This window comes from Bradyrhizobium sp. 25ACV (genome assembly GCF_054863005.1).
This window is the reverse complement of the sequence record NZ_JAVAYO010000023.1, coordinates 1-57,486: the sequence shown is the minus strand read 5'-3', so window position 1 is coordinate 57,486 and position 57,486 is coordinate 1. Positions and strand designations below refer to the sequence as shown.

51 protein-coding genes are annotated in these 57,486 nt (G+C 65.8%); 21 read left to right on the top strand and 30 right to left on the bottom strand.

What is annotated here, in order from left to right:
* Nucleotides 1–192 precede the first annotated feature (192 nt).
* The 6 genes from RAD04_RS35495 (at nt 193) to RAD04_RS35470 (ending at nt 5,206) form a co-directional block, all read left to right on the top strand.
* On the top strand, nt 193–1,401 hold the full coding sequence (locus tag RAD04_RS35495) for a sensor histidine kinase (RefSeq protein WP_461627491.1): 1,209 nt from the start codon (nt 193–195) through the stop codon (nt 1,399–1,401).
* Nucleotides 1,402–1,461: 60 nt separating this feature from the next.
* Nucleotides 1,462–2,085 carry a response regulator gene (locus tag RAD04_RS35490; protein ID WP_461627490.1) on the top strand — a complete coding sequence of 208 codons (624 nt, stop codon included), beginning with the start codon at nt 1,462–1,464 and terminating at the stop codon, nt 2,083–2,085.
* Between the two features lie 168 nt (nt 2,086–2,253).
* Nucleotides 2,254–2,889: a response regulator gene (locus tag RAD04_RS35485; RefSeq protein ID WP_028143785.1), complete on the top strand. Its 636-nt coding sequence runs from the start codon at nt 2,254–2,256 to the stop codon at nt 2,887–2,889.
* 128 nt (nt 2,890–3,017) lie between these two features.
* On the top strand, nt 3,018–4,364 hold the full coding sequence (locus RAD04_RS35480; RefSeq protein WP_461627489.1) for a hypothetical protein: 1,347 nt from the start codon (nt 3,018–3,020) through the stop codon (nt 4,362–4,364).
* Nucleotides 4,365–4,376: 12 nt separating this feature from the next.
* The gene (locus RAD04_RS35475) at nt 4,377–4,886 is read left to right on the top strand and encodes a DUF2249 domain-containing protein (RefSeq protein WP_461627488.1); all 510 of its coding nucleotides are present in this window, start codon (nt 4,377–4,379) and stop codon (nt 4,884–4,886) included.
* Nucleotides 4,883–5,206 (top strand): metal-sulfur cluster assembly factor, encoded by a 324-nt coding sequence (locus RAD04_RS35470; protein ID WP_038949673.1) that lies wholly within the window; start codon nt 4,883–4,885, stop codon nt 5,204–5,206. The genes RAD04_RS35475 and RAD04_RS35470 overlap by 4 nt, the downstream gene beginning before the upstream one ends.
* A 17-nt stretch (nt 5,207–5,223) precedes the next feature.
* Here RAD04_RS35470 and RAD04_RS35465 read toward each other — a convergent pair whose 3' ends face one another.
* Together RAD04_RS35465 and RAD04_RS35460 are read right to left on the bottom strand one after the other, a co-directional pair.
* Complete coding sequence (locus tag RAD04_RS35465) at nt 5,224–5,820, bottom strand: UbiX family flavin prenyltransferase (RefSeq protein WP_461627487.1); 597 nt, start codon at nt 5,818–5,820, stop codon at nt 5,224–5,226.
* Nucleotides 5,817–7,391, bottom strand: coding sequence for a UbiD family decarboxylase (locus RAD04_RS35460; protein WP_461627486.1), 1,575 nt, complete (start codon nt 7,389–7,391; stop codon nt 5,817–5,819). The genes RAD04_RS35465 and RAD04_RS35460 overlap by 4 nt, the downstream gene beginning before the upstream one ends.
* A 48-nt stretch (nt 7,392–7,439) precedes the next feature.
* On the opposite strand from RAD04_RS35460, the gene ubiT reads away from it, so the two are divergent.
* The 3 genes from ubiT to ubiV are packed head-to-tail and all read left to right on the top strand — an operon-like array spanning nt 7,440 to nt 9,922.
* Nucleotides 7,440–7,985, top strand: coding sequence for a ubiquinone anaerobic biosynthesis accessory factor UbiT (gene ubiT, locus RAD04_RS35455; RefSeq protein WP_461627485.1), 546 nt, complete (start codon nt 7,440–7,442; stop codon nt 7,983–7,985).
* Complete coding sequence (ubiU, locus tag RAD04_RS35450; RefSeq protein ID WP_461627541.1) at nt 7,985–8,962, top strand: ubiquinone anaerobic biosynthesis protein UbiU; 978 nt, start codon at nt 7,985–7,987, stop codon at nt 8,960–8,962. Before ubiT ends, ubiU begins: the two co-directional genes overlap by 1 nt.
* A gap of 27 nt (nt 8,963–8,989) precedes the next feature.
* The gene (gene ubiV / locus RAD04_RS35445; protein ID WP_461627484.1) at nt 8,990–9,922 is read left to right on the top strand and encodes a ubiquinone anaerobic biosynthesis protein UbiV; all 933 of its coding nucleotides are present in this window, start codon (nt 8,990–8,992) and stop codon (nt 9,920–9,922) included.
* A gap of 22 nt (nt 9,923–9,944) precedes the next feature.
* On the opposite strand, the gene RAD04_RS35440 is transcribed toward ubiV, so the two are convergent.
* From RAD04_RS35440 to RAD04_RS35345, 20 genes are all read right to left on the bottom strand, one after another.
* Nucleotides 9,945–10,571 (bottom strand): FMN-dependent NADH-azoreductase, encoded by a 627-nt coding sequence (locus tag RAD04_RS35440; RefSeq protein ID WP_461627483.1) that lies wholly within the window; start codon nt 10,569–10,571, stop codon nt 9,945–9,947.
* 3 nt (nt 10,572–10,574) lie between these two features.
* A complete protein-coding gene (locus tag RAD04_RS35435) occupies nt 10,575–12,149 on the bottom strand; it encodes an isochorismatase family protein (protein WP_461627482.1) in 1,575 nt (524 codons plus the stop codon).
* Between the two features lie 21 nt (nt 12,150–12,170).
* Nucleotides 12,171–13,019 (bottom strand): N-acyl homoserine lactonase family protein, encoded by an 849-nt coding sequence (locus RAD04_RS35430; RefSeq protein WP_461627481.1) that lies wholly within the window; start codon nt 13,017–13,019, stop codon nt 12,171–12,173.
* A 31-nt stretch (nt 13,020–13,050) separates the two neighbouring features.
* On the bottom strand, nt 13,051–13,935 hold the full coding sequence (locus RAD04_RS35425; protein ID WP_461627480.1) for an amidohydrolase family protein: 885 nt from the start codon (nt 13,933–13,935) through the stop codon (nt 13,051–13,053).
* Complete coding sequence (locus RAD04_RS35420) at nt 13,932–15,053, bottom strand: vWA domain-containing protein (RefSeq protein WP_461627479.1); 1,122 nt, start codon at nt 15,051–15,053, stop codon at nt 13,932–13,934. The genes RAD04_RS35425 and RAD04_RS35420 overlap by 4 nt, the downstream gene beginning before the upstream one ends.
* Nucleotides 15,050–15,931: an AAA family ATPase gene (locus RAD04_RS35415; RefSeq protein WP_461627478.1), complete on the bottom strand. Its 882-nt coding sequence runs from the start codon at nt 15,929–15,931 to the stop codon at nt 15,050–15,052. The genes RAD04_RS35420 and RAD04_RS35415 overlap by 4 nt, the downstream gene beginning before the upstream one ends.
* Before the next feature lie 10 nt (nt 15,932–15,941).
* Nucleotides 15,942–16,964 (bottom strand): xanthine dehydrogenase family protein molybdopterin-binding subunit, encoded by a 1,023-nt coding sequence (locus tag RAD04_RS35410; protein ID WP_461627477.1) that lies wholly within the window; start codon nt 16,962–16,964, stop codon nt 15,942–15,944.
* 1 nt (nt 16,965) lies between these two features.
* Complete coding sequence (locus RAD04_RS35405; protein WP_461627476.1) at nt 16,966–18,558, bottom strand: xanthine dehydrogenase family protein molybdopterin-binding subunit; 1,593 nt, start codon at nt 18,556–18,558, stop codon at nt 16,966–16,968.
* 8 nt (nt 18,559–18,566) lie between these two features.
* Entirely contained in the window at nt 18,567–19,043 is a 477-nt protein-coding gene (locus RAD04_RS35400; RefSeq protein ID WP_461627475.1) for a (2Fe-2S)-binding protein, read from the bottom strand.
* Nucleotides 19,044–19,060: 17 nt separating this feature from the next.
* Nucleotides 19,061–19,879, bottom strand: a complete 819-nt coding sequence (locus RAD04_RS35395; protein ID WP_461627474.1) for an FAD binding domain-containing protein — start codon at nt 19,877–19,879, stop codon at nt 19,061–19,063.
* Between the two features lie 2 nt (nt 19,880–19,881).
* Nucleotides 19,882–20,325 (bottom strand): SRPBCC family protein, encoded by a 444-nt coding sequence (locus RAD04_RS35390; protein WP_018318068.1) that lies wholly within the window; start codon nt 20,323–20,325, stop codon nt 19,882–19,884.
* A gap of 2 nt (nt 20,326–20,327) precedes the next feature.
* Complete coding sequence (locus tag RAD04_RS35385; protein ID WP_461627473.1) at nt 20,328–20,765, bottom strand: SRPBCC family protein; 438 nt, start codon at nt 20,763–20,765, stop codon at nt 20,328–20,330.
* A 9-nt stretch (nt 20,766–20,774) separates the two neighbouring features.
* Complete coding sequence (locus RAD04_RS35380) at nt 20,775–23,690, bottom strand: flotillin family protein (protein ID WP_461627472.1); 2,916 nt, start codon at nt 23,688–23,690, stop codon at nt 20,775–20,777.
* Nucleotides 23,691–23,716: 26 nt separating this feature from the next.
* Entirely contained in the window at nt 23,717–24,550 is an 834-nt protein-coding gene (locus RAD04_RS35375) for a phosphoenolpyruvate hydrolase family protein (protein ID WP_461627471.1), read from the bottom strand.
* Between the two features lie 3 nt (nt 24,551–24,553).
* A complete protein-coding gene (locus tag RAD04_RS35370) occupies nt 24,554–26,764 on the bottom strand; it encodes a Tm-1-like ATP-binding domain-containing protein (protein WP_461627470.1) in 2,211 nt (736 codons plus the stop codon).
* A complete protein-coding gene (locus RAD04_RS35365) occupies nt 26,757–27,539 on the bottom strand; it encodes an ABC transporter ATP-binding protein (RefSeq protein ID WP_461627469.1) in 783 nt (260 codons plus the stop codon). Before RAD04_RS35365 ends, RAD04_RS35370 begins: the two co-directional genes overlap by 8 nt.
* Nucleotides 27,532–28,614 (bottom strand): branched-chain amino acid ABC transporter permease, encoded by a 1,083-nt coding sequence (locus tag RAD04_RS35360; RefSeq protein ID WP_461627468.1) that lies wholly within the window; start codon nt 28,612–28,614, stop codon nt 27,532–27,534. Before RAD04_RS35360 ends, RAD04_RS35365 begins: the two co-directional genes overlap by 8 nt.
* A 1-nt stretch (nt 28,615) precedes the next feature.
* Entirely contained in the window at nt 28,616–29,626 is a 1,011-nt protein-coding gene (locus RAD04_RS35355; protein ID WP_028143760.1) for a branched-chain amino acid ABC transporter permease, read from the bottom strand.
* Between the two features lie 195 nt (nt 29,627–29,821).
* A complete protein-coding gene (locus RAD04_RS35350) occupies nt 29,822–30,649 on the bottom strand; it encodes a helix-turn-helix transcriptional regulator (RefSeq protein WP_018318060.1) in 828 nt (275 codons plus the stop codon).
* A 125-nt stretch (nt 30,650–30,774) separates the two neighbouring features.
* A complete protein-coding gene (locus RAD04_RS35345; RefSeq protein WP_461627467.1) occupies nt 30,775–32,025 on the bottom strand; it encodes an ABC transporter substrate-binding protein in 1,251 nt (416 codons plus the stop codon).
* A gap of 233 nt (nt 32,026–32,258) precedes the next feature.
* Here RAD04_RS35345 and RAD04_RS35340 point away from each other — a divergent pair, with 233 nt between their 5' ends.
* Complete coding sequence (locus tag RAD04_RS35340; RefSeq protein WP_461627466.1) at nt 32,259–33,116, top strand: SDR family oxidoreductase; 858 nt, start codon at nt 32,259–32,261, stop codon at nt 33,114–33,116.
* A gap of 82 nt (nt 33,117–33,198) precedes the next feature.
* Here the strand turns inward: RAD04_RS35340 and RAD04_RS35335 are convergent, their stop codons facing one another.
* Nucleotides 33,199–33,714: a YciE/YciF ferroxidase family protein gene (locus tag RAD04_RS35335; protein WP_461627465.1), complete on the bottom strand. Its 516-nt coding sequence runs from the start codon at nt 33,712–33,714 to the stop codon at nt 33,199–33,201.
* A gap of 87 nt (nt 33,715–33,801) precedes the next feature.
* On the opposite strand from RAD04_RS35335, the gene RAD04_RS35330 reads away from it, so the two are divergent.
* The 3 genes from RAD04_RS35330 to RAD04_RS35320 all read left to right on the top strand — a co-directional run bounded on the left by RAD04_RS35330 (nt 33,802) and on the right by RAD04_RS35320 (nt 36,888).
* Nucleotides 33,802–33,996: a hypothetical protein gene (locus tag RAD04_RS35330; protein ID WP_461627464.1), complete on the top strand. Its 195-nt coding sequence runs from the start codon at nt 33,802–33,804 to the stop codon at nt 33,994–33,996.
* Entirely contained in the window at nt 33,993–34,304 is a 312-nt protein-coding gene (locus RAD04_RS35325; RefSeq protein ID WP_461627463.1) for a hypothetical protein, read from the top strand. Before RAD04_RS35330 ends, RAD04_RS35325 begins: the two co-directional genes overlap by 4 nt.
* A gap of 262 nt (nt 34,305–34,566) precedes the next feature.
* On the top strand, nt 34,567–36,888 hold the full coding sequence (locus RAD04_RS35320; RefSeq protein ID WP_461627462.1) for a molybdopterin guanine dinucleotide-containing S/N-oxide reductase: 2,322 nt from the start codon (nt 34,567–34,569) through the stop codon (nt 36,886–36,888).
* Nucleotides 36,889–36,911: 23 nt separating this feature from the next.
* Here RAD04_RS35320 and RAD04_RS35315 read toward each other — a convergent pair whose 3' ends face one another.
* Nucleotides 36,912–37,898: a helix-turn-helix domain-containing protein gene (locus tag RAD04_RS35315; protein WP_461627461.1), complete on the bottom strand. Its 987-nt coding sequence runs from the start codon at nt 37,896–37,898 to the stop codon at nt 36,912–36,914.
* A 331-nt stretch (nt 37,899–38,229) separates the two neighbouring features.
* On the opposite strand from RAD04_RS35315, the gene RAD04_RS35310 reads away from it, so the two are divergent.
* On the top strand, nt 38,230–41,106 hold the full coding sequence (locus RAD04_RS35310; protein ID WP_461627460.1) for an ATP-binding protein: 2,877 nt from the start codon (nt 38,230–38,232) through the stop codon (nt 41,104–41,106).
* A gap of 48 nt (nt 41,107–41,154) precedes the next feature.
* On the opposite strand, the gene RAD04_RS35305 is transcribed toward RAD04_RS35310, so the two are convergent.
* The 4 genes from RAD04_RS35305 to RAD04_RS35290 form a co-directional block, all read right to left on the bottom strand.
* Nucleotides 41,155–42,111 (bottom strand): alpha/beta fold hydrolase, encoded by a 957-nt coding sequence (locus RAD04_RS35305; RefSeq protein WP_461627459.1) that lies wholly within the window; start codon nt 42,109–42,111, stop codon nt 41,155–41,157.
* Nucleotides 42,112–42,210: 99 nt separating this feature from the next.
* Entirely contained in the window at nt 42,211–42,912 is a 702-nt protein-coding gene (locus tag RAD04_RS35300) for a type 1 glutamine amidotransferase domain-containing protein (RefSeq protein WP_461627458.1), read from the bottom strand.
* 177 nt (nt 42,913–43,089) lie between these two features.
* The gene (locus tag RAD04_RS35295; protein ID WP_461627457.1) at nt 43,090–43,629 is read right to left on the bottom strand and encodes a hypothetical protein; all 540 of its coding nucleotides are present in this window, start codon (nt 43,627–43,629) and stop codon (nt 43,090–43,092) included.
* Between the two features lie 286 nt (nt 43,630–43,915).
* Complete coding sequence (locus RAD04_RS35290) at nt 43,916–46,777, bottom strand: ATP-binding protein (protein ID WP_461627456.1); 2,862 nt, start codon at nt 46,775–46,777, stop codon at nt 43,916–43,918.
* A gap of 327 nt (nt 46,778–47,104) precedes the next feature.
* On the opposite strand from RAD04_RS35290, the gene RAD04_RS35285 reads away from it, so the two are divergent.
* The 7 genes from RAD04_RS35285 to msrA all read left to right on the top strand — a co-directional run bounded on the left by RAD04_RS35285 (nt 47,105) and on the right by msrA (nt 52,600).
* Nucleotides 47,105–47,776 carry a sensor histidine kinase gene (locus RAD04_RS35285; protein ID WP_461627455.1) on the top strand — a complete coding sequence of 224 codons (672 nt, stop codon included), beginning with the start codon at nt 47,105–47,107 and terminating at the stop codon, nt 47,774–47,776.
* Nucleotides 47,777–47,905: 129 nt separating this feature from the next.
* Complete coding sequence (locus RAD04_RS35280; protein WP_461627454.1) at nt 47,906–48,595, top strand: VOC family protein; 690 nt, start codon at nt 47,906–47,908, stop codon at nt 48,593–48,595.
* Nucleotides 48,596–48,838: 243 nt separating this feature from the next.
* Nucleotides 48,839–50,152, top strand: coding sequence for an epoxide hydrolase family protein (locus tag RAD04_RS35275; RefSeq protein WP_461627453.1), 1,314 nt, complete (start codon nt 48,839–48,841; stop codon nt 50,150–50,152).
* Between the two features lie 31 nt (nt 50,153–50,183).
* Nucleotides 50,184–51,032 carry an enoyl-CoA hydratase/isomerase family protein gene (locus RAD04_RS35270; RefSeq protein ID WP_461627452.1) on the top strand — a complete coding sequence of 283 codons (849 nt, stop codon included), beginning with the start codon at nt 50,184–50,186 and terminating at the stop codon, nt 51,030–51,032.
* A gap of 110 nt (nt 51,033–51,142) precedes the next feature.
* On the top strand, nt 51,143–51,565 hold the full coding sequence (locus RAD04_RS35265; RefSeq protein WP_091962679.1) for an OsmC family protein: 423 nt from the start codon (nt 51,143–51,145) through the stop codon (nt 51,563–51,565).
* Between the two features lie 92 nt (nt 51,566–51,657).
* Complete coding sequence (locus RAD04_RS35260) at nt 51,658–52,056, top strand: cupin domain-containing protein (protein WP_461627540.1); 399 nt, start codon at nt 51,658–51,660, stop codon at nt 52,054–52,056.
* Nucleotides 52,057–52,084: 28 nt separating this feature from the next.
* Nucleotides 52,085–52,600 carry a peptide-methionine (S)-S-oxide reductase MsrA gene (gene msrA, locus RAD04_RS35255; protein ID WP_461627451.1) on the top strand — a complete coding sequence of 172 codons (516 nt, stop codon included), beginning with the start codon at nt 52,085–52,087 and terminating at the stop codon, nt 52,598–52,600.
* Between the two features lie 19 nt (nt 52,601–52,619).
* Here the strand turns inward: msrA and RAD04_RS35250 are convergent, their stop codons facing one another.
* Both RAD04_RS35250 and RAD04_RS35245 read right to left on the bottom strand, forming a co-directional pair.
* A complete protein-coding gene (locus RAD04_RS35250; RefSeq protein WP_461627450.1) occupies nt 52,620–55,466 on the bottom strand; it encodes an ATP-binding protein in 2,847 nt (948 codons plus the stop codon).
* Between the two features lie 159 nt (nt 55,467–55,625).
* Complete coding sequence (locus RAD04_RS35245) at nt 55,626–56,777, bottom strand: MFS transporter (protein ID WP_461627449.1); 1,152 nt, start codon at nt 56,775–56,777, stop codon at nt 55,626–55,628.
* Between the last annotated feature and the right edge of the window lie 709 nt (nt 56,778–57,486).

The window sequence follows — 57,486 nt, the reverse complement described above, 5'->3', positions numbered from 1 at the left end:
AGACGGCGCGTCGCGGATTCAAGATTTAAATCCCATGGGAATGCTACCTCTTGTTGTGGGGCGATTCCGGGGTGTATAGTCGGATCGGCTCCAAGGCGCGTCCGCGAGCCGGCGAGGGGAGAAGTCCCCGAACAGGCGAGCGGACACAGGCGATGCTGTTGTCAGCGTCGCGATGTCGCCGGAGAAGAGTGAGTGCGTATCGTGAAGGCACATGTCTCCCCCGCCAGCGAGTCGCATCGAACCGGCCTCGGGAACTGGCTGCAGACAGGTTCGGAACAATCGACCGAAGCGCTCTATTGGACGTTTTCGGCTGATCTCCTCTTCGTCGTGCGTCCGTCTCCTGAAGGGCGCTTCGTCTATGAGGCGATCAATCCGGAGTTTGGGTCCCGGCTCGGTCTCTCGCCGGAAGACGTCTACGACATGGATGTGTTCGATTGCATGAACGCGGGCGACGCTAGAATCGTCTGCCAGGCGCTGGGGGCGTGCGTTGCGGAAGGAGCGGAAATCAGGATCCGGCAGCGTCTCGCGTTCGGCGGCTCGCCCCGGAACGTCGAAACGGTAGTAACTCCGGTCGTTCAATCTTCGCGTGGTGGTGCGGTTCGCTTGATCGGCAGCCACCGCGCCCTGCGCAGCCGCGCGTTCGAGAGCGGGGTCGGACAGGGCAACGGGCTCGACGTGAATCTCGCCCTGGTATCGATCCAGGAAGGCATCCAGCAGCGGATAGCGTCCGATCTCCACGATTCGACCTGCCAGCACCTGATTGCCGCGAGTCTCGGTCTCATGCGGATCCGAAGCAGCATCGGCGAACCGGACTTGGCCGAGCGGCTCTGCGACGAGATCGATGCATCGATCGATGAAGCCCTCCGGGAAATCCGCGCCTTTGCCTACCTGCTGCATCCCCGGAACCTCGCCGGTGAGGGCCTGAAGGCTGCGATCGAGCGGTACGCTGAGGGATTTGCGGCCCGCACGTCGTTGCGCGCGAGTGTCAACATCGTGCCGGATGTGGATCGGTTGCCTTACGAGACGAAACGAACGTTGCTGCGGGTCGTCCAGGAAGCGCTGACGAACGTCTTCCGTCATGCGAACGCCACCGAGGTGGCCATCGTCATCGATACCGCGGACGGCCGGTTTCACCTGACGCTCAGCGACAATGGACGTGGGCTCCCGCCGGGTTTCGGCAGGAGCGCGGTCTCTGTTGGTGTCGGAATTCCGGCGATGCAGGCACGGCTGCACGAGATCGGAGGTACGCTCGACATCCAATCCAGTCGCGCGCCCCGGCATGCCGGCACGGTGCTGTGTGCAGTATTTCCCTATGCTCTCTCGGCGAACAGGGCCAATCGCCGCGGGGCCACGACAAATGCAAGGGCCCGCGCAGGCGCACAATCAGCGAAAAAACACTAACCGCGGGGCGGCGGGCCGGGGTCACGGCCCATCGCCGATGCGGATTCGGAGTGCTCTGCCATGAAGCGAATTCTCATCGCGGACGATCATGAGGCGGTACGGTCGGGCTTGCGGGCGGTGCTCGAGCAACGGGTGGATTGGGAGGTGGTCGCCGAGGTGAATGACGGCGGCATGGCGGTAGCAGCCGCGATCGAAAGCCGGCCCCATGTCGCCATCGTCGACTTCTCGATGCCGCGCATGACCGGTGTCGAGGTGGCGCGGCGGATCAGAGAGTATCCGCTGCAGACCGAAGTGCTGATCTTCACGGTGCACAATTCGGGCTTGCTTGCCCAGCAAGCATTCGAGGCGGGAGCGCGTGCATTCCTGGTGAAGTCCGACGCCAACAAGCTGCTTGTCGCAGCTGTCGAAGCCTTGTTGCTGCACCGGCCATTCTGGCCCCGGAAGACCGAACTCGACCATGCGCCGCGGACCAACGGCGAGCGGCATCACGAACTCACGGCTCGCGAGCAACTGGTCGTCAGGCTGGTCGCGGAGGGATACAGCAACAAGGGCATCAGTGCGATCCTCGACCTCAGCGTCAAGACCACCGAGGCCCATCGGGCAGCAGCGATGCGCAAGCTGGAGGTGAACTCGACGGCGGGGCTGGTCCGGTACGCCGTTCGGACCGGGCTGGTCGAGGCTTGAAACGGCGATATTGGCGAGCAATGCGGGCGTCGGTACCTTCGCCGGGAGATATCAGGGTTTTGTGGGATAACGATTCCAGCCACGCTCCCTATGATCGTTCGACTATGCTGCCGGTTTGCTGCCGGTATCGGCCCGGAAGCGCAAGGGTCGGCCAACGGGAACGACACGGTGAAACGCATCTTGATTGCGGATGATCATGAAGTTGTGCGTTCCGGGCTGCGTGCAATCATCGAAGCGCATTCCAGCTGGATCGTGAGCGGCGTGGCGACCGATGGCGAGCAGGCGGTCGCGCTGGCGCTCGAGACCAGGCCGGACATCGTGATCGTCGACTACTCCATGCCGGTCATGAACGGGTTGGAGGTCAGTCGCCGTCTCAAGGCGCTCCACCTTGGCGCGCAGGTCCTGATTCTGACGATGCACGAGAGCGAAGAGCTTCTGACCGAAGCCATTCTGGCCGGGGTGCGCGGCTTTCTGTTCAAGTCAGACGCACGCAAGCACCTCATTTCCGCCATCGAGGCCCTGCTCGACGGTAGGCCCTACTTCACCAGCATCCTGCTGGAGAGGCTGCTGCACGACTACCAGGGCAACAAGGAGAATCGGGCCGACATGCTGCTGACGTCACGCGAACAGAGCGTGGTCCAGCTGATCGCGGAGGGGCATACCAACAGGTCGATCAGCTCCATCCTGAAACTGAGTGTGAAGACCGTCGAGACCCATCGCGCCTCGGCCATGCGCAAGCTCAGGATGTCGTCCACCGCTGAGCTCGTCCGCTATGCGATCCGCAAGAAGTTGGTCTTGCCCTGAACAGACGCTGATGTCGGCAATCGCGAAAGGCGCTGAGTTTGCGCCTCGACAAAGTGGTCGTGACTGCAACCGCTTACCTTTTCGGGTGCTGACACGGGTTTCGTGTCGCACGCGATGGGAAGCAAGCCGTGATTGGAACCAGCCTCTGTAAATGGGCCATCAGCTACTTCGCGGTCGCAATCGTATGGCTGCTGCTCGCGGAAGTGCTTATTGTCGCCGGGTTCGGCTTCCCGAACCACGACATCGGTGGCCCGGACACGCTCGTCATCGTGCACATGGTCAGCATCGGCTGGTTGAGCATGGTCCTGTGTGGCGCGCTGTTCCAGTTCGTGCCGGTGCTGGTCGCAAGGCCGCTTTATGCGGAGCGATGGGCACTGCCGGCTCTGGCGCTGCTGACGCTTGGGCTGACCATCCTGCTCGCGGGCTTCCTGACGCTTGGCGGGCACTTCGACGGGTCGCCGCGGCTGCTGCCTGTCGGCGCGAGCCTGCTGATTGCCGGTTTCGCGTTGGTCGTTGCCAATCTCGGCATGACGCTCTGGTCGGCCCGTCCGCTGCCCGGGCCGGCGCGGTTCGTCGCAGCCGGGCTTGCCTGCATCTGTGTCACGGCGGCATTCGGCGGCATGTTCTCTCTGGTGCTGTCCGGAACCGCTATCGGCGCGCAATGGCCGGACCTGCTCGTGTCGGGCGTTCCGATCCACGCGATTGCAGGGCTTGGCGGATGGCTGACCTTCACGGCCATGGGCGTCAGCTATCGCCTGCTGGCGATGTTCATGCTCGCGCCCGACGGCGATGCGAGGCTGGGGCGGCTTGCCTGGCTTGCCGGCATTGCGGCGCTGGCCGTCGGAGCTGTCGGCGGCGTGCTTGCACTCTGGCGCGCGACCGGGGTGAATTTGGCGCTCCTGCTGGCAGGAGCTGCCGCGCTGCTGTCACTAATCGCCTACGGCCGCGACGTGCTCGGCCTGTACAGAGCCCGCAAACGTCGCGCGCTCGAGCTCAACACGCGCATGAGCCTCGTTGCGCTGGCGAGCCTGATTGCGGTCGCGATCCTCGGCGCCGCGTTTCTTGCGACCGGTTCTCTCCAGGCGCATGTCGCAGCGCTCGCCTTTCTCGTCGCGTTCGGCTGGCTCACCGGCCTCGTGCTCGCCAATCTCTACAAGATCGTCCCGTTCCTGACCTGGCTCGAGACCTACGGTCCGGTGATGGGCAGAGTGCCGACGCCCCGCGTGCAGGATCTCGTTGACGAGCGCCGCGCGTTGAAATGGTTTGTGCTGTTCTTTGCCGGAAGCTGGGCGGCAACCTTGATGCTCCTGGTCGACGCGGCACTCGGCTTCCGCGTCGCCGTCGCGGTCGCGACGCTTGCGACGCTCGGCCTGGGCGAGGAGCTTATCAGGGCAAGGCGGCTTGCGGACGTGGCAGAGCCGCTGCGCCTGCCGACGGGAGCAGTCGTGCCCCATCTGTTGGTCTCGCGAAACTGAAAGGAGACTGCAATGACCCAATTCATCGACGTCGATGTCCGGCCGATCCTGCGTGCAGGCGGCGAGCCGTTCTCGATCATCATGGCCGCGCTCGAGCGGCTCGAGCCCGGGGAGGGGCTGCGGCTCTATGCCCCCTTCAAACCGGTGCCCCTGTTCGACGTCATGGCGAGCAAGGGCTTTGCGCATCGGGAGGCCGAGCTCGAAGGCGGCGAATGGGAGATCCGGTTCATGCCGGACGACGGCTCGTTCGAAGCGACTGAACCGGCGCCCGCGGTGATGAGTGGTGGCGATTGGCCGGAGCCCGTGGTTCATCTCGACAACCGAGACCTCGATCCGCCGGAGCCGATGGTGCGGATTCTGGCTGCAATGGAGCGGCTCGCGCCCGGTCAGACGCTCTGCGCTTTGCTCAGTCGTGAGCCGGTCTTCCTGTTTCGGGAACTGACCAAGCGCGGCCATCAGTGGCGCGGCGGCTTCACGCCGCAGAAGGACACATATCAACTGACAGTGAGGGTTTGCGCATGACGATCAACGACGACGATCTCGTGGCTCAGATAAGGCAGGCGCTGAAGGTCGTGATCGATCCGGAGCTCGGGCACAACATCGTCGATCTCGGCTTCGTCTATGATGTGTCGATCGACGACGGCGCGGCGCACATCACCATGACGGCGACGACACCGGGTTGTCCCGCCGCATCATTTCTCAAGGAGGGCGTCGCCAACAGCGCGTGCCTGGTTCCTGGCGTGGAATCGGTCGACGTCACCATGACGTTCGAGCCGCCCTGGCAGCCCTGGATGATCTCGCCAGGCGTCAAGGCGTCGCTCGGCTTTGCCGAGGTGAACTGATCCGGCGAGGCGGCCGGCTAGACGCCTTCGGCGCCCGGGCCGGACCAGATCCTTGCCGGTATTCGAAGCTTTGCCAGGTCGAGCAGGTTGATCGCCCGGGCGGCGATCTGGTCGATCACTTCATCCAGCGATTGTGGTTTCAGATAGAAGGCCGGCATCGGCGGGGCGATGATCGCGCCGATCTCGGTCGCCTGCAGCATCGCTCTGAGATGGCCGAGATGCAGCGGGCTCTCGCGGACCAGCAACACCAGCCGGCGCCGTTCCTTGAGCTGCACGTCGGCCGCGCGCGTCAGAAGGTTGTCGAGCTGTCCCCAGGCGATGGCCGAGAGCGTACGGATCGAGCACGGCGCCACGATCATGCCCGCGACCGGATACGAGCCGCTGGCGATCGCGGCGCCGATGTCGGAATGAAGATGGTGGCGGAAGGCGAGGGCGCGCAGCCGCGCCAACGCACCGCTCCCGACTTCTTCGTTCAGCGTACGCTCTGCCGCGGGCGAAACCACGAGGTGCACCGCGTAGTGTGGATCATCGGCCAGCAGCTCGACGATGCGCATGCCGATCGCGGCGCCCGAGGCGCCGCTGATGCCGACGATGATGCCTTGCCGCCTGCTCATGTGAGGACCGGAGCCGGCATGCCGGACAGGCCGAGATTCGACCACATCGCATCGACGCGCGCGACCACGGCGGGATCCATGGCCAGCGGAACGCCCCAGTCCCGATCCGTCTCCGGTGGAATTTTGACGGTGGCGTCGATGCCGAGCTTGCCGCCGAGCCCGGATTTCGGCGAGGCGAAATCGAGATAGTCGATCGGCGTGTCGGTGAGCGTCACGAGATCGCGCGAGGAATCGCTGCGCGTCGAGACCGCCCACATCACGGCGCGCCAGTCGCGGATGTCGATGTCGTCGTCGACGACGATCAGGAGCTTTGTGTAGCTGAACTGCGGCAGCATCGACCACAGGCCCAGCATCAGCCGCCGCGCCTGACCGGGATAGCGTTTTTTGATCGCCGCAATCGCGATGCGGTAGGAGCAGGCCTCCGGCGGCAGCCAGCAGTCGGTCACTTCAGGGAATTGCTGCCGGATCAGCGGCACGAAGAGCTGGTTGAGCGCCTCGCCGATCCGAGACGGCTCGTCCGGCGGCCGGCCCGTGAAGGTCGAGAGGTACACAGGCTGACGTCGGCTGGTGACCGCCGTCACGCGCATTACGGGGAAACGTTCGACGGAATTATAGTACCCGGTGTGATCGCCATAGGGCCCCTCGGGCGCGGTTTCGGTCGCGGAAACAAAACCCTCGATGACGATTTCGGCCTCGGCCGGTATCGCGAGCGGGACCGTGAGGCATGGCGCGAGGTCGGGCCGTTCGCCGCGCAGGATGCCGGAGAAGCGCAGCTCGGACAGCGTCTCGGGCAGCGGCAGCACTGCGGCAAGGATCGTGGCGGGATCGGCGCCGATGACGATCGCGACCGGCATGTCGCGCCCGAGCGCCTTCCATTGCTGGTGATGCCGGGCGCCGCCGCGATGCGCGAGCCAGCGGATGATGGCGCGGTCGCGCCCGAGCACCTGCATGCGGTAGACGCCGACATTCTCCTCCTGGTCGGCCATCGCGGATTCCGTCGGCACGGTGATCACGAGTGGCCAGGTGATCAGCGGCGCCGGCTCGCCGGGCCAGCAGATCTGGACCGGCAATTTTGCAAGATCGACGTCGGGCCCCATCGCGACGCAGTCCTGCACCGGGGCCGCCGCGCGTGTGCGCGGGCGCGTCGACAGCGCGGCGCGCGCGAGCGGGATCTTGTCGAGGGCATCCCTGATGCCGTGCGGCGGCCGCGGCGCGCGGAGCTCGGCCATCAGCTCGCCGAGCTCTCCGAGACGATCGGGCGTGATGCCCATTCCCCACGCGATCCGCTCGACTGTTCCGAACAGGTTGGTGAGGAGCGGCATCTCCGACGCGCTGCCGTCGGCCTTGACGGGCTGCTCGAACAATAATGCAGGTCCGTGTGCCTCGAGCACACGCCGGTGGATTTCCGTGATCTCGTGGACGACGGAGACCTTCTCGCGAATGCGTCGCAACTGCCCCCGGCTTTCGATGAAGCGCAGGAAGTCGGACAAGTCGCGAAAGCGCGGCACATCACGTTGCAACTGGACAAGCTCCCAAAAATCAGAGCTAGCCGGGTTGTTTTCGGTCTTCATTGTTCCGGCTCAAATACAGCGGCGTGCAATCCGTCCAGATGTGTGGCCATGAATGATCCGTCCGCCGCATCGCCCGGCCCGTTGCCGACGATTCCGCCCCTTGTCGCATTGGCCATGCGTCCCCTGCCTCTGCTGCCGCTGCAGCTCGTTCTCGCCGGCGTCCTGCAGCGGATCCATCGGCGCAACCCCGCAATATTCGACCGGCTCGGTGATCACGCGCGCGCGCGGTTCGGTATCAAGCCGATCGATCTGCCGTTCGCCTTCGTGGTCGAAGCCAGGCCGCGGCGCTTGTCGGTGGTGCGCGACTTGCCGCGAAGCCCGGATGCGCGGATCTCGGCCTCGCTCGCCAATCTGCTGGCTCTGCTCGAAGGCAGGGTCGATGGCGATGCCCTGATGTTCTCGCGTGAGCTTGTGGTCGAGGGCGATGTCGAGGCGGTGCTGGCGCTGCGCAATGCGATCGACGACGCCCAGCTCGATCTGGCCGAAGAGCTGTCCTCGCTGTTCGGCCCCCTGGGCGCGCCGGCGAGGCGCGCCTTCGAGGCCGCCCGTGGCCGCGTGATCGCCTCATCGGGCCATGGCGGGCAATCGAGATGATGGAATTGATCTGTCCTGCCGGCACGCCGGCGGCGTTGAAGAGCGCCATCGATGCCGGCGCCGACGCGATCTATTGCGGCTTCAACGACGAGACCAACGCGCGCAATTTTCCGGGGCTGAATTTCAGCCGCGACGAAATGCGCAAGAGCATCGCACTGGCGCATGGCCGCGGCGCAAGGGTCCTGGTGGCCATCAACACTTTCCCGCGTGCCTCAGCCGTCGACATCTGGCATCGCGCGGTGGACGATGCGGCGAGCGCGGGGGCCGATGCGCTGATCCTCGCCGATATCGGATTGATGGATTACACGGCGAAGCGCCATCCCAACCAGCGCTTGCACGTCTCGGTGCAGGCCGCGGCCGCCAATCCCGATGCCATCGCCTTCTACGCTGAGAATTTCGGAGCGCGCCGCGTCGTGCTGCCGCGCGTCCTGAGTGTGCCCGAAATCGCCGAGATCACCCGGGAGTCGGCCTGCGAGACCGAGGTCTTCGTGTTCGGTGGCCTCTGCGTCATGGCCGAAGGGCGCTGCTCGCTCTCGTCCTATGCGACCGGCAAGTCGCCGAACATGCAGGGCGTCTGCTCGCCGCCGAGCCATGTGACTTACGAACAGACTACGGAGGGGACGAAGTCCAGTCTCGGCGGTTTCACCATCAACCGGTTCGCCGTGAGCGAGCCCGCGGGCTATCCGACCCTGTGCAAGGGGCGCTTCTCGACCGCGCAGGGCGCCGGCTATATTTTCGAGGACCCCGTCAGCCTGGATGCCACGGCGCTGCTCAAGGGCATGCGCGATGCCGGCGTGACCGCGCTCAAGATCGAGGGCCGCCAGCGCGGCCGTGCCTATGTCGAGAGCGTGGTGCGCCATTTCCGCCACGCGCTCGCCGCGCTCGAGAGCGGCAGTGAGGCGGACATCGCAAGCCTGAAGCCGTTCACCGAAGGGCAGGCCTCCACGCTCGGCGCCTATCGCAAGACCTGGCGCTAAACTTGTCGACTATGTGAGGTCCGGAAGATGCAACTCAGCCTCGGTCCAGTTCTGTACAATTGGGCGCCGGAACGCTGGCGCGACTTCTATTTCCGGATCGCTGACGAAGCGCCTGTCGACGCCGTGTCCGTCGGCGAGATCGTCTGCTCGAAGCGATCGCCGTTCTTCGCAGACCACATCCCGGCCGTGGTCGAGCGGCTGCAGAGCGCAGGCAAGCAGGTGCTGCTGGGTTCGCTGATCCTGGTCTCGCTGCGGCGCGAGCGCCGCCAGACCGAAGAGCTGGCGGCGGCCGAAGGCGTGCTGGTCGAGGTCAATGATCTGACTTGTCTCAGGGCGCTCGCAGGCCGACCGCACGCCATCGGGCCGTTCGTCAACATCTACAACGAGGCGAGCGCGGCCTTTCACGCCGCGCGCGGTGCGAGGCGCATTTGCCTGCCGCCGGAATTGCCGCTGGCCTCGGTGGCGACGATCGCGAAGGCTGTTCCCGACATCACGACCGAGGTGTTTGCGTTCGGCAGGGTGCCGCTGGCCATCTCCGCGCGTTGCTATCATGCGCGCCTTCACAAGCTCGCCAAGGACAATTGCCGCTTCGTCTGTGAAAAGGACCCGGATGGTTTGCTCTTGAACACGCTGGGGCAGCAGGACTTCCTGACCATCAACGGCGTGCAGACGCTGTCGCACAGCTGCGCCAATCTGCTGGGCGAGGCCGGCTTACTGCACGAAAGCAACGTCGGATCACTGCGCCTGTCGCCGCAGGATTGCGACATGGTCGTCGTCGCCAAGGCCTTTCGCGACGTGCTGGACGGCCGCGACGATGTCGACGGCGGCAACCGCCGGCTTGCTGCGGCCTATCCTGGTGTGCCGTTCTCGAATGGCTTCCTGTGGGCAGAGCCAGGGCACGTCTATCGTCAGGCCCGATCAGGGGATGCGCAAGGCTCAACGCAAATCGGGCCTCTCTGAACGAATTCGGCGTCGCGAGTGCTCAGAAATTCGCGGCCATTGCGGCCAGACGTCGATGGGCCCTTTCCCGCGCAGCCTCGATCGGCTGCTGCGGTCCCGTGGTTGGCCCGATCGGCACGAAGCGGACGTTGTCGATACCGATGAAGCGCAGGATGTCTCGCAGGTAGGGCGTTGCCATGTCGATGCGGCCGCGGTTCATGCCGGTGGCAAAGTCACTGCCGCTGGCGAGAATCACCAGCGTCGGCCGGTCCTTGAGCAGTGGCAGATAGCCCTGTGACGGGTCGAACCGGAACGTCAGTCCAGGCTGCACGATGATGTCGAGCCACTGCTTGAGCTTGTAGGGAATGCTGAAGTTCCACATCGGGGTCGAGATCAGCACGCGATCGGCCAACGAAAACCGCAGCGCCATTCGCTCGGCCTCCGCAAAGCTGTCGCGTTGCGTGTCGTTGAAGGCTTGCCCGTTCATCCGTGCATATTTGGCCTCGGCGATGGGGCCTGAGAATTCCGGCATCCGCTCCCGCCAGAGGTCCACGACATCGAGGTCCCAGTCCGGCCGGGCCCGGCGAAAGCCGTCAAGAAAGACGCGCGCGCCGGCGGTCGACTCGGAGTCAGGGCGCGGTGAGCAGGAGAGGTGCAAAATCTTCGCCACCGCTCATCCCAGCGCTTTGATAACGGTGTCTGCCCTCGTGACGATCGCGACGTTCTGCATGGCGAAATTGATCGACGCGTTGTGCCAGTCGGGGTTCATGGTCGAGCAGCAATCTTCGGGGACGATCATGAAGTAGCCCTTGTCCGCCCCGGTGCGGGCGGTATGCTCGACCGACATGTTGGTCCAGGCACCGGTGTTGATGATCATGTCGCGCCCGGTTGCCTTGAGGATTGTCTCCAGCCGCGTGCCCTCCCAGGCGCTCATCCGCATCTTCTCGACAATGAAATCGCCGGGCCGGGGCTCGAGGCCGGAGACAGGCGCCGCGCCCCAGCTTCCGCGCACCATCGCCTTGCTGTCGACGAGGCCTTCGAACAGCGGTGCGTTCAGCGTGACACCGGGCGCGCCCGGCTCGACGACGAACCAGACGTGGATGATGGCGACGCCGCGGGCCCGCGCGGCTTCTGCGAGGCGGCGGACATTCTCGACGACATGCTGCTGCTTCGCGTGCCCGGGAGCGCCTGACTCGGCGAAGGCGCCGCCGTCCATGACGACGTCGTTCTGCAGGTCCTGGATGATCATGGCGCATCGCTGCGGATCAAGCCGCATGTCGCCGTCAGCGAGGATAGGCGCTGCCGGCGAGGCGCCTGCCGCCGGGCCGCCGCCGCTTCGCCGGCCGCTCATGTAAGGCTCATGCCGCGGGCCGACCTTGGTCGGAATGGCATAGACCGAATGTGTCGAGGTCAGATAAAGCGTGCGGAAATCCGGCCCGCCCCAGGCGAGGTTGGCGACCATCTCGGGCACGCGGACCTTGCCGAGCAGTTCGCCGCGCGGCGAATAGACCCAGACCCCGCCGGGCGCGGTGACCCAGACATTGCCGTGCTGATCGCACTTCATGCCATCGGGCAGGCCGGCTTCAAGCTCGGAGCGGACGCCGCTTGCGAACACCCGCGTATTCGACAGCGAGCCGTCGGCGTTGACGTCGAAGACGCGGATCAGCGCCTGCACGGTGTCGTTGACATAGAGCAGCTTCTCGTCCGGCGAGAAGCACAGGCCGTTCGGCTGGTCGAACAGATTGCGCTCGACCACGAGCTTCGGCTCACCGCCGGGCACGAGGCGATAGACGCCCTGGAAGCCGAGCTGACGCGGACGCTCGACGCCATAGACCGGCATACGGCCATACCAGGGGTCGGAGAAATAGAGCGCGCCGGAGGAGTGCACGCAGACGTCGTTCGGGCTGTTCAGCTCCTGGCCCTGGAAGTGCGAAGCCAGCACCTCGCGCCGCCCGTCCGGCCGTTCGCGGACTAGCTGCGAGGTCGCGTGCTCGCAGACGATCAGATTGAGCTCGGCATCATAGGTCATGCCGTTGCACTTGTTGGAGGGACGCTTGACCTCGGCCACGCCGCGCCGCGCATCCCAGCGCCGGCGCACGTCACCCGGCATGTCCGAGAACAGCAGATAGTGATCGACCGGATGCCAGATCGGCCCCTCCGTGAAGTCAAAGCCGGTGCCGACCTGCGCGACCGGCGCATAGGGGTCGATCAAAGTTTCGAACTCGCTTCGCAAGGTGACGTGCGTCATCGGTCGATCCCCAAGATCATCTCAAGCCGGGAACCAGTTGCGTGCGGGCAAGGACTGCACGATCGGTCCGGGGACCTGATCGTGCAGGCGCCCGACGACGTTGCCGCCTTCGATCTTGGCGGGACGATCGTGCACCGGCAGCAGATAGCGCGAGTTGCTCAGCAGCTTCTTGATCGAGGCCTTCTCGGCGCGCTTGCTGGTGCCATGGTTGCCCGTCGTGCGCGGCTCCCAATCATGGATCTCGTTGAAGGGCGTCACGATCTGGTCGTTGAAATCGTAGATCACGTCGCCGCAGATGGTGGCGATTCCGTCGGCCGTCTCGACGATGACGTTCATCGAGCCCTCCGTATGCGCATTGGCCGCGTCGCAATAGACGCCGGGCATCAGCTCGATCGGGCCGGTGATCTCGAGGTCGAGGAAGCGCAGCGCTCTCTTGGTGTGCAGGCGGTCGATCAGGTGCTTGATGTCGGGCGCCGGATATTGCGGATGCATCAGGCCGGAGACGGAATATTCGAGCTCCTTGCGATTGAGCACGACGGTCGTGTTCATCGGGAACAGATCGTCCTTGCCGGCGTGGTCGATATGCAGATGGGTGTGGCAGACGAAGCGGACGTCGCCCATGCGCACTCCGTGGCGCGCAAGCTGGTTCTCGATCATGTTTTCGTGGTACTGCAGCCCGCGCATGCCCAGCGTCTCCATGATCTGGTTGGAGCGGTAGCCGGTGTCGACCACGACCGGATATTTCCCCCCGAGGATCAGGAAGCCGAGGGTAAGGACGCGGCGGGTGCGGCCGCAATCGCGGCCGAGCACCAGAAAGCTCGATTCCAGCTCGATATCGCCATAGTCCAGGATCTTGATCTCCAGCGCCATTCGTTGCCCTCCCTCATCTGTTTCTTGTCTGTCAAAGCCGGTAGACGCGCGTTGCCGTCGTCCTGAAGATGGCGTCCTGCTGCTCCGCGCTGAACGGTGCGGCGGCCTTGCGAAAGGCGCCGACGAGTTCACGATAGCTGGTCCACAATTTCTCGATCGGGAAATTGGAGCCGAACAGGCAGCGCTCGGCGCCGAAGATCGCGACGGTATCCGCGAGCACGGCGGCGATGTGCGCGGGATCGTTGCGATGGATGAAGGTGCCAAGCCCGGAGAGCTTTGAGACCACGTTCGGACGGGCCGCGAGCCGGGCCATGCCGCCGCGCCAGGCGGCGCGGCCGGCGGGCGAGAGATCCTCCAGCATGCCGGCATGCTGGAGGATGAAGGTCACGTCGGGACAGGCTTCGGCCAGCGCTGCGGCGTTCGGCATCTGCGGGGTGAACACCTGCAGGTCGAAGCTCCAGCCATAGTCGGCGAGGCGCGCGACGTTGCGGCTGATCATCGGATCGGCGCAGAGATCGGCGTGGGCTGCAAAGCGGTACAGCGGGTTCTCGTGCCAGTGCAGCTGCATGCGCACGCCGCGCACCAGCTTGTAGCGCTTCAGGCGATCGAGCTGCGGACGCACGTCGTCCACGGCGAAATTGGCATAGGCGACGATCGCGTGCGGCCAGCCGTGTTCGTCCGCAGTCTGCTGCACCCACGCGGCCTCGTCCTCGAAGCGGTCGTTGGCCCAGTTGGTTTGCACATAGACCGAACGCGTGACGCCGGTACCCTTGAGGTCGTCGAGATATTCCTGGATCGGGTAGTCGCGCCGGATCGGCTCGTAAGGTCCGAAGATGCGCGGCTGCATGGGGCCGATCAGCCAGGGCAGGTCGGCCTGCCGCCAGATGTGATGATGGCCGTCGACAATATCGGTCACGCCGCTCTCCTTCGTCCCAACGCCAGAATATGCGCGACGATCGACGCGCTCGAACCGCCATCCAGGAGGTCGTCGACGAAGCGCTCGATGGCGACGAGTGCCTCGGTCTGCGGGCGGAAGCCGGGGCTTGTCGCCAGCGGCGTCAGCCAGCTCAAGCGCCAGGCCCGCCGCGACAATTTCGCGACGGCGTCGCGAAGTGCATCGGTCTCCCCGCGCTCGAGTCCGTCGGAGACGATGACTACGGCGGCGCCGCGCGCATAGCCGCCGAAGCGGGGCACGGCGAGGAAGGCCTGGAGCGCGTCGCCGATGCGGGTGCCGCCGTCCCAGTCGCTGACCAGATGCGCGGCGGCGTTCATGGCCTGCTCGCGGCGCTTCAGCCGCAACGGCCGAGTGACGCGGGTCAGCCGCGTGCCGAAGGTGAAGACCTCGACACTGGGCGCGGCCTGCACCAGCGCATGCGCGAGCTTCATGTTCTCCTCGGTGCGGCTCTTCATCGAGCCGGAGACGTCGATCAGCAACAGCATCTTGCGCGGGCGCTGGCGCCGCTTCATGTGGCCGAGCCGCAGGATCTCGCCGTCGCTGCGGACAGAGTCGCGTAAAGTGCGGCGGAGATCGGTGAACGGCCCGCGGCGGGCGCGCATGCGGCGATGGCCGCGCCGACGCGGCAGGCGTCGCGGTGCCTCCCGCGTCAGGCGGCGCAATGCGTCCATGCTCGATGTCGCCCCAAAGCGACGTTCGACCAGCGCCTCGCTTCGGGTCGCGGTGAGACCGGACTCATTGGCCTCGTCGGAGAGCAGGGGCTCTTCGTTGCCGCGGCCCTCCTCCTGGAGGCGGACTGTCTCGTCGTCCTCGCCTTCGTCGTCTCGCGCGATGGCTTCGCTACCGCGGAAGTGGAGATCGAACAGCCGGTCGAAGGTCGCCCGGCGTTCGGGCGGCGGAGCCAGCGTCGCCAGGGCGGCTTGCCTGATGTGCTCGATGGTGCGCGGGCCGAGCAGCTCGATCGCGGCGAGGAACGTGGTGGTTTGCTCCGGTGCGACGGCAAAGCCGTTCGCGCGCAGCAACGGGACGAAAGCGACGAAGATGCGCGCGGCGCGCGGCAGCTGCGGCTCGGTGGTCATGCGGTCGCCTCCGCGAGCATGGCGTCGAGCCGCGGCGAGATGAAATGCAGGTCCTCTTCGTCCTTCAGCGCCACGCCGATCGAGCGCTTGAACGCATCGGGCCAGCGGGCCCCGCCCTTGTGCAGGAGCGTTGCGGCCTCGGCCCAATCGACGGCCTCGGCAATGCCGGGCGCTTTGCTCAGCGGCTCGCGCCGCAACTTCTCCACGGCTGCGACGACGGCGCGGGCGGTGGCCTCGGCGACGCTGGAGGCGCGCATCATGATGATCCGCGCCTCGCGCTCGGCGGTCGGATAGTCGATCCAGTGGTAGACGCAGCGCCGGCGCAAGGCCTCATGCAAATCGCGCGTCCGGTTCGACGTCAGCACGACCACGGGGCGTTCCGCCGCGCGAACCGTGCCGCGCTCGGGAATCGAGATCTGGAAGTCGGAGAGGAATTCGAGCAGGAACGCCTCGAACTCCTGGTCGGCGCGGTCGATTTCGTCGATCAGGAGCACGGTGGAATCGGGCGCACGAAGCGCGGCCAGCATCGGCCGCTCGATCAGGAAGGTCTCGCCATAGATGTCGATGCTCTCGTCGCCGGCCTGGCGGATCGCGAGCATTTGGCGCGGGTAGTTCCACTCATAGAGCGCGGCGGACGCATCGATGCCCTCGTAGCATTGCAGGCGGATCAGGCGGCGGCCGAGCACGGCAGCGATCGCCTTGGCGGCTTCCGTCTTGCCGACGCCGGGCGCGCCTTCCAGCAGCAGCGGCTTGCCGAGCGCGAGGCCGAGATAGGCTGATGTCGCGAGGCCCTCGTCGGCAAGGTAATAGGCTGCCCGCAGCGCCTTCTCCAGCGCCTCGGGGCTGTCGATGCCGACGATGTTGCTGCGAACCGCCACGACCGATCCTCTAGCGCCGCGCCTGCGGCCGCGCGCCGCCCTGGGCCTTGATCGCGCGCAGCACCTTTTCGGGCGTGATCGGCAGGTCGTCGATGCGCACGCCGACGGCGTTGAAGATCGCATTCGCAACGGCCGGCAGCACCGGATTGGCGCACATCTCGCCGGGGCCCTTGGCTCCGAACGGACCATCGGGAGCGGGCCGTTCCAGCACCGCGATATCGTGCGGGCAGATGTCGCCAGGGCCGGGCATCAGATATTCGACGAAGTCGCGGGGGCCGTGAACGGGATCGGGATAATAGGGCTCCGGGGTCTCAAAGAGCGCGTGGCTGACGCCCATCCAGGCGCCGCCGACCAGCTGCTGCTCGACCAGACGCGGGTTCAGCGCCCGACCGAGCTCATAGGCGGAATCCATGCGGACCATCGCGACATCGCCGGTCTCGTCGTCGACCTCGACCTCGGCGACGAGGCAGGCATGGGCGTAACAAGTTGCCGGCGACATCTCGCCGGTTTCAGGATCGACGTTGGAGAGCGGGACGAGAAAGATGCCGCGGCCCGAGATCGTCTTGCCCTGCTTGAACTGCGCGGCAATCGCGACATCCTTGGTCGAGATCGACCGATGCGGCGCGCCCTTGACGTGAATATTGCCGCGGCCATCGGTTTCGAGATCGGCGGCATTGACCTCGAGCTCCTCGGCCGCCGCCTCCATCATCACGCCGCGGGCCTCTCGCGCCGCAGCCATCACGGCGTTGCCGACCCGGTGGGTGCCGCGCGAGGCGAACGAGCCCATGCAGTGCGGGCCGGTGTCGGAATCCGCCGTGTCGACATAGACGTCCTCGACCGGCACGCCGAGCGTCTCGGCGCAGATCTGCCGCGTCACCGATTTCATGCCCTGTCCGAGATCGATCGACGACAGCGCCACTGTGAATTTGCCGCTGGGATTGGAGTGAACCAGGGCCTGGCTCGGGTCGCCGCCAAGGTTCATGCCGATGGGATAATTGATCGACGCCATGCCGCGTCCGCGATGCCTGGTCATGTCAGCGTCTCCTTGTGCCGAACACGGATGAGAACCGCGTCGCGCCATGCGACGGCGCGGCCGGACGCGGCGGGGGAGGCGGCGGCGTCGGCGGGGGCGGATCGCGCGGCGGCTCCCGCGTCGCGGTCACGGGCGCGCGGTCGTAGCTCGTGCGCTGCTGTGCAGGCGCAGCCGGACGCGCGCGCGACTCCGTTGGCGTCGTCGGGATCGCCGCGCGGCTGCCGCCGCCGTCCTTGCGCGAGGAGGCGCGCTTGAACTCGTCGCGGATCGGCCATTTGGCTTTCTCGGCCGCGACCTGAACGCATTCGATCAGCGCGGTGTTCTTGGCCTCGCGCCGGTGCGCCTTCATGTCGCCGTCGCGATAGGCGTTGAGGATGCGAAACTCCATCGGGTCCATGCCGACGAGGTTTGCGAGCTTGTCCATCTGGCATTCGATCGCAAAGTCCATCGCGGTGACGCCGAAGCCGCGCATGGCGGTCGCGGGCGTCCGATTGGTGAAGACGCAATAGACGTCGCCATAGACGTTCGGGATGGTGTAGGGGCCGGGCAGGTGGGCGGCGCATTTCACCGCGGCATAGCTCGACAGCCGCGTATAGGCGCCGCTGTCGAAAAAAGCGCGGATCTTGCGGGCGACGACGCGGCCGTCGCGCATCACGCCGTCCTTGATGTAGATGCGTTCGGCGCCGCGCGGCGGACCGTACTGCATCTCCTCCTCGCGCCCGAATACGTAGCGGACGGGGCGTCCCGTCAGCATGGCGCCGAGGATCGCGAGCGGCTCAGTCAAGGTGTCGACCTTGCCGCCGAAGCCGCCGCCGACGGTGCCGCCGATGAAGTGGAACGTGTTGGAGGGCACGTCCAGAATCTTGGCGCAGGTGTCCACCGAGAAGAACAGCGCCTGGGTCGAGGTGTAGACGACGTAGCGGCCATTGGTGTCGGGCGCCGCAATCGCGCCGTTGGTCTCAGTGGGGGCGTGCTCGATCGGCGACATCTGGTAGCGCTGCTCCAGCAAGTGGTCGGCGCTCGCGAGCGCCGCGTCGGCATCGCCGAAGCGCAGGCGCTGGTGGTCGTAGACGTCGTGATAGATGAAGGCGTTCTTCGGATAGGTCTCGTTGACCACGGGCGCGCCGGGTTTCAGCGCGTCCTCGACGTCGAACAGAGCCGGGAGTGGCTCGTAGTCGACCTTGACCTTTGCGATGGCCTCGAACGCCTCGCGCTCGCTGTCGGCGACGATGGCGAGGATCGGCTCGCCCTTGTAGCGGACCTTGTCGACCGCCAGCGACGGCTCGTCATCCTTGCCGAAGTTGATCAGGCTGAGAAGCGTGTTGAGATTGACCGGCACGTCGGTGCCGCGGATGATCCGGCGCACGCCGGCCGAACGTTCGGCCTCGGTGGTATCGATGCGACGGATCCTCGCATGGGCCTGTGTCGAGCGCACGACCTTCAGGTGCAGCATGCCCTGCAGCTTGTGGTCGTTGAAATAGCTCGACGTACCCGTGACATGGCCGAGCATGTCCTGGCGCTGGGTGCCCTTGCCGATTTCTTTTAAGTTATCGTCGCGCTCGTCGGCGAAGATGTCCTTGCGCAGTTCCAGCATGATCTACCTCAGGCGCTGACCCGGCCGCTCGCGGCGGCAAGGATGGCATTGATGATCGGCTCATAGCCGGTGCAGCGGCAGATGTTGCCGGAGATGGCCTCAATGACCTCGTCGCGGCTCGGCGAGGGATTGCGGTCGAGCAGCGCCTTGGCGGCCATCAGCATGCCCGGGGTGCAATAGCCGCACTGGGCGGCGAAATGGTCGGCGAAGGCCCGCTGCAGCGGGTGCAGGTTCGGGCCCTGCTTCATGCCGTCGAGCGTCTCGATCGAGCGGCCGGCCACCGTCTCCGCCAGCGTCAGGCAGGAGAGATGAAGCTCGCCGTCGATCAACACACTGCAGGCACCGCAGCCGCCCTGGCCGCAGCCGAATTTCGGCGTCATGTCGCCGATCAGCTCGCGGAGCGCCACCAGGAGATTGGTGCCGCCGTCGACGAAGATCGCGACGTCGCGACCGTTGTGACGAAATTGCAGGGGTATCTTGGACATGACGAACTATTCCCTGTCTAATCCTGGCCGGAGAGCAGGCGGCGCAGATGGACGCCGACGATCTCGCGGCGATACCAGGCGCTGCCGAGCGCGTTATCGGATGGCGATGTCCCCTCGGTCGCCGCGGATGCGGCCGCCGCGATGGTTGCAGTGTCCAGCGAGCGGCCCTCCAGCGCGCGCTCGGCGGCGCGGGCGCGGATCTGGGTCGGTGCCATCGATCCCAGCGCGATCCGGGCGCCCGCGATCCGGCCGCCGCTGATCGGCAGATGCGCGGCAAGCGTGATGACCGAGCCGCCTTTCGGCTTGATGCGTGCAATCTTGCGATAGCGGAACGCTTCGCTGCTCGCCGGCCGTGTGCAGGAGACCGACAGCACCAAGGTTCCGGCCTGACGTTCGCGCGCCTGCAAGAACTCTTCGATTGGGATGTCGCGTGAACCAAAGCCGCCGGCGACGGCGACGGTGGCATCGAGCGCCAGCAGCGCCACGGTGAAATCGCCATAGGGACTGGGCGCGAAGAGATTACCGCCGACCGTGCCCATGTTGCGCACGGCGGGACCGCCGATCGAACGGGCGGGCGCGTGCAGGAAGGCGAGGTCCCGTTCCGCAAGGATGCGCGCGAAGGTGATGCCGGCGCCGAGCGTGATGCGCGGCCCCGAGGCGTCGATCCGGGTCAGCGCCTGGTCCTGGGCGCGGACCACCGTCGAGATCGCAACATCGCCCTCGTTCAACGAGCGCATCACCAGCGTGCCGCCGCCGAGATAGCGCGCGGTGCGGTCCGAAGAAAGCGCCCCCGCCGCTTCGCTGGCGCTTGCAAACGTCTTCACTGTCACGGCCATGACTATGCGGCCTCCCTCAGATGCCGGCGGATCGCCTCGAATCCGGCCTGGTAAATGTCTTCTGCGACCATGTGGGTGATGCGGTCGCGATCCTCCGGCTTGGTGGTGAAGCGGGATTCCCAGTGCCAGAAGGTGCGGTCGCCGTCGGTGACCGGCAGCAGCCGGACATGGGCGACGTAGTTGAACATCGGCACCGGCGTATCGAGCAGGCAATAGCTGAAGGACTGTTCCAGGTCCGACAGTGCCAGCAATTGCTCGCGCAGCTCGGAGCCGTCGTTGAGCTTGAACCGCCTGATGCAGCCGATCTTGTCGGAGGATTGCGCGCGCTCGATCGAGGAGGTCGCAACAACCGGATGCCAACGATCGTGCCCGTTGAAATCGCGCAGTACGGTCCACACCGCATCGGTCGGTGCGTCCAGGATCGTGCTCTTGACGATATGCGGCAAGGTCAGCCTCCGAACACGCGCTTGAGCGCATCGAACCCGCCCTGGAACACGCCGCCGCCGATATTGTTCACGAGCTCGGCCTCACGCTCCGGCGCGCAATCGAATTCGGCGGTCCATTCCATGAAGGTCTGATCGCCGTCGGTGACGGGGGTCAGCCGCAGGGTTGCGACGTAGTTCTCGACACCCATCGGAGATTCCAGGATCGAATAGGTGCAGAACATGTCGTAGTCGGACAGGCCAAGCAGCTTCTCGCGGATGCGGTCGCCGTTGCGCAGGCGAAAATCCCGCACACAACCGATCTTGTCCGAGGGCTCGCCGCCCTCGATACGGCTTTCGGCGATGGCCGGATGCCAGTTCGGCATGCCGTTGAAATCGCGGACCCGCGCCCAGACGCGGTCGTTGCGGGCATTGACGACGGTGGAGACGTAGACGCGAGCCATGGCGCAACCTCAGCTCTTCTTCCTTGGCCCGCGCTCGGCCGGCGGCTCGCCACCTTCGGCCGAGGGGGTCGGCGAGGCCGCCGGCTTGTCGCCGCCACCTCCGCCTCCGCCGCTCTTGCGCGCGGACTCCTTGATGCCCTGCATGTCACGGGCTTCGCGGATCAGGCCCGGCATTTTGGCGAGACTGCCGCCTTCGACGCCGATGTCCGACAGGATCGAGTCGATCAACGGCGCCTGGACGCGATAGCGCAGGGCGGAGTCGATCACTTCGTCGGTAGCGCTGCGGCCGCCATTGCCGCCGTGGCCGTTGCCGTTGAGGCCATCGACCTGAAGGATGCGGATGCCCTCGATCTTCTCCATCGGCTTGACGCTCTCGCGGACGATGCCCTCGATCCGGTCGAGCAGCTTGCGGCGGAACAGCGAGTAGCGCGCCTGATCGGTCAGCACGTTCTCGGCCTCGTTCAGCATCCGCTGTGCCTCGGCCTCGACGGCGGCGCGCACGCGCTCGGCTTCCGCGGCGATCCGGGTCTCCTCGGCCTGTTTCTCGGCGATCAGCACCTCGACCGTCTTGCGCCGCTTGGCGATCTCGCTCTCGCGCGCGGTAATGACGCGCTCGGTGGCCTCGGTCGCGCGCATCCGCGCTTCCTCGGCCGACGCCTTGGCGGCGGACTCCTCCAGAGATTTCAGATGGATAGCGATGGCCTTCTCCATCAGGACGGTCTCGACCTCCTTCTCGCGGTTGACCTCGAGCTTGCGCAGCTCGCGCTCGCGGCCGACGCGGGCTTCGTCGAGGCCGCGGTCGGATGCGATGCGCGCGCGCTCGACCTCCTCGCGAGAGGCGATCTCGGCCTCCTGCAGCGACTGGACGCGGGCGACCTCGAGCTGCTCGATCGAGCGGCGGCGCTCGATGCGGGCGGCTTCCAGCGCCTGCTCGCGCGAGACGTCGGTGGTCTCGACCTCCTTGCGCGCGACGATCTCGGCCTGCCGGACCTGGCGATCGGCATCGATCCGCTCGGACTTCTTGGTCGACAGCGCGATGACGCGGTCCTCGTCGGCGATCTCGATCGCCTTCTTCTGCTCGATGTTGAGCACCTCGCGCTTCTTGGAGGAATTGATGCGCTCGGCCTCGAGCGCCAGATCGACCGTGATGCGCTGGCGCTCGATGGCGTCGCGCCGCTTCAATTCGGCCGCCTCCAGCACGCCGGTACGCTCGATTTCGAGCGAACGGGTGTCGCGCTCGGCCTGGATACGCTCGGCCGCGACCGCCTTCTCCTGGGCGATGCGGGCCGCCTCGATCGCCTCGCGCGACGCGATGTCGGCCTCCTCGACGGCGCGGTTGCGGGCGATCTCCAGCGAGCGCACGCGCTCTTCCTGGGCGATCCGGCTGGCCTCCGTGGTCTCGCGCGCCGCGATGCCGGCGACGTCGAGCGCCTGGTTGCGCTCGATCTCCAACTGCCGCGTGTTCTGCTCGGCGGCGATCCGTTCGGCGGCGAGCGTCCGCTCGCGGGCAATACGGGCGGCCTCGACCGCACGCTGCGCCTCGATCTCGGCTTCCTGGATGGTGCGCACCTGCTGGATCTCCAGCGCGCGGGTGCGCTCGTCGGAGGAGATGCGCTCGACATTGACGATCAGCGTCTGGGCGATGCGGGCCTTCTCGGTCGCCTCGCGGGCGGCGATCTCGGCCTCGTCGACGGCGCGCGTGCGCTCGATCTCGCGGCGGCGCGTTTCCTCTTCGTTGGCGATGCGGGCGTCGGTGACGACGCGATCCTGCTGGATCCGCGCCTTCTCGATCGCTTCGCGCGCCGCGATCTCGGCTTCCTCGACGGTCCGCATCCGCTCGATCTCGCGCTGGCGCACGTCGCGTTCGGATGCAATCCGCGTGGTGTCGATCGAGCGCTGGTTGGCGATCCTTGTCTTCTCGATCTCCTCGCGTGCCAGCAGCTCCTTCTCCTCGATGGTGCGGGTCCGCTCGATCTCCTTCTGGCGGGTCTCGCGCTCGGAGGCGATGCGGGCCTCCGCGATCGCCTGGTCGTTGGCGATGCGGGCGCGCTCGATGGCTTCGCGGGCGGAGATCTGCGCCTGCTCGGCCTCGGTTTCGCGCAGCGCCCGTTCGCGTGCGACTTCCGTGCGCTGAAGCGCGCGGCGCATCTCGATGTCGCGTTCCTGCTCCAGGCGCGCGGTCTCGCTCTCGCGCTCGATCTCCAGCGCCTGCCGCTCGGCCTCCAGATTGCGCGCGCGGATCTTGATCATCGAGTCCTGCTCGATGTCGTTGCGCAGCTTCCGCTTGGCCTCGATGTCCTGCATCAGCTGGGTCAGGCCTTCGGCGTCGAACCGGTTCGAGGGGTTGAAGAATTCGAGATCGGTCTGGTCGAGATCGGTGATGGCGACCGATTCCAGCTCGAGGCCGTTCTGGGCGAGGGCTTCGGCCGCGTTGGTCTTGACGCGCACAACATAGTCGCCGCGCCGCTCGTGCATCTCCTCCATGGTCATCTCGGAGGCGACCGAACGGATCGCGGAGATGAACTTGCCGGCGAGCAGCGCATGGAGCTGCCCCGGCTCCATGGTGCGGCGGCCGAGCGTGGCAGCCGCGATCGAGACCGCTTCCCGGGTCGGCTGCACCCGGACATAGAAATCGGCCTCGATGTCCACGCGCATGCGGTCGCGGGTGATCACGGCATCCTGCCTGGAGCGAACGATGCCCATCGGCAGCACGTTCATGTTGACGGGCGTGTAATCGTGGATGAACGGCAGCACGAAGGCGCCGCCATTGATCACCACGCGTTCGCCGAGAAAACCGGTCCGGACGAACGAGGTCTCCTTGGAGGAGCGATGGTAGAGCCAGTTCACGATATAGACGCCGACCACGATCACGACGACCGCGACGATCAGCCAGAGGATCAATTCACCGACCAACATCCCCGACATCTTTTCCTCCCTCGAACCTTCAGGCGTTACCGCGCGCCGATCGCCTTGAATTGACGTACCTGCTCCGTCAGCGCCCGCTCCACGGGCAGCCGCTCCATCGAGGAGGCCCCGTAGAAGCCGTGGCAATGGCGGGTGTTCTTCATGATGAAATCGGCGTCGGCGGGATCCGCGATCGGGCCGCCATGCGCCAGCACCAGGATTTCAGGATTGACGCTGAGCGCGGCGGAGGCCCAGGTGTCGATCTGCGCCGGACAGTCTTTCAGCTTCAATGCGGTCTGCGCGCCGATCGACCCGCCGGTCGTCAGCCCCATGTGGCAGACGACGATGTCGGCGCCGGCGATCGCCATCGCGGCGGCCTCCTTCTCGCTGAACACGTAAGGCGTCGTCAGCATGTCCTTGTCGTGCGCCTTGGCGATCATGTCGATCTCGAGCGCATAGGACATCCCGGTCTCTTCGAGATTGGCGCGGAACGTGCCGTCGATCAGGCCGACGGTCGGAAAGTTCTGCACGCCTGCGAAACCAAGCGCCTTCAGCTGGTCGAGAAACGCGTCCATGTCGCGGAACGGATCGGTGCCGTTGACGCCGGCGAGCACCGGCGTCCTCGTGACCACGGGCAGCACCTCGCCGGCCATCTCCAGCACGATGGCGTTGGCATCGCCGTAAGCCATCAGGCCCGCGAGCGAGCCGCGTCCGGCCATGCGGTAGCGTCCGGAATTGTAGATCACGATGAGATCGACGCCGCCGGCCTCCTCGCATTTGGCTGACAGGCCGGTGCCGGCGCCGCCGCCGACGATCGGCTCGCCGCGCTTCGCCATCTCGCGGAACCGCCTCAGAAGTGCTGCGCGTTCAAATCTTGGCATCGCTCACCTCGCTAGTCTCCGCCGCGTGCCGGTGCGGCCGAACAGGGTTCGGAACGCACCGACGATGGCGGCGGCGAAGTCGGGATCGTTGATGTTCTTGGGCGTGCGGATGAGCTGGCGATTGCCGGTCTGCCGCACGGTGCGCTCCAGCGTGCGGAACAGCGCGGCGTCGGCGTCCGGATCCCAGAATGGCTGACCCCGCGCATCGAGTGCGGAGACGCCGCCCTCGGGCAGGAAGAAGCGCACCGGGCCGTCCATCTGGTTGAGCCGTTCGCCGATCCAGCGGCCGATGCGCTCGTTCTCTTCCACGCTCGTCCGCATCAACGTCACTTGCGGATTGTGGACGTGGAATTTGCGGCCGCGGTAGCGCTCGGGAATGGTGTCGGGCGCGCCGAAATTGACCATGTCGAGTGCGCCGACCGAGCCGACATAGGGGACGCGCGTGCGGATGATCGCACCGAAGCGGTCCTCGGTTGCTGGAAACACGCCGCCCATCAGGAGATCGCAGACCTCCGTCGTGGTGAGGTCGATGACGCCGGCAAGCTGGCCGGACTCGACGAGTTTCTCCATGGAGCGGCCGCCGACGCCGGTGGCATGGAAGACCAGGCACTCGAAATCGTCGCGCAGATCGGCGGCGATCTTCTGCACCGCCGGCGTCGTCACGCCGAACATGGTGATGCCGACCGACGGCAGGCCGCCGGCCTCCCGCGCCGTCGCGGCCCGCGCATCCAGCCGCGCCTTGACCATGCCGGCGAGCGCATGGGCGCCGTTGGCCAGCACCGCGCGCGAGATCGAGTTCAGCCCCTGCACGTCGGTGACCGAGTGCATCATGGTGATGTCGGCCGGGCCGACATAGGGCCCGACATCGCCGGAGGCGACGGAGGAGATGATCAGCTTCGGCACCCCGACCGGGAGCGCGCGCATGCCGGGGGCAACCAGCGACGCCGCGCCCGAGCCGCCGGCCGAGATCACGCCGGCGACATTGCCCTGGCGCCGCAGCCAGCTGGCGAACGCGTCGGCCATCGCGGTCACGGCCGCGCCGCGGTCGGGGCCGAATACCGCGGCACCGCCGCGGCCGTGGTTGAGGGCGATCTCCTGCGCGGAGACATCGCAGCTGGAATGCTTGCCGCTGGTCGAGACGTCGACCAGCCGCGTACGCAGGCCGGTTTCGGCGATGATGTCGCGGATGAAGCGCAGCTCGAGGCCCTTGGTGTCGAACGTGCCGACGACCAGCACGACGGGCGGGCCGGCGGTCTGCGCCGCCATCGGCTCGCGCTTGCGCCGGGCCGTCTCGTCGAGCCGGGCGACTTGCGTCGAGAGCGTGCGGGCTGCGGCCTCGATGCGGGCGATCGGCACCGGCTGCGACCATCGGGTCGGCAGCGTCGGATTGGAGACGTAGATGCGGATCGGCCCGTCGCGGCGTGGCGCCGGCGCCGGTTTTGTGTCCGGGCCGGATGCGGGGATGTCGAGATCCGGTTCGAGCTCGGCGTGAAGCCCGACGCCGAGCAGGCGCTGCTGGAGCTCGCGGTCGGCGGCGAGCCGCGCCGAGTCGATGATGCGATTGATGCGGCCATTGACCATGATCGCGACGTTGCGTGAGACCGCGGTGGCGACGCCGATGTTCTGCTCGATCACGAGCACGGACATGTCGCCGTCCTCACCGAGCCGCAGCAGCATCTCCTCGACCTGCGCCACGATGACGGGCGCAAGCCCCTCGGTCGGCTCGTCCATGATCAACAAATGCGGATTGGTGAGCAGCGCGCGCGAGATCGCCAGCATCTGCTGCTCGCCGCCCGAGAGCTGGCCACCGCCGTGATCTTTGCGCTCGGCGAGGCGCGGGAAGGTGTCGTAGATGCGCTCGACCGTCCAGGCGCCGGAGCGCATGCCGCCGGCCAGCCGCAAATGCTCGTCGACGCTGAGCGAGCGCCACAGGCGGCGTCCCTGCGGCACGTAGCCGACGCCGAGCCGGGCGATCTGGGCGGAAGGCCGCCGCGTGATATCCTCGCCGCGGACACGGATCGATCCGCCGCTGACGCCGACCAGCCCCATGATCGCCTTGCACAGCGTGGTCTTGCCCATGCCGTTGCGGCCAACGACCGAGAACACGCCGCTCTCCAGCGTGAGGTCGACGCCCTGCAGGGCGTGCGAGTGCCCGTAATAGACGTCGAGCCCGCGGACCTCGAGCGCGGCGGCAGAGCGGCGGGCCTCATTCATGGCCACCTCCGAGATAAAGCTCCTGCACCTCGGGGTCGGACTGGATCTCTTCCGGCAGGCCCTCCTTGAAGATGCGGCCGTTGTGCATCATCGTGACGCTCTCGACGACGCGCAAGGCGACGTCCATGTCGTGCTCGATGATGATGTAGCCGATATGCGCCGGCAGCGAGGTCAGGATCTCGATCAGCTCGGCCCGTTCGGTCGGCGACAGGCCCGCGGCCGGCTCGTCGAACAGCACGAAGCGCGGGGCGCCGGCGAGCGCGAGCGCGATCTCGAGCTGGCGTTGCTGGCCGTGCGCGAGCTCCGCCACGCGCTGGTCCTTCACGGCGGCCAGATGCACGGCCTGGACGAGGTTGTCGGCCGCGTGCATCAGGGCATCGTTCTGCCCCGGGCGCAGCAACGAGAACCGCCCGCGCGAGACGCCGCGGCAGGCGAGATAGACATTGTCCTGCACGGTGAGGCCGGGGAACAGCGCCGAGATCTGGTAGGTCCGGCGCAGCCCGCGGCGGATGCGTTCATAGGGCGGGAAATGCGTGATGTCCTCGCCGAAGAAGCGGATGGTGCCAGAGGAGGGCGCGAAGTCGCCGGTGATGCAGTTGAACAGCGTGGTCTTGCCGGCGCCGTTGGAGCCGAGCACGGCGCGGCGTTCGCCGGGGCGGACGGTGATGGTGACGTCGGTCAGCGCCGCGAGCGCGCCGAACAACCGCGTCACGCCGCGCAGCTCCAGCGCGGCACCGGCGCCGACGGCCGAGAGGCGTTGGGCGACGCTATCCATGGCCGCGTCCTCCGCCCGGTCGATTTGCAGCCGGTCGCCGGCTCTGGCGCCAACGCTGCCACAGGCCGATGACGCCGTCCGAGGACCAGAACACGATGGCGAGGAATCCGAGCCCGATCAGCAGGCGGAAGCGGTTGCCGTCGAGGCCGAGCCTGACCAGGAAGTCGAGTGCGAAGGTGCGCAGCAGCACGAAGATCAGCGCGCCGATGAAGGGACCGATTGGCCGCGTGATGCCGCCGACGACGGCGATGATCAGCACGTCGATGCAGGCGCCGACGCTGACCGAGCCGGGCGAGATCTGGCGGTAGTTCCAGACCTGGAGCACGCCGGCGAGCGCGGCCACGAAGGAGGCGAAGGCATAGGCGGCGACGCGGTGCGCATTGACGTTGAAGCCGAGCGCCGCCATGCGCCTGGGATTGTCGCGCACGCCCTGAAGGGCGAGGCCAAACGGGGCGCGCGAGAGATATTCGACGGCGAAATAGCAGAGCGCGGCGACCGCGAGCACGACATAATAGAAGGGAATGTCGGCGCGCCAGTTCACGCCCCAGAAGTGCGGCGTCGCCACGGTGTTGATGCCGGTATGGCCGTTGAAGATCGCCCAGTTCTGATTGGTGAAATAATAGAAGGCAGCGCCGATCGCGAGCGTGATCATGATGGTGTAGATGCCTTCGGTGCGCACCGCGAGCGCGCCGCCGAGCGTGCCGAAGGCGGTCGCCAGCGCAAGCGCCATGGGGACCGCGAGCCACCACGGCCAGCCCAGGCTGATATTGGCGTTGCCGCTGACCCCGAACACGGCGACCATGTACGCCGAGAAGCCCGCGATGGTGAGCTGCATCAGGCTGACCATGCCGCCATAGCCGGCGAGGAACATCAGGCTGAGCGCCATGATGCCGAGGATCAGCGTGGTCGCGAAGATCTCGATCAGGAAGAAGCCGCTCGCGATCAATGGCATGATCAGGAGAATGACTGCGACGATCCAGGCGGCGGGATTGTTGATCTCCGGCCATGTCCGCGTGGGCCGCTGCGCTACATCGGCGGGGCGAACGGCAATCCGGGCATCGTGGGCGAGCGACATGTCAGCGCCTCGCCAACAGGCCTTGCGGCCGGATCGCCAGCACCAGCACCATGATCAGGAAGGTCACGACGATGGCATAGGTCGGGATGTAAACAGAGCCGAGTTGCTCGGCGAGGCCGATGATCAGCGCGCCGAGCGCCGCGCCGGGGATCGAGCCCATGCCGCCGACGATTACGACGACGAGGGAGGCGAGCAGGAAGCGGATGTCCTCGCCCGGGGATAATGACTGGAAGGTCCCGCCGACGACGCCGGCGATGCCGGCAAGTCCTGCGCCGAATGCGAACACCGCCACGAAGACGAGCTGGATGCGCACCCCGGTCGCGGCGAGGATATCGCGGTCGTCGACACCGGCGCGGATGATCATGCCGGCGCGGGTGCGATTGAGCGCGAGCCACATCGCCACGCCGATCACGACGGAGGCGGCGAAGATCACCAGCCGCACCAGGGGATACCGGAGATAGACCGGCTCGCCCGAGGATTTGATCGCCGTGACCAGGGGCAGCTCGATGGGGCCGATCAGCCAGTTCGGCGTCTGGATCTGGTAGAAGTCGCCGCCGCAGGCCCACAGCATGAGATCGGCGAACACGATCGAAAGCCCGATCGTCACCATGGTCTGCCTGAGGTCCTGTCCCTCCATCCGGCGGAACACGATCAGCTGGAGCAGGACGCCGACCAGGGCGGTGAGGATGAAGGCGACGATGAAGCTGAGCAGCCAGGAGCCGGTCGCCGTGCTGATGGCGTAGCCGACATAGCCGCCGAACAGATAGAGTGAGCCGTGCGCGAGGTTGACGTTGCGCATCAGGCCGAAGATCAGCGTGAAGCCGCTGGCGACGAGGAAGTAGAGGCCCCCGAGCGTGATGCCGTTGAAGACCGCGTTGAGGAAGACGCGCTTGCGGCCGATGGCCTCTTCCAGGCCCGGCGGCCACACCGCGAAGACTAGCCACAGCCCGACGGCAATGGCAATGATCGAGATCAGCGCCCAGGCCGGATGGCGTTCGACGAAGCGGCTCATGTGCGCAGCCCGCCAGTCCAGGCCCCGCGCCGGAGGTCCACCGAATGCAGGTCAGACAGGCTTGCAGCGGCTGCTAGCCTCACCATGAACGCGCGCTCCCGTCGGTCGCGATCCTCTTTCGGGATCGCGTTGCCCGCATCCTAGCGGGGCTGCGGGGGCGACGTTTGATCGTGAGTATCTTTTCGTGGCCCGCGCTCAGGCGCGCAGAATCTTGGCCGCGCGACGATAATCGGTCGGGGCCATCCCCACATTGGCGGCGAAGAAGCGGGTGAAGCCGCTCTGCGAGGAGAAGCCGAGATCGAAGCCGATATCGGCGATCGGCGTCTCGCTTGCCACCAGCGCTTCGAGCGCATGTTCCATGATCAACGTGTTGAGATAGAGGTTCGGCGTCACGCCGGTCTGGACGCGAAACAGCCGGTAGAAATGCGGTCGCGACAGTCCGGATTCCCGCGCGATCGTATCGAGCTCGATCTCGGCGCCGGGGCTCTCCGACATCATCTTGATGCATTTGCGCACGCGGAAATCGGTGACGGAGCCGTTTGCGCGTGGATCGCGCGCGATCTCGGCCTGCTGCCAGCTTTCGTCGTAGCAGATGTCGATCAGCCGCCGCAGCTCGGAATCCAGGCTGGAGAGCGATGGTGCGCCGCACACGAGCGCGGCGGTCCGCCTGATGTGCTTGTCCAGCGCTGGCGTGCGCCGGAACTGGGTGCGGCCGAAACGCATCCGATGGGTGCCGGATGCATCGGGGGCAAACCATTCGGCATTGACGTAGAGCACGAAGAAGATCGCGCCGCCATCGAGATCGGCGGGCAGGAAATTATGCGGCTCCCAGGGATTGACCGCGACGACGGACGTCTCGTTGAGATCGTGGTGACCATCGGAGACGTCGATGCATGCGGGCATGCCGCCAACATGGAAGATCAGATGACCTTCACGATGGGCGTGAATATTGAAAGGGCGGTTCAACTGATAAACCGTCGCCCGGCCGAACCGGCCGTGGAAGACGGCGAGCGCACGGCTCATGCCTTCCCCTCCCGAATGTTCTTGTCTTTTCGCTCAGCGTTCAACAACGCCGACGAGATTGCAAGAGTGGAGAGCGACCGCGTCAGCAAGTCGCTCCCCGGGTTGTGCGTCGCGGAGGTGATGCGTCAGTACTTCTTACATTCCGGCACGGTGCGGCTCGGCAGCCCGATCTTGGAGAATACGGCCGGGTCGTAGCCGAGCGTCTGGTTCACGTTCGGGATCACCTTCACGACCTTGCTGAACAGCGCGCCCTTACCATCATCGACGACTTCGGTGACGAAGTTGGTGCCGATCGCCTGCCGGTTGGAGTCGAGCTTGATCTTGCCGTTCGGCGCATCGATCTCGATTTTGGCGAGGGCTTCCTTGTACTTGGCCTGGTTGTTGGAGAGGTCGCCATTGACCTGGCGCAGCGCCAGGATCAGCGCCATGGTCGAGTCATAATAGTTGGTGGCCAGCAGCGACGGGCTCGGGAAGCGCTTGTTGGGCGGGAAGGCGTCCTGATAGGCCTTCACGAATTTCTGCCAGCCCGGGTCCTCCCAGGTGTCGGCCTGGCCGCTCGCCGCGATGGTGCCGACCAGGGCATTCTTGGCGTTGCCCTTCGACGACAGGATCGTCTGGTCGATCATGATGGAACCGCCCATCAGATGCGCCTTGCCGCCGGCCTGCTGGTACTGGTTGAGGAAGTTGACGGCGTCGGCGCCGCCGAGCCCGAGATAGATCGCGTCGACATCGTCGGGCAGTGCGGCGATCACCGAGGCGAAATCCTTGGTGCCGAGCGGCACCCATTGCCGGTTGGTGACCTGTCCGCCGGCGCCGCAGAACTCGAGCACGAGGCCGAACACCTGCGTGTAGATGAAGGAATAGTCCTCGCCGACGGTCGCGATCTTGCGATACTTCTTTTCCTCAAAGGCGTATTTGCCGAGGCCGACCTGCCACTGCGCGCCATCCATGTTGTAGCGGAAGAAGTTCGGGGCGGGATCGACATAGGTCGTTTCCTGCGCGCCGGAGGCCGCGTTGATGAAGGTCAGCTCGGGATGGGTTTTCGCGAAGTTCTTCACCGCGATGCCCTCGTCGCCGGAGAGCGGCGAGAGCAGGATCTGCACCTTGTCCTGCTCGATCAGCTTGCGCACGGCGCGTACCGCGCTGTCCGGCGTTGCGTCGGTCGAGGCGACGATGAATTCGAGCTCCTTGTCGCCGACCTTCTTGCCCAGGACGTTGAGGGCCGTCTGGTGGCCGCGCATGCCGTCCTCGCCGAGCACCGTGTAGGTGCCTTCGAGGGTTGCGGTCACGCCCACCTTGATCTTTTCCTGGGCGATCGCTGCGCTTGAAAGAAAAAAGCTGCTCAGCGCGAGCAGTCCCACACTGCATTTCGACATTGTGCTCCTCCCTGTGTGTCGTCTTTTGTCGCCGCGTGGCTCTCGAAAGGCCCGCGGCTTTGATGGGAAAGCTAACCGAAGTCGGACGCGGTGCATGCGTCGGCGCCTCCTTTGGTTTGACGGGCAGTCTCATTTTTGAATGGTGCGGCGCAAATGGTTCCGCGGTGCAACAGGCGGTCACAGGAACGCTTCCGGCGGGGCTCCGTTAGCGGAGCAAATTGCTGGAGCTGTCCATGATCGAATACCCCAAGCCGCCTTATCCTTCGCAACAGCAGCCGATGCCTGGTTCGACGCGTGCGATGAATCCACGCCCCGATCATGGCGAGGAGAGTTATAAGGGCGCCGGGCGTCTGGCCGGAAAGAAGGCGCTCATCACCGGTGGTGACAGCGGCATCGGCCGCGCGGTCGCGATCGCCTATGCCCGCGAGGGCGCGGACATCGTCATCTCCTATTTGAACGAGGACGAGGATGCAGCCGAGGTCAAGGCGCTGGTGGAGCAAGCGGGACGCAAGGCGATCCTGATTCCCGGCGACATCAGCAATCCCGAGCACTGCCGGTCCATCGTGCGTCGCACCGTCGAGGAGCTCGGCGGGATCGATATCCTCGTCAACAATGCCGCCCACCAGGCCACGTTCAAGGACATCGGGGATATCAGCGACGAGGAGTGGCAGCGCACGTTCGAGACCAACATCCACGCCATGTTCTATCTGACCAAGGCCGCCGTGCCTCACATGCGGCCGGGAGCTGCGATCATCAACACGGCGTCGGTGAACTCGGACATGCCCAACCCGACCTTGCTCGCTTACGCCACGACCAAGGGCGCCATCCAGAATTTCACGGGTGGGCTGGCGCAGATGCTGGCCGAGAAGGGCATTCGGGTCAACGCCGTGGCTCCGGGTCCGATCTGGACGCCGCTAATTCCATCGACGATGTCGGAGGAAAGGGTCAAGAACTTCGGCAAGCAGGTCCCGATGCAACGCGCCGGCCAGCCGGCCGAACTTGCAACGGCCTATGTCATGCTGGCCGATCCACTCTCGAGCTACACGTCGGGGGCCACGTTGGCCGTCACCGGCGGGAAGCCGTTCATCTGACGAATGCGCCTCGTCGCGTTGTGAGCACGTGAACCGTGGCGGCGCCGGAGGCCGGGCCGCCACGTCCTGGTCAGCAGATCGATCAGGCGGCGTTGGACGCCTTGGCGTTGACGCCCTTGCGGAGCGCCACCGTGTTCAGCTTGGTATTGGCCGCCTTCTCTTCGTTCAAATTGGTCGTGAGGAAGCGCACGATGTCGTCGTGGCCGAGCTCTTCCGCCCAGGCGATCAGCGTGCCGTAGCGGCACATCTCGTAGTGCTCGACGGCCTGCGCGTTGGCCACGATCGCGGCATCGAGCACCGCCTTGTCCTCGATCTCGCCGGCGGTCGCGTCGGCTTCCTCGATCAGGCCGTCAATGGCCGGACATTGCGTGCCGCTGGGCTCCTTGCCGAGCTTGGCGAACACCTTGTCGAGCCGTTCGACCTGCTTGTTGGTCTCGTCCAGATGAGCTTTCAGGCCGGTAGCGAGATCCCTGTTGGTCGCCTTGTCGATCATCTTGGGCAGGGCCTTCAAAATCTGCTGCTCCGCGTAATAGATGTCCTGCAGCCCGTGCAGCAGCAGGTCTTCCATCGATTTGATGTCCTTGGTGAAGAATCCCATAAAAGACGCCTCCTTTTCACAATGATGGCACTGGAACGCTGCGCGGCCGCAGCTGTTCCATTCCCGTGTGCAGATCAGGAGAGCCGAATGAGCGATGGAGTTGATCATCTTGCTGGCCTGCTCGGACGCGCGGCGATGGACGTGTGGGGCGACATGCCTCGCGACATCCAGGAAGCGCTGTTCGAGACCGCCATGAAGGGACGCGAGACCGAGCGCGAGGAGCTCGCAAGGCTGCTGCACGAGCGCCATCCGCGCACGCTTCATCCGGCCCGGCCGGGATGATGCAGCCGGTGGAACGATCGTACGCGCCGCTGATTGGTAAATTGAGCGACGCGCCGCCGAATGGTTCGCATGAGGCCGCAGGAGGCGCATCGCTCGAATGTTGGAAAATTTGTGAGTCGATCGCCGTGACTGAGGTGAACATCGGAAAATGGTACGACCCGATCTCGGAGCGGTGGATCGTGCCGCGTGAAGCGCGCGCCATCGCCGGCTATGGTCAGTCCGGCGCTGAGAAGGTGCCGGAAAGCCACGAGAGACGCGAGGCGCAGCGGATCTGGCGGCTGTTGGTGGATTGCTGCGCAGGCGAGTGATGCCGAGCCCCGGCCGGCTTTGGACCAAACTGTCGTGGTCCCCTTCAAGCGCCCGTCGAATAGTTGTGATCACACAGCCAAGCCTCTCGTTCCTCGCGATGCGGCCGCCAGCTCCGGGCTTGGGCGAACGCCTCCTGCAACGACCTCTGGCGTCACGCGGGGCAGCCCAGCGTTTCCGTCAACGCTGATCTCGACGACGTCCGGATTGGATCGGTATATTACCACCCCGATTGCAGGCCGACGCCGGAACAAGGATCAGATGATGGACGATACGATTGGCTTCCCCGATCCCGGGCTCGACCTGTCGGACGGCTTCAAGCCGCACACCTCGCATTGGGGCGTGTTTTCCGCGCGTCAGGGCGCGGCCGGGCTGGAGGTCAGGGCCTATGCGGGCGACCCCGATCCGAACGGCATCATCGACAATTTCCCCGGCGCGCTCCGCCATCAGGCGCGCATTTCCCAGCCGGCGATCCGCCGCGGCTGGCTCGAGCGGGGGCCGGGCCCGGACGATCGCCGCGGCCGCGACGAATTCGTTTCCGTGAGCTGGGAGAAGGCGCTTGACCTCCTCGGCGACGAGCTGTCGCGCATCCGCGATACCCGCGGGCCTGGCGCCGTGTTCGGCGGTTCTTATGGCTGGTCGAGCGCCGGCCGCTTTCATCACGCCCAGAGCCAGGTGCATCGCTTCCTCAACATCGCGATGGGCGGCTATGTGCGCTCGGTCAACTCCTATTCCTCCGGCGCGTCCTCGGTGCTGTTGCCGCAAATCCTCGCCGGCTATGAGGACATCACCAAGCGCAACGTCACCTGGGAGCAGATCGCCGATCACACCGACATCGTGCTGGCCTTCGGCGGCATGGCGCTGAAGAACTCCATGGTGGCCGGCGGCTCGATCAGCAAGCATGTCGAGCGCGGCGCCATGGCGGCGGCCCGCAAGCGCGGCTGCGAGTTCATCCTGGTCAGCCCGCTTCGCGAAGACCTGCCCGTCGAGGCCGGCGCGGAGTGGATGACCTGCGTGCCGAGCACCGACACCGCCTTGATGCTCGGCCTCGTCCACACGCTGGTCTGCGAAGGCCTGCACGACCAGGCCTTCCTCGATCGCTACACCGAGGGATGGCCGGTCTTCCTGCGCTACCTCACCGGCGAGAGCGACGGGCAGGCAAAGCATGCCGAATGGGCTGCCGCGATCTCAGGCGTCGAGGCGGAGACGATCCGCAAGCTGGCGCGCCGGCTCGCCGGAAAGCGCGCGCTGATCACCGTCTCGCATTCGCTGCAGCGCGCCGAGCATGGCGAGCAGCCGGTATGGATGGGGATGGTTCTGGCGGCGGCGCTCGGCCAGATCGGCCTTCCCGGCGGCGGCTATGCCTATTCGCTCGGGGCGATCGGCTATTACGGCCGCCGCGTCAACGACGTGCCGGGGCCGACGCTGGGGCAGGGCCGCAACGGCGTCACCGATTTCATTCCGGTGGCGCGCATCGCCGACATGCTGCTCAAGCCGGGCAGCACCTATCGCTACAATGGCGAGACGCGGACCTATCCGGACATCCGCATGGTTTACTGGGCCGGCGGCAATCCCTTCCATCATCACCAGGATATCAACCGCCTGCGCAAGGCTTTTGCGAAACTCGACACGTTCGTCGTGCATGAGCTCGCCTGGACCGCCACCGCCCGTCATGCCGACATCGTGCTGCCGTCGACGATGACGCTCGAGCGCGAGGACATCGGCTATTCCAGCAACGATCCCCTCATGGTGGCCATGCACAAGATCGCCGAGCCGTTCGGGCTTTCGCGCGACGACTACGACATCTTTGCCGATCTCGCCGACCGGTTGGGGGCCCGCGACCCCTTCACCGAGGGCCGTACCTCGCGGCAATGGCTCGAGCATCTCTACGAGCCGACCCGCGCCTCGCTCGCCAAGCGCGGCCTGGAAGCCCCTCGCTTCGACGAGTTCTGGGCGCGCGGCAGCCTGGTCGTGCCGCAGCAGCCCGATGATGGCGGCCGGTTGCGCCGCTTCCGTGAGGATCCTGTCAATCACGCGCTGCCGACGCCGAGCGGGCGCATCGAGATATTCTCGCAGAAGATCGCCGGCCATGGTGATGCGGATTGTCCGGGACATCCCGTCTGGCTCGACAAGACCGACATGCCCAAGCCCGGGGCGCCGTGCTTCCTCGTCGCCAACCAGCCGGTGACGCGCCTGCACAGCCAGCTCGATTTCGGCGGGCACTCGATTGCGGCCAAACATCGCGGCCGCGAGGTCGCGCGGATGAACCCGCGCGATGCTGATGCACGCGGCATCAAGGACGGCGACATCATCCGCCTGTTCAACGATCGCGGTGCGTGCCTTGCCGCGGTCCACGTCACCGACGGCATCGTGCCCGGCGTGGTGCAGCTTCCGACCGGGGCCTGGTACGATCCGATGGATCCCGAAGACGAGGCACCGCTCTGCGTTCACGGCAATCCCAACGTGCTCACCCGCGACGTCGGGACCTCGTCGTTCGCGCAAGGCTGCACTGGGCAGCTGACGGTGGTCGAGGTGGAGAAGTTCACCGGCAATCTGCCGCCGATCCGCGCGTTCGATCCGGTGTAGCCCTCGCGTGCCCTGCCGCAGCACTACGCCGCGGCGCTGGCGATCCAACCGATCTGCGGGGAAGGACGCCGCCGCGGCAGCGCTTCGACCTCGAGCCGCTCGCCCCTGCTGGCGAGGCGCCAGCGTGCCGGTGACTCGCCGCTGATGCGCTTGAACACGGTCGAGAAATGCGCCTGCGTGCTGAAGCCCACGGCAAGCGCGATCTCCGCCAATGGCCGCTCGGTGCTTGCAAGCAGCGTCTTCGCCTGCTCGGTCCGGTGATTGAGCAGATATTCGCGGGGACGGTAACCGGTCGCGGCGCGGAATTGTGCCGCAAAGTGCATCCGGGACAGGCCGGCGACATTGGCAAGCTCGGACAGGCTGATGCCGCGGTGGAAATGATCGGCGATATATTGCTCGACACGCCGCAGCCGCCATTTCGGCAAGGCGTTGACCCTGACGCGCGGCAACTCGATCCGGGTGAGATGCATCGCCAGGGTCCGGCCGATGCACTGCGTGAAACGCCGGTCCTTGGCGTCACTCTGCTCGATCAGCGCCTTGGCAAGCTCTGCGGCGAGCGGATCTCGGAGCAGCACGAGATCATTGAGCCCGTCAGTCGCAACGACATGGGCCGGAAGATGATCCGTGGAGATGTGAACGTGCAGGAAGGCGCATGGCGACTGGAATTGCACGCCGAGAGATTTCGACGGAGCGGTGACATAGAGCGTCCCCGCAGGCATGGTGCCGTCGAAAATGATCTGCCGGTCCCGTGTCAGCTTCGCGCGCGTGGTCTTCAGGGCGATGCCGATGAAATAGCGATCGTCCGGCGTCGTCGTCTCGTGTGACGAGCTGCTCCGCGAGTCCTCCCATCGCGAGATCGTGATATCCTCGATCGCGCCGTCCGGAGTGCGATCGATCCGACGCCATTGGCTCTCACGGGCGATCACCTGCGTCGGGCGAAGAACCTCGTGATCCCGCGAGCCGGCCGGAAAATCGATCCAGGCATGGGTCGCGTGCAAATTGTTCGACATCGCTCGTCCTCTCCTGGCTTTGCCGCGGTTTGCAACGACCGGCAAACGCGCAAACCCAATGCTGTCCATGCTCCGAGGATAGGCGTGAGCTGGCCAGGACGCCCGTTAGTGGTGATTAGGATCTGTTAGATTTTGTGCGCGTGCATCAGGTGCGACAGCCCGCCGCAGACCTTTGATTAAGTCCAATTTGTCGGAGATTTGCCCGCCTGCCCCTGTTTGAGGGGACCTCAAGGAGCATCGCGTGGCGCACAGGGCCTTCGCTGGACCTCGCATCGGTGCCGGGTATAGTCCCTGCGCGTTTCGAGGAAGCAGTCGTCAAGATGAGCAAGATGTGACCGACCTCTCGGCAGGACATGACCGCCAAAGCGGCGGCGCCGGAACGATCCTTGATCTCGATGCCGTCTCATTCGGGCCGTTTTCGCTGCGGTCGCGACTGCTGGAGAAGGACGGGGTGCCGGTCAAGCTCGGCAGCCGCGCGATGGATATTTTGCGCCTGCTCGTCAGCCGTGCCGGCGAGGTAGTGCCAAAGAACGAGATTCTCAGCTACGCGTGGTCCGGACTCTCCGTCGAGGAGATCAGCCTGCGGGTTCATGTCGCGGAGCTGCGCAAGGCGCTCGGCGACGGCAAGGACGGCGTCCGCTACATCACCAACATCCCGAGCCGGGGTTACTGCTTCGTCGCGCCGGTGCTGCGTGGCGGACGCGACGAGCCGCCTGCGCTCACGGCGCGGCCGGCCGAAAAGGTGATGCCGTCTCTGCCGCATCGCCTGGACCGGATGGTCGGGCGGGACGAAATCGTGGCCGAGCTGGCGCCGCGCTTGCTCCGCGACCGTTTCGTCACGCTGCGAGGGCCAGGCGGGATCGGCAAGACCACCATTGCGGTCGCGCTCGCGCATGACCTGTGCGATAGGTTCGAGGGCAACGTTCATTTCCTCGAATTCGGTCCGCTCAAGGACGCCGCGTTGGTGGCGAGCACGGTTGCCGCCGCGCTGGGCCTCGTCGTGCACCACAACGATCCGAGTGGCAGCATCGTGAATTTCCTGCGCGGGCGGCGGCTGCTTCTCGTTCTCGACAGCTGTGAGCACGTCATCGACGCGGTCGCACGTCTCGCGGAAGACATTCACCGCGAGGCGCCCGGCGTCGCCATCCTCGCCACCAGCCGCGAGTCGCTGCTGGTGGCTGGCGAGCAGATTTTCGAACTTGCTCCGCTGCGCGGCCCGCCGCAAGGCACACGCCTCAGCGCCGGCGAGGTGCTGAATTATCCGGCGGCGCGCCTGTTCGTCGACCGCGCCAATGCGGCGGGGCATCGCGACGATCTCACCGACGAGGATGCGGAAGTCCTGGTGCAGATCTGCGGCAAGCTCGATGGCATCGCGCTCGCGATCGAACTTGCTGCCGCGCGCGTCGGTCTCTACGGGCTGCGCGAGATGGCGGCGCTGCTCGACAGCCGCCTGCAGCTCGAATGGCGCGGGCGGCGAACGGCGCCGCCGCGGCAGCAGACGCTCGGTGCCACGCTCGACTGGAGTTTCGGCCTGATCGGCGAGAATGAGCGCATCGTGTTCCAGCGGCTCGCCGTCTTCGCAGGTCACTTCACCCTGAAGGGCGCAATAGCGGTGGCGGCCGAGGAGGCAACGCCGGAGGATCGCGTCATCGACGCACTGGAGCAGCTCGTGGCCAAGTCGCTGGTGTCCTCGCAGCCGGACGGCGCATCGCGGCGCTATCGCCTGCTGGATGCCACGCGTGCCTATGCCATGCAGAAGCTGGCGGATTGCGGCGAGGCCGACGTCATCGCGCGCCGTCACGCTTGTTATGTTCAACGCACGCTTGAAGCCGGGCTGACGGCGCAGGGCGGCAGCGGCCAGGTGTCCCGCTCGCTGGAGCGGGTAGGCCTGCTTGCCGATGCCCGCGGGGCGCTGGCCTGGAGCTACGCCAATGATGACGGCGCCGATTTGCGCGTGCCGCTTGCCGGGAGTTGCACAGGGCTGTTCGTCGAGCTCAATTTGCTGAACGAGGCGCGCATCTGGTCCGATCGTGCGCTCGCAATGCTCGACGACGCCGATCGTGGCGGCCGATGGGAGCTCGAGCTTCAGTCGACGCTGGGTCACGCTTTCATGTTCACCGAGCGCAACAGCGAGCAGGCGGAAGCGGCGCTCAGGCGCGGGCTGGAGATCGCGCAAGCGCTCTGCGATCACGCCAACACGTTCAGGCTGCTGTCGCGACTGAACATGTTCTACCGCCGGACCGGCGGTTACCGGCATCTGGTGCCGACTGCGCGTCACGCCGAGCGGATCGCGCGCCTGATCGGCGATACCGCGGGCATTGCCGGCAGCAAAGCGCTTCTCGGCGTGTCATATCACCTCGCCGGCGACCAGGCCGAGGCGCAAGCTCATCTCGACGAGGGCATGCGCGACGACGCCGCGCTGCGGGGCACGCAACCTGGACATTTCGCCTATTCGCGTACGCCGCAAATTCCGCTCGCGCGCGTGTTATGGCTGCGCGGCTATCCCGATCGCGCGCTCGAATGCGTCCTCCCGCTCGTCGGCGCATCAGCGCCGCGCGACGTGGTCATGCATTGTATCGCGCTGTGCTGGTCCGCCTCGGTGTTCGGTTGGGTCGGCGACTGGTCCGCCGTCGAGACCATGAGCACTCGCCTGGCGACGCATGCGAGGATGCACGGGCTCGTCCCCTATGAGGCCGTTGCGACCGGGTTTCGGGCGCAGACCATGATCGCCCACGGCGAGGTGACCGGCGGTATCGACCTGTTGCGGAGCGCGCTTCCACGTCTGCACGCGGATCGCTACGAGCTCTATATGTCGGCGTTCGCCGCGGATCTGTCTTCCGGGCTGGTCTCGTTGGGGCGCTTGGCGGAAGGCGCTCAGGTCCTGCACGAAACCATCGACCGCGTCGAGCAGGAAGGCGGCGCCTTCGACATGCCGGAGCTGCTGCGTCTGCGCGGAGAGCTCGAGGCGCAGAGCGGAAACCTCGACACGGCCGAAGCAAGCCTTGTCGCATCGGCAGAGCTCGCCGAGCAACAGGGCGCGCTGTCCTGGCGGCTGCGAACCGAGATGTCGCTGGCGCGGCTGCGCGAGCGGCAGGGTGTACGAGGTCCGCGCGAACAGCTCGCCAAGACGTACGCGCGGTTCACCGAAGGGTTTGAGACCGCCGATCTCAGGGACGCTCGGCGCATGCTGAATCCGCCTTCCGCCTAATCAAGCCGAACAGCGGCGCCTGCGCAGTGATCCGCCACGCGGTTGCCGTCAGCCCTTGTGCCCGTCCAGTCGCGCAAGGAAGCCGCGAACGAGCGCAGCGATTTCGTCGGTGGCTTCATCCAGCGCGAAGTGGCCCGCTTCCAGGATGTGAACCTCCGCATCCGGAACGTCGTCGCGATAGGCCGACGCGCCGGCGACGGCGAAGGACGGATCGTATTTGCCCCAGACCACCAGCGTCGGCGGCCGGGTCTTGCGCAACCATTCCTGCCATTTCGGATAGGAGGCGACGTTGGTCCGGTAGTCCAGGAACAGCGTGGTCTGGATCTCGGCCTGGCCCGGACGGGTCAGGAAGGCGTATTCGTCGGTCCAGGTATCGGGGTCGTAACGTTCGGGGTGCGGGCTGGAGCCGAGATGCCGCTGGCGCGTCGCCGCCAGCGAGGTGAAATTGGCCTTGAGCGCCTCGAGCTCGTGGGCCGGATCGGCCCAATATCTGCGACGCGCCTCCCAGAGCGGGCTCAAGCCCTGCTCGTGCGACACGGCATTCTGGATGATGATCCCGCGGACACGTTCGGGATGCGCCAGCGCCATGCGGAAGCCGACCGGGCCGCCATAGTCCTGCATGAACAGGACGTAGTTGCCGAGACCGAGCTTCACCGTAAGCTCGTTCATCACGCCAGCGATGTTGTCGAACGTATAGGTGAAATCGGACGGCGGCGGCGCGCTGCTGTTGCCGAAGCCGGGATAGTCCGGTGCGATCACGTGATATTTGTCGGCGAGCAACGGCAGCAAGGGCTCCCACATCCGCGACGAGGACGGAAAGCCGTGCAGCAGCAGCACGGTCGGGGCGTCGGGGGAACCGGCCTCGCGATAGAAGGTCTTGAGACCGCCGATATCGATGGTGTGATAGCTGATCGAGCGCCGGCTCGATCGCAATTCCTGTGCCGAGGCTTGCACGACGGCGCAGGCCATTGCGGCGGAGAGGGCGAGTGCGGCTGGAATGCTCATGTCATTGCTCTTGCACGTAGCGTGAGGATTTGTGGAAAGTGTTGCGGCGTCGGGAGGCGCCATCGCAGGCGTCTCCCGAGCCATGGCCGCAGCTGGGATTTACGAAGCCTTCGCCATCGGCTTGCCCGCGAGAGCAGCCAGCAGCGCCTGCGCGGCCGGACCCGACGAGTGCGGGTTCTGGCCCGTGATCAGCAGGCCGTCGCTGACGACGTGAGGCGTCCAGTTGGCCTTCTTCGAGAAGGTGGCGCCGAGGCGGAGCATCTCGTCCTCGACCAGGAACGGCACCACCTTGGTGAGGCCGACTGCCTCCTCCTCGCCGTTGGTGAAGCCGGTCACCTCCTTGCCCTGCACCAGCGGCTTGCCATCCCGCGTCTTGACGTGGCGCAGCGCGGCGGGGGAATGACAGACGATCCCTACATGCTTGCCTGCGGCAAAGAAGGACTCGATGAGCTTGATGGAGTTCGGGTCTTCGGCGAGGTCCCACATCGGACCGTGGCCGCCGGGATAGAACAGCGTGTCGAAATCCTCCTGCCTGACGCTGTCGAGGCGAAGGGTCTTGTCGAGCTGCGCCTCTGCGGCCGCATCCTGCTCGAAGCGCACCGTCAGGTCGGTGCGGAATTCGGGCTCGTTGCTCTTGGGATCGAGCGGCGGGCGGCCGCCCTTGGGCGAGACCAGTGTGACCTCCGCACCGGAATCCCTGAAGATGTAGTAGGGGGCTGCAAGCTCTTCGAGCCAGAAGCCCGTCTTGCGTCCGGTGTTGCCGAGCTGATCGTGGGACGTGAGAACCATCAGTACCTTCATGACTGTCTCCCTGAGTGCGTTCGCCATGCTGACGCATTCCACGCGCGTGGCTGCGTCGCCTGGGTTTCGTTCGAGCACGTGGTTCGTTGCTCGCAAACCCAATCTGCGCTCAAGGCGGGCTGTTGGCTCGTTATGTATTGTTAGACGTTGAGAGCGGCGATATCAGCCGTGTCGCCGCTATTCGAAGACGGCGTCGAAGATTTCGACGTCCATCAGCACCGGCTTGGCAATCACGGTTCCATCGGGCCGCAATGTCTGCGCGCGCCGAAGTGTCGGCACCACGATGCCGCCGAAGCTGTCATGGGCCCAGGAGGAGTGTGCGACCTTCATCCCGAAGAGATCGTGATCTGTCCGCCGCTGCAGGGCGCTCTCGTCGAAATAGAAGATCTGCTCGGGCGCGAGCGTCATCAGGTGGGCCGGGAACCGTGCCCGCAACCGCCGCCAGGTTTCGGCATTCTCCTGCCAGGGCGACAGCTCCTCGATCACGACATCGGGGTGGGCAAGCAGGAATGGAATCGTCAGATAACTCCAGATCGCGACACCGCAGAAGAAGACGAGATGCAGCTCGTCCGCGAGCGCCGGTGGATCGACGTCGGAAAATGCAAGGCTGGGGTCACGCCAGGACCGCAGGACCTCACCATCCAGGCTCTCGATCGTGATCGCATCCGGTTGAAATGAGCCGGAGTGCTCACCCCCGGTGATGCCGGTGAAGCGCACCGATTGCATCCGGGTCGAGCCTTCCGCGGTCACATCCTTGAATTCCCGGGCATGGCCGGCGCTGGAGAACAGCGTCCCGCCAACGGAAAGGTGGAGCGTGAACCGGTTCAAGCTGTTCCAGCGAGCCATTCCGCCGCTGGCATCGATTACATCGTCAAGAAGCGCCATGTCCCGCCACATCCACCGTGCAGTGTCTCCACCATGGCGGGGCGCATGCGGCTTGGCGTGTTAGAAGTTGTTAGGAGTTGCGAGCGGGTAGCATGGCAGTATCTCGTTGAAGATACTCTCAATTCAGGGTGCCCAGCAGCTCCCTGGCAGCGATCAGATCGCGGGTCTGGAAGCCCTCCTGGTAGCGCGCAACGAGGGGGGTGAGCAAAGCGCTAGCGTCAGCGGCCTTGCCGGCCCGCTCCCAGATGCGGCCGAGGCTGATCGCCCCGCGAAGCTCCCAGCCGACCGCGGATTGACGCCGGGATAGATCGAGCGACTTGCGCAAAATGCTCTCGGCCTCCGCGGCGTTGCCCGATCCGGCGAGGATGTCACCCTTGATCCTGAGCATCTCCGGCATGTCGAAGGATTCGCCGTGATCGGGAATCTGGGCGATCGCCTCGTTGATCGTCTGCAAGGCCTCGTCGGGCTGGTTCTGGGAGGCGAGACCCTCGGCGAGCGCCGTCGCAAACACCGTCGTCATGATGCGGTGCCGTGTGGCGTACAACGTCGCCTGACTGCGGCGGAGGTGCTCGATCCCGGCCGCAACGTCGCCGCGGCGCAGCAGCAACTCGCCCTTCTGGCCGATGCCGACCGCGTGATAGGGGCCGAGGAAGTGTCGTGCGGAATGGTCGATCAGCCGCTCGATCAGGATTTCGGCACTGGCCCAGTCGCCGACCCAGAGGAACACGTAGATCGTCCAGATCAGGGAGATGCCGAGGGTGAGCGGCTGCTCGAGCAGCTCGGCCTCGCGCACCGTGTATCTGGCCACCTCGACCGCTCGCTCGGGCCGGCCGGTGAGCCAGAGCCCGCGCGCCAGCGCAACCAGCGCGACGATGCGGTCGTCATAGCCGAGATGCCCGATATTCAGCCGTTGCGAGCCCGGATTGTGCACCATCGCGCTTTCGCAGAACCGAACCGCCTTGTCCTGGTTGCCGATCAAATGATGCGCGACGCCGCGCATCCAATCCACGTTCAGCGTGGCGGCTGAATCATTCAGTTTGCGCGCAACGCCCTCGCCCTGTTCGCTGGTGTCGAGTGCGCCGTGAAAATCTCCGACCCTGGTCAGGTAGATGTGTAATCCGCGCAGCAGCCAGAGCTGCCAGTGCAGGTCATCGAGCTGCCGGGCAAGCTCGAGACTGCGCGTGAAGGCCGACCGGACCGCTTCCGTGTTGCCCTGCGTGAACATCACGGAGACGCCGAGCGCGGCCTGCAGGGTCATCTCCTGCCGGCTGTCCACGGCGCGCGTGTCGAGGGACGCCAGCGCCTGCTGGGTCCATCGGTAGCATTCCGTCAGCAATGTCAGTTCGAGGAAGAACTGCGCGGCCGAGGCCGCCAGATCCACGCTGATCGTCCGGTCGCCGCCGTCCGAAAAGCTGAAGGCCAGCGCGGCCCTGACATTGGGCAAATGGTCGGCATAGGGAAGGAAGCCGCCCGCGCTCTGCATGCCCGTGGATTTCAGGGCAATGTCGCGCAGGAAATCGCGGAAATATTCGGCGTGGGCGCGCGCGACGCGGTCCGCTTCGCCATTCTCGACGAGCTTGTCCGCCATGAAGGCGCGGGTGGTGTCGAGCAGGCGATAGCGCAGCCGCCGCTCCGCAGGCGAGGTCGCGATCAGGGATTTGGAGAGCAGGTTCGAAATGGCTTCCACGCCTTCGCCCTCGCTGATGCCCTGGCAGGACGCGACCGCAAGCGCGGCTTCCAGCGTGAACGGCCCGACGAACACCGATAAGCCGCGCAGGGTCGCGCTCTCGGCCGGCGGCAGCAAATCGTAGCTCCAGGCAAGCGCTGCGCTCAGGGTCTGGTGCCGCGGAATCGCGGTGCGCCGTCCCCGCCACAGCAGCGAGAAGCGGCTGTCCAGCAGTGATGCGGTTCCGGCAATGCCATAGGCGTTGACACGTCCGGCCGCGAGCTCGATCGCCAGGGCGATGCCGTCCAGCCGCCGGCAGATCTCGGCAACGAGCGGCGCATCCTCCTCGGTGAGTTCGAATTCGCTCAGGCTCTCGGCAATGCGTTCCACGAAGAGCTGGCTTGCGGGATAGGCAAGGATGTCGGCGATGCCGAGGCCTTCGCGCTGCGGCGGGCAATCCAGCGGAAATAGCCGGTGGACGCGCTCACCTTCGGTGCGAAAGGATTCGCGGCTGGTGGCCAAAATATGCAGCTTCGGCGCCTCGCGGACCATGCGCTCGGCCAGAGGGGCGAGCTCGTCGAGGATATGCTCGCAACTGTCGAACACCAGCAGCATGCGCCGGCTGCGCAGGACCGTCAGCAGGCTCGGCACGGGATCGTCGGCATTGACGGTCAGGCCCAGCGCGGCCGCAATCGTGCCGGGAGCGAGCCGGACATCCGTCAGCGCGCCGAAATCGACGAAACACACCTGGTCATCGAAGCCGGCGAGCTCGCGATGCGCGACGGCAAGTGCGACCGACGTCTTGCCGATCCCGCCCGGGCCGACGATTGTGACGAAGCGATGCTGGGCAAGCTCGTCGGAAATCTTCTCGACCGCATCGTCCCGCCCGATCATCTTCGCGAGCGGCGCGGGCAGCGAGCGGGGCGAAGCGGCGGGCAGGCGGCTGGTCCGGCTCTCCGAAGGCGCAGCCCGGAGCAGCGGGGCCGCGAAGCAATAGCCGCGTCCGGGGACGTTGATCACGTAGCGGGAGCCTTCGCCGGCATCGTTCAAAGCCTTGTCGTTCAAAGCCTTGCGCAACGTCGTGATGTGGAAACGCAGGCTGCCTTCGTCGACATTCACGTCGGCCCAGATGCGCTTGATCAGCTCCCGCTTGTCAACGACCTCACCCGCACGCTCGGCGAGAAAAATGAGGATGTCGAGCGCACGGCCGCCGAGGTGAAGCGGGACGCCGTCCTTCTCGAGCAGCCGCGACTTCGCGAACAAGCGGAATGGTCCGAAGGCAATGACCGAATCTTGCTCGTTAGTGTCCGGCACGGGCCAATAATTCCAGTGAAAATGCTGAAGTGCAGTCTTGGTCTAACAGAACGAGACGTCCAGTAAACTGGCCGAAAGTGGCGAAATCGCGTGGCGATCATCGCAATCGCCGATCACGCGAGGAGCGTCGCAAATCTAACTTAAACGCGAGTGGTCCAGCGAGCGATCGGGACAATCCGGCAATGCGCTGGACCGCGATGGCGGATCTGGATCTCGGTCGTCGCGACGGTGATCATAACAGAATCTTGCAACGTCTAACGAGCAAAGCACGCGAACAGCATCCAGTATGGCCTTCGCGTTAGACGCAATTTTCAACGGGAGGCTATCATGTCCGCGATCGGCGCTCGGCCGAACGACCATGTCGTTCGCTCTCAATTTGTACCTGGTCTCGATGATCAGTCGCGCGATTGGGAGCTCGTGCTGCGGGAATCCCACCATCGCATGAAGAACACGCTGACCCTGCTGGGTGCGTCAGTCCGTCGCGATTTCACGCGCGCGGGCAGAGGTGATATGTCGCTGGCGCTGGACCGGCTCGAGCGACGCATCGTCGCCTTCGGCAGGCTCTATCAACTGTTGTCCGATCATGACGATCTGCCGTTCGTCTCCGCAGCGGCCTTCTTCGAAAGCCTGTGCGAGGCGATCTCCGAGGCTGTGCTGGAGCCGGCAGGCATCCGCTGCGAGGCTGCGATCGAAAGTGGCTCGTTGCCGGCGGCGCAGTGTCATCGGCTCGCGCTGATGCTGACGGAGCTGGTCACGAATGCGGCAAAGCATGCTTTCCTGAACAAGAATGGTGCGTTGATCCGCATCGGCATGGCCCGGCGCGACGGCGCCTGGCTCTGCACGGTGGCCGACAACGGCATCGGTGCGACCGGCCCGCTCCAGGGCACCGGCAGCCGGATTCTCGAAGGGCTCGCGCGCAGCATCCATGCGCGGCTGCAGGGCGAAGCGGGGGAGGGCGGAACGCGGGTCACCATCGTGATGCCGATCGCGGCGGCGTGACCCGTCCCTCACAACGGCTAGCGGACCCTAACACTCCATAACGGGCAAAGGTCTGTTGTTTGCGCGACAGTCCTGACGTTCGGAGCGGGTGTCGATCCCGGACCCCGCGGCTTGAAACAGGAGTTGGACATGGCTGTGATCGAGATGAATCGCGAAGCTGAAACCAAGCCCTCGAACTCTCGTGGAGTTGATCTGAAGCTCGAGGTCCTCGTGATCCCGGTTTCCGATGTCGACCGTGCCAAGGCGTTCTACACGCGCCTCGGCTGGCGACTGGACGCCGATTTCACGTCGGGCGACGACTGGCGCGTGATCCAGTTCACCCCGCCGGGCTCGGCCTGTTCGGTGATCTTCGGCACGAACGTCACGGCGGCAGCGCCGGGCTCGGCGCGAGGCCTGTATCTGGTCGTCTCCGATCTCGAGGCGGCACGACAGGATCTGCTCGACCGCGGCGTCGAAGTCAGCGAGGCATTTCACGGTGCCGGCGAGGTTCATGCCGGGCCTGACGAGCCCTATCTGTTCGGCAGCGTTCGAGTCAGTGGTGCTGACCCGAAGCGCGGCAGTTATGCTTCATTCGCCGCATTCAGCGATCCCGACGGCAATGGCTGGCTGTTCCAGGAAGTCACGACACGATTGCCCGGACGCATCGCAGGCGACGGCACGACATTCGCCTCGACGACCGATCTGGCCGCAGCGCTGCGTCGCGCGGCGCTGGCCCATGGCGAGCATGAGGCGCGGACCGGCGGACACGACGACAACTGGCCGGACTGGTACGCCGACTACATCGTCCGCGAGCAGGCCGGCCAGCCGCTGCCGACTTGAGCTGCAGCGAAAAGTATCTCCCGATCTTCCGACACGGCGCGCGATGACCTGGTCGTCGCGTGCCGTGGCGCATTGCGCGGATGTCATCGCGCTCTTGCAGTGCGCGGACTCGCAACGGCTAACGCAGACTAACACTCCATAACGAGCAAATTGCCGGCGCCTGCGCCAATCTCTCTGCACACCAAGCGGCGCGTTGATTTCGAACTCGGTCAGCGTCGCCGACCAAAGCAAGGGAGATCCAACATGACCGCGCACGCACGAGCTGAAAGCCTCAATCCCGACCGCCGTCAATTGCTGAGCCAGGCCGCGATGACCGCGGTTGCCGCCAGCGTGTCGAGCCTGTTGCCGCTGCATCCGGTCAAGGCTGCCGCAGGCGGTGCCATCCGCCCCTTCCAGGTCAGCGTGCCCGAGCAGGATCTGCTCGACCTGCGCCGGCGCCTGGCTGCAACGCGCTGGCCGGATCGCGAGATCGTCACCGATCAGTCGCAGGGCGTGCAGCTGACGACGGTGCAACAGCTCGTGCGCCACTGGCAGAGCGACTATGACTGGCGCAAGGTGGAAGCGCGGTTGAACGCCTTGCCGCAATTCGTCACCGAAATCGACGGCGTCGACATTCACTTCATCCACGTCCGCTCGCGGCACGAGAACGCACTGCCGATGATCGTCACGCATGGCTGGCCCGGCTCGATCATCGAGCAGATGAAGATCGTCGGTCCGCTCACCGATCCGACCGCGCACGGCGCCAAGGCCGCCGACGCGTTCGACCTTGTGATTCCCTCGCTCCCCGGCCACGGCTTCTCGGGCAAGCCGACGGTGCTCGGCTGGGATCCCCAGCGCATCGCGCGGGCCTGGATCGTGCTGATGAACCGGCTCGGCTACAGCCGCTATGTCGCGCAAGGCGGCGATTGGGGCAATGCCGTGACGGAGCAGATGGCGCTGATCGCGCCGCCGGAATTGCTCGGCATCCACACCAACATGCCCGCGACCGTCCCCGACGACATCGCCAAGGCGCTTCAATCTGGCGGAACGCGCCCGGCGAACCTCCCGGCCGAGGAGCGCCTTGCCTACGACCAGCTCGATGATTTCTACAAGCATGGTCTCGGCTACGCGATCGAGATGTCGAACCGGCCGCAGACGCTCAATGGCCTCGTGGATTCGCCCGCGGGCCTCGCGTCCTGGATGCTCGATCACGATGCGCGCAGCGCCGCGATGATCGCACGCGTGTTCGATGGCAGGACGGAAGGGCTGTCGCGCGACGATGTGGTCGACAACATCACGCTCTATTGGCTCACCAACACCGCGGTCTCGTCGGCGCGGCTGTACTGGGAGAACAAGCTGGTGTTCTTCGCGCCCAAGCACGTCAAGATTCCGGTCGCCGTCAGCGTCTTTCCGGACGAGATCTACGCCGCGCCGCGGAGCTGGGCCGAGAAGGCCTACCCCAAGCTGATCCACTACAACCGTCTCGACAAGGGCGGACACTTCGCGGCCTGGGAGCAGCCGGCGCTGTTCTCCGCGGAAGTGCGGACCGCGTTCCGTCCGCTGCGGCAATCGATCTGAGATGCGAACCCATACATCAGGAGTGCAAGCCATGAACCGTCCCGAACCCACCTTCACGACCGAACAGATCCACCTCGAGCGCCGCCTGCCGTCCTACTGGCGTGTTACCTTCGACATGCCGCCGGTGAATATTTTCGGCCCGAAGCAGCTGCCGGTGTTGGGCGACATCGTCACCAGGATCGAGACCGATCCGGACGTGAAGGTCGTGGTGTTCGACAGTGCCGTCGAAGGCTTCTTCATCACCCATTACGATTTCCTCGCGCCGTTGGAAGATTCGCTTCGTGTCCCGCCCGGACCGACCGGCCTCGAGGCGCTGCCCGACATGCTGGTGCGCCTCAGCCGCGCGCCGGTGGTCTCCATTGCCTCGATCCGGGGCCGCGCGACCGGCGTTGGCAGCGAGCTCGCGCTCGCGAGCGACATGCGCTTTGCCAGCCGCGAGAAGGCGATCCTGTCGCAATGGGAGGTCGGCGCGGGCCTCGTACCCGGTGGCGGGCCGATGGCGCGACTGCCGCGCCTGATGGGCCGCGGCCGTGCGCTCGAAGTCCTGCTCGGCGCCGACGACATCCATGGCGATCTCGCCGAACGCTACGGTTACGTCAACCGGTCGTTGCCGGATGCCGAGCTCGATGGTTTCGTCGAGGCACTCGCCATGCGCATCGCCTCGTTCGACAAGGAGGCGATCGCCGAGACAAAGCGTCTTGTCGATGTCGCAAGCCTGCCGCCGGACGCCGAAATCAAGCCGGAGTGGGACGCCTTCCTGGCCTCGCTCGGTCGCCCCGCGAGCCAGACCAGGATCAAGGCGCTGATGACGCGCGGTTTCCACCGCTCCGGGGACGTCGAGAACCGGCTCGGCTTCCACGTCGGACAGATCGGCGGCTAACGGAACCGTCGCGGCGCGCGGCCGGTTGGAGCGGCGGCAGGCGGTCACGCCGATGCCGCCTTCCACCGGTACAGAACGCCGGTGCGCAAAAACAAACGAGGAGAATAGAGATGATCCGCAAGGCAAAAGCAGTTTGGAAGGGCACGGGCCGCGACGGCAACGGTCAGCTCTCGAGCGAATCCGGCGTGCTCAGTGAGACGCCCTATTCGTTCAAGACCCGCTTCGAGAACGAGAAGGGCACCAATCCCGAGGAGTTGATCGCTGCAGCCCATGCCGGCTGTTTTACGATGGCGCTGGCCTTTGGTCTTCAGATGGCAGGTTTCACGCCGGACGAGCTCTCGACCGAAGCCGCCGTGACTCTGGAGCCCGAAGGCAAGGGCTTCAAGATCAGCAAGTCCGCGCTGACCTTGCGCGCCAAAGTGCCGAACCTCGACGACGCAGGTTTTGCCAAGATCGCCGGCGAGGCTGAGAAGAACTGCCCGGTGTCGAAGGTGCTCAACGCCGCCATCACGCTCGACGCCAAGCTGGGTTGACTGAACGTAGGGGTGTTGCCATGTCTTGCCAAAATCCGTCTCGCCAAAATCCGTCTCGCCAACATCAGCCGGATGAGGACAGGTTCCGGGCGATCCTGCCCGAGGATATCGCATGGCAGCCCTTCCCGGCATTCCCGCCGGGCGCGCGGTTGGCTGTCATGGTCGGACATCCCGCCGAGCCCGGGCCCTACGTAGTCCGGGTCAAGGTGCCCGGCGGCACCAGGCTGATGCCGCACAAGCATCAGGAGGACCGCGTCTACACGGTCATGTCGGGCGTGTTCTACATCGGGCTCGGCGAGAGATTTGACGGCGATAAAGTCAGCGCCTATCCGCCGGGCAGTGTTATCGTGCTGCCCGGCGAGACCTGGCATTTCCATTGGGCGAAGTCCGGCGAGTACGTCACGCAGGTGAGCGCGATCGGGCCGCTGGGCCTCGAATATCACGACGACAAGGATGACCCGCGCTTGCGTGCAGTTGCAGAGCAAAGGTAAGCATCTCGACGAAACCAAGGAGCATCAAATGACGACGGAACGCGCAGTTTTGGCCGGAGGCTGCTTCTGGGGCATGCAGGATCTGATCCGCAAGCAACCAGGCGTGATCTCGACACGCGTCGGCTACACCGGGGGCAAGGTGAAGAACGCGACCTACCGCAACCACGAAGGCCACGCCGAGGCGATCGAGATCATGTTCGATCCCGCCAAGACCAGCTACCGGACCATGCTGGAGTTCTTCTTCCAGATCCACGATCCCACCACGCTCGATCGCCAGGGCAATGATCGGGGCACCAGCTATCGCTCCGCGATCTTCTATGCGAGCGACGAGCAGAAGAAGATCGCCGAAGACACCATTGCCGATGTCGAGGCGTCGGGCCTGTGGCCCGGCAAGGTGGTGACCGAGGTCGCGCCCGCAGGCGAGTTCTGGGAGGCCGAGCCCGAGCATCAGGACTATCTCGAACGTTATCCCGACGGCTACACCTGCCACTTCATCCGGCCTGGCTGGAAGCTGCCGCGCCGCGCTGCTGCCGTCGGAGGCTAGATCAAGACGCCACGCGCCGTCAGGCCCGCGATCGCGCGATCAGATCGCGGGCCATGCGCATGTCGGCGATGTCGGAGCCTTCGGCAAACGTCCCGCAGACGTTGTCGAGAAGTGCCCGAGCTTCCGCGCCCCGACCGGCTCCGATCATGGCCCGCGCGAGGCTGGTCGCGCAGCGGAGCTCCCAGAAGCGCGCGCCCTGCTCGACGGCAATGTCGATGGCCTCGCGAAAGTGCGCCTCGGCCTGCTCCGAATGCCGCGCGCTTCTGAGCATCAATTCTCCCTTGATGCGGAGCAGCTCCGGCAGATACCAGCGCTCCTGCCGGTCGTTGCAACGGGTCAGGACGTCTTCGATCACCTCGAGGCCACGGTCGACCTGGTCGGCTTGGAGGAAGCACGCGGCGAGCTCGCCGAGCAGCGGCAGAAAGCGCGGCAGGAAGCGCGCATCGCCGGCGCGGTTGAGCTCCTCGCGCAAAAGCGGCAGGCCGGTGGAGATGTCGCCGCGCCTGGCCACGACCGCGGCGTTGAAGGCGCGTGCCCATAGGCCCCACAACCGGATTCCGTGGCGCTCGGTGTGTTCGAGCAGCTCGGCGCCGTGGCGCTCGGCGGCATCGAAATCGCCGGACCAGAACGCGATCGGGCAGGCGGCCTGTCCCAGCACGCTGCAGAAGGTCAGCGCGTGGCCGTTGGCGCGGCCTTCCTCGATGTTCTTGGCGGCGAGCGCCCGGGCCTGATCGGCGAGGCCCTGAAGCCACAGGATGCGGGCCCGGAAATATTGCGTCGATATCCTGAGATCGAGCGGGAAGATTTTCGGCTTCTCCACCAGCACATGCAGCGAGGCGTTCACCCGGTCGATACGCTGCCGCGCGTCGTCCTGGTCCCCGAGATAATGCAACGCGACGGCCATCAGGCGGTCGCTCAGCATGAGATCGGTGCTGTCGGGCGAATTCGCAGCCGCGTTCGCAAAGCGCTCGGCGAGCGCGCGGGCCTTGCCGAACTGCCCGTTGTTGAACTGGTCGATGCACAGGCCCCAGAGCGCGCGCAGCCGAAAATCCTTGTCGTCGAGGCTCTCAGCCAGCTCGAGCGTCGTCTCGAGGATCGGGCGTGCCTCGCGCGCGCGGCCCTCGCCATACATCAGCGACCAGCCGAGTGCCGAAAGGAGCTGCATGCGGATGCGGTCGTTGTCGCCGTCGTCTCCAAGCGCCGCCAGCGCCGTTCTGCTGCGCTCGCGGCATTCGGCGAACAGCGACAGACGCACCCACAGGGTGACCGCCGCCGCCGTCAGCGCAATGCCGAGCCTGGTGTCGCCGTCGGGCGCGAAGGCCCAGTCCAGCGCCGCGCGCACATTGTCGAGCTCCCCACCATAGGTGCCGAGCCATTCTGGCAGCGGCGTCGACGTGTCCGCCCCCGCGCGCTCGAAGAAATCGCGAAAGTGCTCTGCATGACGCCGCGCGAACTGCCTGGCTTCGCCGAGCTCGTTCAGTTTCCCGAGCGCGTAGGTGCGCGTGGTGTCGAGCAGGCGATAGCGTAGCGCCCGCGAGCCGGATGGCGAGATCAGCGATTTGGTGACCAGGCTGTCGATCGCCTCCAGCGTCTCCGAGGTGCTGAGGCCGTCGCCGGACGCGACCGCGGCGGCCGCCTCCGGCGCGAAGGGCCCGGCGAACACCGACAATCGTCGCAAGGTGGCGCTTTCCGCCGGGGGCAGCAGGTCGTAGCTCCAGTCGAGGGCGGCGGCGAGCGTCTGGTGCCGCGGGACGGCCGTGCGCCGTCCCCGCCATTGCAGCGAGAAGCGGCTGTCGAGCAGGGAGGCGGTGCCGGCGATGCCATACGCATTGACACGGCCTGCCGCGAGTTCGATCGCCAGCGCAATGCCGTCGAGCCGCCGGCAGATGCTGGCGACAAGCGGCGCCTCTTCCGCGCTGAGCTGGAACGGTCCTGAGCTCTGCGCGATGCGCTCGACGAAGAGCTGGGCCGCGGGATAGGCGAGAACCGCGGCGACGTCGAGGCCCTCGCGCTCGGGCGGACAATCCAGCGGAAACAGCCGGAAGATCCGCTCGCCTTCGCTCCGGAACGACTCGCGGCTGGTGGCGAGGACCCGAAGCTGCGGCGCTTCGCGAACGATGCGCTCAACGAGAGGCGCCAGGGTATCCAGCACATGCTCGCAACTGTCGAAGATCAGCAGGGCTGGTCCGGTCTTCAGAAATGTCAGAATGGCCGGCGTCGGATCCTCCGCGCTGACCGTCAGTCCGAGGACGGCGGCGATGCTGGTTGGGACATGGCTCGCATCCCGCAGCGGACCGAAATCGACGAAGAAGACGCGGCCGTCGAAATCCGCCGAGCGCCGATGCCCGACCGTGACGGCGACGGCGGTCTTGCCGATGCCGCCCGGGCCGACCAGGGTCATGAAGCGATAGAGCGTCAGGCCGTTCGAAATCTTCTCGATGACCTCCTCGCGTCCGACCATCTTCGCAAGCTGGGCGGGCAGGGAGCGGGGAGGAATGATTTCGGCGGCGGCTGGCGCGACCTGCGAGGGCGCTTGAGCGAACGGGGCGACAAAGCAATAGCCACGGCCGGGTACATTGAGGACATAACGGGCCGATTTGCCGGTATCGCCGAGCACCTTGCGCAACGCTGCGACATGGAAGCGCAGACTGCCCTCGTCGACATTCACCTCGGCCCAGATGCGCTTGACCAGCTCTCTCTTGTCGACGACTTCTCCGGGGCGCTCGGCAAGCAGGATGAGAATATCGAGCGCGCGGCCGCCGACGTGAAGCGGCTCCCCTTCCTTTTCCAGGAGTCGGGACTTGGGAAACAGCCGAAATGGCCCGAATGAAATGGCCGAGTCTTGGTTGTTATTGTGAGCTGGCACGTGCCATTGCCCCCGCAACGGGAGTCAAAAGGTATTTTGTTCTGATCTAGCAGAACGAGGCGTCCAGTAAACTGGCCGAAAGCAGCATGGCTGGCAGACCTGCGCAGATGGCTTGGGTCGGCTTCGGCCCCGCCTGAATCATGCTGGAGATGGAAGGGGTTAGGTCGCGGTCTTACCCGCGTCCTTTGTGACGATGTGTGCCGACAGCGTGACCAGACCCATCAGCGCAGCCAGCAGCCAGAACGCCATGGGCAATCCGCCAAAACGTGCGACGAAGCCGACGCCGGCGGGGCCGATGAGGATTCCTGCGTAGCCCGCGGTCGTGATCGCCGCGACCGCAAGCCCCGTGGGCATCACCGTCTGCCGCGCTGCCCGGCGGAACAGCACCGGCACGAGATTCGACGCGCCGAGCCCGATCAGCAGGAATCCGCCGATGGCGACCGCTGCAATGGGCGCCGTCAGCAGGACCACGAAACCGGCGATCGCGATGAGGCTGCCCCAAAGCAACGTCGTGCGGTCGCCGATCCGCGCGACGACGGCGTCGCCGCCGAGCCGGCCCGCAGTCATCGCGATCGAGAACACGATATAGCCGGCGCCGCCTTGCGCCTCGGTGACGAGACCTGCGCCGATGACGAGCAGGGCGCCCCAATCCAGCATCGCACCTTCGACCAGGAAGGTGATGGCGCCGAGCAGCGCGAGCAGCAGCACCGATCCATGCGGCAGCACGAACAGCGGGCCCTCCTGCACCTGCACGGAACGAAGCAGGCGCGGCGAGGTCGCGACCATCGCGATCAGCATCAGGCCGGAGCAGATCAGCGTGCAGGCGAGCGTTCCGAATTGCAGCGAGAGCAGCGCCGTCATCAGCGCGGATCCGGCAAAGCCCCCGATGCTGAACAGGGCGTGGAAGCCGGACATCAGCGGACGGTGCGCGGCGCGCTCCACCTGCACGGCGTGGATGTTCATGGCGACGTCGATCGAGCCGAGCGCGGCGCCGAATGCGAACAGCGCCAGCGCCAGCGTTGCGGGCGAAGCCGCAATGGCGAGCAGGGGCAGGACCAGCGCCAGGCCGAACCCGCCGGCAATGATGATCGGCCTGCTGCCGTAGCGCGCGCTCACGATTCCGGTCACCAGCATCGCGATGACCGAGCCGATGCCGAGGCTGAGCAGCAGCAATCCGAGCACGCCGTCATCGACGCCGAGCCGCGTCTTCGCGAACGGCACCAGCGGCGCCCAGCACGAGATGCCGAAACCCGCGACGAGAAAGGCAAGCCGGGTCGCAAGGCGCGTCGCAGGCCGGTCGGCGGAAGACATGGGAACTCCGGGGAAAGCAGGCAGGGCGATCGACAAGCCCGACGATTGTCGCGACTTTATGTCTGTGGCGTGCATGAGGTGCCGCGGCGACAGGGGAGCTTCGGTCGTTGTGCGTTTCGATCGTTGGAACCGGTGCAGATTCGCAACCAACCGGGCAGCTTCCATCTCCGTCATCCCTGCGCAACGGCGTTGCCGTTGTCGCTGGAGGCGCTCGCCTCTTCGGCGAGCCTCGAAGGGCGACGGCCCGACTGCACCGGGGCCGTTATCCTTCGAGGCTCCCCATGGGACGCGTTGCGTCCCATGTCTCGCACCTCAGGATGACGGAATGAGCGTCGGTGTGTCGCGCTCTGTCAATCCGCTTCGCTAAAAATATTCCACTTTACCGAAATTCGGTTTAGTCGTATGTGTTGCCCATCCCGGCTCACCAAGAGGGGCGATCATGTGTCGTCACGCATCGCGAGCCGGGCTTGCGGTGGACGCGGCAGCGTCGGCACGAGAGGCGCGGGCAGGGCGGGTAGTCCCTGTGAGCCCGAGGCTTCGTGCGGACGAGCGGCGCTGCTAGGCTTCGTCTCGTCTGTAAGTTTCCGGCTTCGTCGACAGGGCTTGGAAAAACTGCGGCGAAATGGCGGGCCGCGCGTACGGCAAAACCGTGTGGTCCTGGCCGTCGTTGCTACGGTCAAGTCCTGCGAAGGTGCGAGCGAGCCCAACC

Coding starts and splice junctions, on each gene's coding strand:
- RAD04_RS35465 (WP_461627487.1), bottom strand. CDS start 5,820: ATGAGCAGGCGGCAAGGCATCATCGTCGGCATCAGCGGCGCCTCGGGC.
- RAD04_RS35275 (WP_461627453.1), top strand. CDS start 48,839: ATGACCGCGCACGCACGAGCTGAAAGCCTCAATCCCGACCGCCGTCAA.
- ubiV (WP_461627484.1), top strand. CDS start 8,990: ATGCAACTCAGCCTCGGTCCAGTTCTGTACAATTGGGCGCCGGAACGC.
- RAD04_RS35430 (WP_461627481.1), bottom strand. CDS start 13,019: ATGGCGCTGGAGATCAAGATCCTGGACTATGGCGATATCGAGCTGGAA.
- RAD04_RS35460 (WP_461627486.1), bottom strand. CDS start 7,391: ATGAAGACCGAAAACAACCCGGCTAGCTCTGATTTTTGGGAGCTTGTC.
- RAD04_RS35345 (WP_461627467.1), bottom strand. CDS start 32,025: ATGTCGAAATGCAGTGTGGGACTGCTCGCGCTGAGCAGCTTTTTTCTT.
- RAD04_RS35340 (WP_461627466.1), top strand. CDS start 32,259: ATGATCGAATACCCCAAGCCGCCTTATCCTTCGCAACAGCAGCCGATG.
- ubiU (WP_461627541.1), top strand. CDS start 7,985: ATGGAATTGATCTGTCCTGCCGGCACGCCGGCGGCGTTGAAGAGCGCC.
- RAD04_RS35475 (WP_461627488.1), top strand. CDS start 4,377: ATGACCCAATTCATCGACGTCGATGTCCGGCCGATCCTGCGTGCAGGC.
- RAD04_RS35395 (WP_461627474.1), bottom strand. CDS start 19,879: ATGGCCGTGACAGTGAAGACGTTTGCAAGCGCCAGCGAAGCGGCGGGG.
- msrA (WP_461627451.1), top strand. CDS start 52,085: ATGACGACGGAACGCGCAGTTTTGGCCGGAGGCTGCTTCTGGGGCATG.
- RAD04_RS35420 (WP_461627479.1), bottom strand. CDS start 15,053: ATGACCACCGAGCCGCAGCTGCCGCGCGCCGCGCGCATCTTCGTCGCT.
- RAD04_RS35490 (WP_461627490.1), top strand. CDS start 1,462: ATGAAGCGAATTCTCATCGCGGACGATCATGAGGCGGTACGGTCGGGC.
- ubiT (WP_461627485.1), top strand. CDS start 7,440: ATGAATGATCCGTCCGCCGCATCGCCCGGCCCGTTGCCGACGATTCCG.
- RAD04_RS35410 (WP_461627477.1), bottom strand. CDS start 16,964: ATGACCAGGCATCGCGGACGCGGCATGGCGTCGATCAATTATCCCATC.
- RAD04_RS35470 (WP_038949673.1), top strand. CDS start 4,883: ATGACGATCAACGACGACGATCTCGTGGCTCAGATAAGGCAGGCGCTG.
- RAD04_RS35335 (WP_461627465.1), bottom strand. CDS start 33,714: ATGGGATTCTTCACCAAGGACATCAAATCGATGGAAGACCTGCTGCTG.
- RAD04_RS35280 (WP_461627454.1), top strand. CDS start 47,906: ATGGCTGTGATCGAGATGAATCGCGAAGCTGAAACCAAGCCCTCGAAC.
- RAD04_RS35320 (WP_461627462.1), top strand. CDS start 34,567: ATGGACGATACGATTGGCTTCCCCGATCCCGGGCTCGACCTGTCGGAC.
- RAD04_RS35315 (WP_461627461.1), bottom strand. CDS start 37,898: ATGTCGAACAATTTGCACGCGACCCATGCCTGGATCGATTTTCCGGCC.
- RAD04_RS35355 (WP_028143760.1), bottom strand. CDS start 29,626: ATGAGCCGCTTCGTCGAACGCCATCCGGCCTGGGCGCTGATCTCGATC.
- RAD04_RS35350 (WP_018318060.1), bottom strand. CDS start 30,649: ATGAGCCGTGCGCTCGCCGTCTTCCACGGCCGGTTCGGCCGGGCGACG.
- RAD04_RS35285 (WP_461627455.1), top strand. CDS start 47,105: ATGTCCGCGATCGGCGCTCGGCCGAACGACCATGTCGTTCGCTCTCAA.
- RAD04_RS35245 (WP_461627449.1), bottom strand. CDS start 56,777: ATGTCTTCCGCCGACCGGCCTGCGACGCGCCTTGCGACCCGGCTTGCC.
- RAD04_RS35330 (WP_461627464.1), top strand. CDS start 33,802: ATGAGCGATGGAGTTGATCATCTTGCTGGCCTGCTCGGACGCGCGGCG.
- RAD04_RS35435 (WP_461627482.1), bottom strand. CDS start 12,149: ATGACGCACGTCACCTTGCGAAGCGAGTTCGAAACTTTGATCGACCCC.
- RAD04_RS35325 (WP_461627463.1), top strand. CDS start 33,993: ATGATGCAGCCGGTGGAACGATCGTACGCGCCGCTGATTGGTAAATTG.
- RAD04_RS35360 (WP_461627468.1), bottom strand. CDS start 28,614: ATGTCGCTCGCCCACGATGCCCGGATTGCCGTTCGCCCCGCCGATGTA.
- RAD04_RS35380 (WP_461627472.1), bottom strand. CDS start 23,690: ATGTCGGGGATGTTGGTCGGTGAATTGATCCTCTGGCTGATCGTCGCG.
- RAD04_RS35405 (WP_461627476.1), bottom strand. CDS start 18,558: ATGCTGGAACTGCGCAAGGACATCTTCGCCGACGAGCGCGACGATAAC.
- RAD04_RS35385 (WP_461627473.1), bottom strand. CDS start 20,765: ATGGCTCGCGTCTACGTCTCCACCGTCGTCAATGCCCGCAACGACCGC.
- RAD04_RS35375 (WP_461627471.1), bottom strand. CDS start 24,550: ATGCCAAGATTTGAACGCGCAGCACTTCTGAGGCGGTTCCGCGAGATG.
- RAD04_RS35270 (WP_461627452.1), top strand. CDS start 50,184: ATGAACCGTCCCGAACCCACCTTCACGACCGAACAGATCCACCTCGAG.
- RAD04_RS35305 (WP_461627459.1), bottom strand. CDS start 42,111: ATGAGCATTCCAGCCGCACTCGCCCTCTCCGCCGCAATGGCCTGCGCC.
- RAD04_RS35265 (WP_091962679.1), top strand. CDS start 51,143: ATGATCCGCAAGGCAAAAGCAGTTTGGAAGGGCACGGGCCGCGACGGC.
- RAD04_RS35365 (WP_461627469.1), bottom strand. CDS start 27,539: ATGGATAGCGTCGCCCAACGCCTCTCGGCCGTCGGCGCCGGTGCCGCG.
- RAD04_RS35370 (WP_461627470.1), bottom strand. CDS start 26,764: ATGAATGAGGCCCGCCGCTCTGCCGCCGCGCTCGAGGTCCGCGGGCTC.
- RAD04_RS35400 (WP_461627475.1), bottom strand. CDS start 19,043: ATGTCCAAGATACCCCTGCAATTTCGTCACAACGGTCGCGACGTCGCG.
- RAD04_RS35300 (WP_461627458.1), bottom strand. CDS start 42,912: ATGAAGGTACTGATGGTTCTCACGTCCCACGATCAGCTCGGCAACACC.